Source organism: Acidiphilium rubrum (assembly GCF_900156265.1).
Taxonomy (GTDB): Bacteria; Pseudomonadota; Alphaproteobacteria; order Acetobacterales; family Acetobacteraceae; genus Acidiphilium; species Acidiphilium rubrum.
The window spans coordinates 1-57,671 of the sequence record NZ_FTNE01000011.1; the positions used below are offsets into that span (position 1 = coordinate 1).

Sequence of the window (57,671 nt, forward strand, 5' to 3'; positions counted from 1 at the left end):
GCGGCTGCCGCCCGGCCGGCGGACCTCGTACCCCCACGCCGAGAGCGCCCTGGAAGAGTTCGTTTATGTTCTGGAGGGCACGCCGGACGCCTGGATCGACGGGAACCTGGTTCGCCTGCGGCCCGGTGATTCGGTCGGGTTTCCGCCCGGCACGGGAATTGCGCATACATTCATGAACAACACACCAATTGAAGTCCGACTGCTGGTGATCGGTGAGCCGACCAACGAGAACCGGATCCGCTATCCGCTGAACGCGACCTATGAAGCCGCCTGCCCGGAGCGCTGGGTTGACCCGCCCGACCGGCCGCTCGGGCCGCACGACGGTCGACCGAAGGTCGAGACGGCTTAGGACAGCCGACGTGCCGTTGAGGATCGGGACGGCGTGATCGGGGGCCATATGGGATTGCTACGGCGTCGGCGGTTACAATAAGGCTTGGACTCCAACATTGAATTCGTTTTCGTCAAGAGCTTTGAATGCGCTGAGTGCGGCACTTTCGGTGGAGGTGCCTCCGCTCCCAGCCGTGCGGAACTCTTGATTTTTGAACAAACCAAAATACAGCAGCATGCGTTACGCCCCGATGCTATAACGACGTTGGTTGGGGGCGGCGGTCACCCCGAACGGCGATCGAGCGGCTCTAGCACGATCCAGTGGCATTTGAGGCGTAGTCCGCACTTACAGTGGCGCGGTCAGAATGGTGGGTATCAAGGGATACCCACCCTACGATCTTTACTGAAGGATCAGAGAGTTTTTTTGCTTCTTTTTTTGCAAAAAAAGAAGTGCTTGCCTTGCCTTACTTGTTGACCGCCGCGGCACCCGATCGATTACTGCCCGAGGACTTCGAGGGCGGCGGTGGCGGCGGCTTCGTTGGGGGGGAGGCCGTCGGGGGCTTTGAGGCGGGACAGGGCTTGGGTGAAGCCGGTGCGTTGGGTGGCGGCGATGGCGGGGTTGGTGAGGATGTCCTCGATGGTGGTGGCGAGTTGGGTGGGGGCGCAGTCGGACTGGAGGCGTTCGGGGACGAGGGCGTGGTTGGCGAGCAGGTTGATCATGGCGACGTGGGGGACGGTGATCAGGCGGCGGGCGAGGGCGGCGCTGAGCGGGTTGACGCGGTAGGTGACGGCCATGGGGACGCCGGCGAGGGCGAGTTCGAGGGTCGAGGTGCCGGATTTGGTCAGCGCGGCGGCGGCGGCGGCGAAGGCGTCGTAGCGGGTGGCGGGGTCGGTCACGATGATCGGGCGGGTCGGCCAGCTTGCGGCCTGGGCTGCGAGTTCGGGGGCGATGGCAGGGGCGGCGGCGAGGACCGGGACGAGCGCGGGGTGGTGTGGGGCGAGGCGGGCGATGGTTTCGCGGAAGACGGGCATCAGGCGGGCGGTTTCGGTGCGGCGGCTGCCGGGCATCAGGATGAGGGGTTGGGCGCCGCCATCGAGGCCGAACTGGGCGCGAAAGCGGATGGCGTCGCCTTGATCGGCGCCGGATTGCAGGACGGGGTGGCCGACGAAGACGGGGTTGAGGCCGTGGGGGGCGAAGAAATCGGGTTCGAACGGCAGCAGGCAGAGCAGGCGGTCCCACAGGCCGGGGAAGTGGCGGACGCGGCCGGGGCGCCAGGCCCAGACCTGGGGGGCGACGTAGTGGACGCGTTTGAGGCCGAGCGGGGCGATGGCGCGGAGGACGCGCAGGGTGAAGCCGGGGCTGTCGATGGTGATGACCAGCGCGGGGCGGCGGGCGGCGATGTCCGTGATGGTCTGGTGCAGGCGGTTGCGGAGTTTGATGACGCGGGGGAGGATTTCGGCGATTCCCATGACGGCGAGATCCTGCATCGGGAACAGGGTGGTGAGGCCTTGTTCGGCCATGCGGGCGCCGCCGATGCCGGTGTAGGTGAGGTCGGGGCGGCGGCGGCGGAGGGCTTCGATCAGGCGGGCGCCGAGGACATCGCCGCTGGCTTCGCCGGCGATCAGGTAGACCAGGGTCACGCGAGGGCGACCACGCTGGCGGGGGCGGGGTTGTCGGGCCAGTCCGTGTGGTTGCGGACGGCGGGGTCGGCGCGGGTGGCGGCGAGGGCGGCGGGGTCAAGGTTGACGTACAGGAGGTCGGGCGCGTCGAGGGGGCCGCGGGCGATCAGGCCATCGTCGGGGAAGCCGCGATCGACCGGGCCGAAGGCGCAGGCGTAGCCGCGGTTTTCATCGAGCGTGGCGGACCAGGGGGCGATGCCGGTGGTGGGGGCGACGGCGGTGAAGCACTGGTTTTCGAGCGCGCGGGCGCGGGCGGAGAGGCGGACGCGGTTGAAGCCGTGCAGCGTATCGGTGCAGGTGGGGATCAGGATGATATCGGCGCCGGCGAGGGTTTGGGCCCGGATCAGCAGGGGGAATTCGGAATCGTAACAGATGGCGATGCCGATGCGGCCGAAATCGGTTTCGAACACGCGGGGTGGGCCGCCCGGGGTGATGCCCCAGCGTTCGGCTTCGAAGCGGGTCATGACGCGTTTGTCCTGAAAGGCGATGCGGCCGGCACCGTCGATCAAGGGGGCGCGGTTGCGGATGCGGCCGTCCGGCCCGCGCATCGGGACGGTGCCGGGGAGCAGCATGATGCCGTGGGTGCGGGCGAGGGTGCGGCAGGCGGCGACCAGGGCATCGGCGTGTTCGACCACGGCGGCGAGTTCGGCGGTGACATCGGGTGACGTGACGAAGGCGCCGGCGAGGGCCATGCTGGCGTATTCGGGCAGGACCAGGGCGTCGGCCTGGCCGGCTTTGGCGGCGCGGAGGAGGGTTTCGATCCGGGCGGCGAAATCATCGAGGCTGGTGGGGCGGAGGATCGGGAAGGGCGAGAGGGCGATGTGCATGATGGCGGGGTTATAGCGGTTTCAGCCAGGCTTGCAGATGGTTTTCGGTTTCGGCCTCGGTGCCGATTTCACGCCAGCGCATGGTGCAGATCAGGCCTTGGTGGGGGGTGAAGCCGCGATGGCGCCAGAAATCGTCGAGCGGGGTGGTGCGAGGCGGGCGGCGGGGGTCGGCCGGGTTGCGGATGACGGCGCAGAAGGCGGCGTGGGTGACGCCGTGGATGGTGCGTGCGTGGGCTTCGCGCGCCGTGAAGAAGGCGACGCCGGCACCCTGGCCGCGATAGGGTTCGAGCAGGACGGATTCGCCGAAATAGCAGATCGCGGCGGGGTCGAAGCCGGCGGCGCGGAAGGGGGTTTGCAGGGATTCGGCTTCGTCGGTCAGGGGCAGGCAGGTGGAGGCGCCGACGATGGTTTGATCATCGCGGGCGATGATGATGGCGGCGTGCCGGCTTGCCGCGTAGGTGGCGACGTAGTGGCGTTCGTAGGCGGCATCGCCCTCATACAGATAGGGCCAGGCGCGGAACACGGTCATGCGCAGGTCGGCGAGGGCTGCGAGGTGCGGCAGGATGGCAGCACCGCGCAGGGTCTCGATGGTCAGCGGCACCTTGCGGCTCAGCTGCCTTGTTTGGACGGTGCTGCCGCCATGGCCTGTGCCTGATCCATGAAGCGTTTCAGGGCGGATTTTTTATCCGACAGGGACATGCCCGATTGGGTGGCGACGACCGGGCAATAGGCGGTGAGCAGATATTGCGACATCTGGTCCTTGGTGATGCCGGGGTTGGCTTTCTTGACGGCGGCCATCAGCATGGATGTGCGGTTTGCCAGGGTATCGGGCGTGGCGCCGGCCATGATCTGCATTTCACCGGCGCCGGGGCCGATCAGGCTGTCGGTCAGGAGGGGGCAGCCGAGTTTGCGGGCGGCGGCGGAGGCGATCGGCGGCAGGTCGAGATAGTCGGCGTCGGCCAGGGCGATTTTATGGGGTGGGGCGGATTTGCGGAAGGCGAAGACGCTGGCGGCGGTGGCATTCGGCACGCCGTGGTTGCCCCAGGCGGTGCGGACGTAGTTGGTGACCGCGGCGATCTGGTGATCGGACAGGATCGAGCCGAAGGCGGGCATGACGGGGCCGTTGGCGTGCCAGGGGATCATGCCGCCGAGCACGATGCCGATGGTGTTGTCGGCCGGGCCGCCGGTGACGGCCTGATTGCCGGCGAGGTTCGGGAACACCTGGGCGATGCCCTTGCCATCGGCCTGGTGGCAGGCGGCGCAATTGGTGGTGTAGAGCGCGTGACCTTCGGCGAGTTCGGTGGCGGGGATGGTCATGGGTTTGACGGGGTTGGTGCGCGGCTTGGTGGCGGTTTGCAGATAGGCCGCGAGGTCGTTGATGTCGGAGACGGGGAGCTGGCTCAGGCTGTAGTCGACCACCGATTTCATCGGGCCGAACGCCGAGCCGTTCACCATGTTGCCGCCCTCGTGCAGATAGGAGACCAGATCGGCCCGGTTCCAGGCGCCGACGCCGTATTGCCTGGAGGAGGAGATGTTGGGTGCGTACCAGGGTTCGCCGAGGATCTGCGCGCCGGCCAGGGTGTCACTCGATTTGATCGCGAACAGCAGGTTGCGCGGCGAGTGGCATTCGGTGCAGTGGCCGAGCGCTTCGGCGATATAGGCGCCGTTGCGGACCGCGGGGCTCCAGGATTTCTGGTAATGGACCGGGTGGGCGCCGAAGAACAGGATGCGCCAGCCGAGCAGGACGGCGCGGATGTTGAAGGGGAAATTCAGGGCGTTGGGGACGTGCGGGGCATCGACCGCAGGAATCGCATCGAGATAGGCTTTGATCGCCAGCACGTCCGGCTTCGAGAGCTTCGAATAGGAGGTGTAGGGCATCGCCGGGTAGATGTATTTCGGGAACACCAGCAGCGAGTGGCCGGGCGAGATGCCGTAATGCAGGGCGTTCCAGAATTGCTTGTTGGTCCAGTTGCCGATGCCGTTGGTTTTGTCGGGCGTGATGTTGGGGGAATACATCGTGCCGAACGGCGTGACGAAGGAGAGGCCGCCGGCGAAGGGCTTGGCGCCGGGGGCTTCGTGGCAGGGCATGCAATCGGCCGCGGTGGTGAGGTATTCGCCGCGTTGCACGACGGCGACCTGCTGCGGGCTCATGCCGGTGGTGTTGGGTTTCGGCATGGCGGCAAAGGCGCCGGGCGGGCTGACTTCGGAGGTGGGCAGATAGGCCTGGCCGATATCGCCCAGCGCCATGCCCGCCCCTACCGCGAGGGCAGCCACCGCAAGTGCGCCGGCGGCAATCCACACCGGCAATCTCGACCCAGACCGTGACGATGATGGCATGGCTGATCCTGCTTCATAAAAATGGGGCGGCGCGATTGCACCCTGGACGTGTCCTAATTCGCCATAAAACCGGAATGATCAAGTGCTGGTCGGGCCGGGTCTTCACAGATGGTGACGGTGTTGCTAGAAGGCGCGGGTCCGGCGCTGCGATGGCCTCGGCGGGCAGGAATGGGCGCATAGCTCAGTTGGTAGAGCAGCTGACTCTTAATCAGCGGGCCCAAGGTTCGAATCCTTGTGCGCCCACCATTCCTGCTCCGGATGTCCTGCGGGCTCAGGCGCCGCCGCCATTGTAACCTGAAATATATTCACACTCGTGCGATAGTTGTTGAAAAGCAACGGCGATGCGGTTCACAGTGCACGGCGTAACGAACCATCGGAACCGCAATGCAGTCAGAGTCGATAAGACCAGTCGATCGGATCTCGCGTAAACGGGTCGAAAAATTCTCCGAGCGGCGGATGGAGCTTGCCGACGCTGCGTTGGTGACGCTGGCGCAGCTTGGCTATGCGCGCACCAGCCTGCGCGAAATTGCCCAGAACTCCGAATTTTCCCACGGGGTGCTGCATTATTATTTCAACGACAAGGTCGATCTGATCACCTGCTGCGTGAAGCTTTACAAATCACGCTGCGTGACGCGCTATGATGCGGTGATCGAGCAGGCGATGAGTTACGATGAACTCGCGGACGGCTTTCTGGACAGTTTGTGCACCACCGTTCGCGAGGAGGCGCATCTGCATCGGCTCTGGTATGACCTGCGCTCGCAGGCGCTGTTCGAGCCCGCGTTCCGGGCCGATGTGCTGGCGATCGATCGGACGCTCGAAGCGATGATCTGGCGGGTGATGACGCGGCTTGCGGCGCTGCAGGACACGCCGCTGACCGTGCCGGCCGCATTGGCCTATGCGATTTTCGATGGCCTGTTCCAGCAATGCCTGCTCAAACATCTGGCAGGGGATGCCGGTGCCATTGGGGTGATGCGCGCAAGCGGCTTGTCGAGCTTGCAGCATATGTTCGACACGGTGAGGCCGCGCCGGTGAGACGGCCGGGGCGGTTGGGTTTTCCGGCGGTTTTTTTCAAAAATGCGGTCGCCGGCTTGCCGCCCTTGCGATCCTGAGCGCGTTCAGCTAATCCACGCCGATCAGTGCACCCGTAGCTCAACTGGATAGAGCACCAGACTACGAATCTGGGGGTTAGGAGTTCGAGTCTCTTCGGGTGCGCCACTTTCCTTATCGCGAAGGACCAGCGCCATGACCGATCCGGCGCCGATCGACCCGAAACTGCTCGAAGTGCTGGTCTGCCCGCTGACCAAGGGACCGCTCGTCTATGATCGCGCCAATAGCGAATTGATCAGCGAACGGGCCGGATTGGCGTTTCCGATCCGCGACGGCATTCCGATCATGCTGATCGACGAAGCCCGCAAGCTCGACGCGTGACCGCGCCGCAACCCACCGAAATCAGACTGAAACGCGCCGAACGCGTGCTGGAGATCAGCTTTTCCGACGGCACACACTTCGCCCTGCCGGCCGAATACCTGCGGATCGAAAGCCCCAGCGCCGAAGTGCAAGGCCATAGCCCTGAACAGCGCCAACTGGTCGCCGGTAAACGCGCCGTCGGGATCACCAGCCTCGAACCCAACGGACACTACGCCATCCGCATCACCTTCGATGATGGCCATAACACCGGCATCTATTCATGGGATTACCTGCACAGGCTGGGCCGTGAATACGACTACCGCTGGGCCGCCTACCTCAAAGCCATCGACGCCGCCAGCCTCGCCCGATAGTGGGTCGGCCTTGGGTAGAAAGGCGGGGGGCTTTGCCCCCTCGACCCCCACTAAGGGCGGAGCCCTTAGAACCCGCTAGTTTTAGGCAAGGGGAGGGCGCTGCCTCGGTGGTTCCGTCGATCTGGCCTGGGTCGCCCTCCCCTTGCCTAAAACTAATGGATTTTAAAGCCCGGCGCGCGTCGCGCGCCTCATCGTATGATAGCGGGCATCTTGCCCGCGGGGCCTTTAACGGGGGTCCAGGGGGCAGAGCCCCCTGGCCTTCTTACTCACGGCTGATCCCGCGATCGGTGGTGTTACTCGGCGGGCATGAATAGTTCGGGTTCGCCGGCGAGGATGGTGGCTTTGGCTTCTTCGGGGTCTGGGACGCCTGAGTTGATGGCGACGAACAGGATTATGATGCTGAAGATGACCAGGATGATGGAGTCGGTCAGTTCGCCGAGTGTATTGGTGCCGCCGGTCAGGGCTTTTGGGCCGAGGTAGGTCAGCAGCCACAGGCCGAAGAAGTAAGGTGCGAGCCACCAGGCGCCGCGCCAGTGGAGGTTGGCGATGCCGACGCCGGCGATGGCTTCGTAGGCGACGTAGATGACGGTGAAGCCGAGGATGAGTTCGAACAGGAAGTCATCGGTGGCGGCGCCGCTCCAGAAGATGATGAAGTTGGAGATGATGAAGGCGACCGAGGCGATCAGGTTGCCGCCGGCGAGCAGGTAGGGGCGTTTGTAGCGATCCGGCGGCAGGGTTTTGCGCAGGGTCATCATGACGACGGGGCCGGTGCCGTAGGAGAGCACGGTGGCGGAGGAGATGAAGGTGACGATGCCTTGCCACGAGGGGAACGGCACGAGGAACAGCAGGCCGACCAGGAAGGTGACCAGGACGCCGACCAGCGGGACGCCGGCGACCGAGAGTTTGGCGAAGAAATTGCCGCCGATCAGGCCTTCCTTGCCGGTGGCGTAGAGCACCCGCGAGGTTGTGGTGAAGTAGATGATGCCGGTGCCGGTGGGCGAGACGAAGGCATCGATGTAGAGCAGCACGGCCAGCCAGCCCATGCCGATGAGCGAGGCGAGGCCGGCGAACGGACCGAATGCGCCTTTGAAATTGACGTTGGCCCAGCCTTTGGCGATGTCCGACGGGTTCAGCGCGCCGATGAACGAGATTTGCAGGCCGACGTAGACGACCAGGCCGATCGAGACCGAGCCGATGATGGCGATCGGCAGGTTGCGTTTGGGGTTGCTCGATTCACCGGCGAGTTCGACCGCCTGACGAAAGCCGAGGTAGGAGAACACGATGCCCGAGGTTGCCACGGCGGAGAACACGCCGGATGCGCCGGCGGGGGCGAAGCCGTGCGAGGAGAAATTGCTGGCGTGGAAGCCGAACAGCAGGAAGACGATGATGGTGAGCACGGGGATGGCGATTTTCCACCATGTCAGGGTCGAATTGATGGCCAGCACGGTCTTGATCGCCAGCATGTTCACCACGGCGAAGACCGCGAGCAGGGCGGCCGACACGATGAAGCCGAGCGTGGTCAGCACGCCGCCTTTATCGACCAGGCCGGTGATGTAGTTGCTGGCGTAGGTGATCACTGCCGAGGCTTCGGCCGGTGCGACCGAGGCGTAGCCGAGGAACACGACGAAGCTCAGCACGGTCGCCATCAGATTGCCGTGGGAGAGTTTTGGAAATGCGATGACGGCGCCGGCGCGCGGAAAGGCGGTGGCGAGTTCGGCGTAGACGAAGGAGAGCAGCAAGACCGCGACGCCGCCGATCAGCCAGGCGATGATCGCGGAGGGGCCGGCGATTTTGGCGGCGGTGAGCGGCCCGAGCAGCCAGCCCGATCCGATGATTCCACCCAGGCTTGCAAACAAGAGCCCGATGATGCCTGCATCGCGTTTAAGTTTAATTCCAGTACCTTCAGCCATCAATTATCCCCTGTTTTGACTTATCGGCGGACCTTAACGCCGTTTTAATGAAGATGGAAAGATATTAAATGACAGCTATGTGACTGACCCTCTTTACAAAACTGGGTTGGCGGGCGTGCGGACGTTTGTTTTGGCGCGGCTTGTTTCGCGCGGGGTCGAACGCCATCTGCATTTTTCGCCAATTCCGGCCAAGCAGATCGAGGATGAGAACCATGGATGAAGACGAAATCAAGGGTGCCGCGAAGGATATCGGCGGCAAGATCAAGGACGGTGTCGGCGGGTTGACCGGCGACGAATCGCTCCAGGCCGAAGGCAAGGCCGACCAGCTCGCCGGCAAGGCCCAGAAGCTCTATGGCTCGGCCAAGGACACCATCAGCGAAGCCGCCGAAGCCGCCAGCGAGGCTTTCACCAGCCATAAGCCGCATGTCGATTCCACCGGCAATGCCTATGTCGATGACAGCCTGATGGGCCGCGCCTCCGACATGATCAAGGAGCAGCCGCTGCTCGCCATGCTCGGCACCGCCGCCGCCGGCTATGCTCTGGCCTTTCTGCTCCACGGCCGTAGCCGGAACTGAGGCGATACGATCAGAACGATCGAACACAGCAGGGCGACGAGGCCGAGCGCGTCGCCCCGCGTGAACGCCTCACCCAGGATCACGACGCCCGCGAGCGTCGCGGTGGCCGGCAGCAGTGCCGTGAAGGCGCCGGCGACGCCGGCCTTCACGCGCTTCATGCCGTGATACCATAGCAACAGCGCCAGCAAGCTGGCGGTGAGGCTATGCACGACCAGCAAGGCGCCGATGCCCAGCGTGAAATGCGCGGCCGGAAACTGCACGATCGCCAGCGGCATGCAGAACACCGCACTTGCCGCCTGCATCCAGAAACTCGCCTGCGCGACCGGCAATTGCCCCGCCGCACGCCGGGCGAGCAGGGCGTAAACCGCCTCGCCACAAACCGCGCCGAACACCAGCCCATCACCCAGCAGGCTGAACCCGCCACCGCCGCGCGCCAACGCCGCAATCCCCAATCCCGCCAGACCGACCGCAAGCCATTGAAGCCAGGAGAGACCCTCCCGCAGCAGAATCGCGGCACCCAGCGCAATCACCGCCGGTAACGTCGCCAGTACCAGACCCGCCTGGACCGCACCCGTGCGCTGCAAACCCGCCAGCAACAGGACATTATACGCCAGCGTGCCAAACCCCGCCTGTAAGGCCAGATTGCCCAGCACAAGTCGCCCCGGCACACGCTCAAGCCGCGCGAACGGCACCAAGACCAAAGCCGCCAGAACCGACCGCAACCCCAGAATCACGAAAATCGGCAAATGCCCGGCCAAAACCTTCAAAATCACCACATTCACCCCGACCATCATCATGGACAGGGCCAACGACGCGTATGCGGCGATCATGAGTGAGGGAAGCAAGGCCAGGGGCTCTGCCCCTGGACCCCGTTAAAGGCGGAGCCTTTAAAATCCATTAGTTTTAGGCAAGGGGAGGGCGACCCAGGCCAGATCGACGGAACCACCGAGGCAGCGCCCTCCCCTTGCCTAAAACTAGCGGGTTCTAAGGGCTCCGCCCTTAGTGGGGGTCGAGGGGGCAAAGCCCCCCGCCTTGCTTGCCTCAGCTCAGGGCTCGGCACGATACGGAGATTGTTCGCCCAGCATGGCCATTTCGTCGGCGATGGCGGGGCGTTCGGCGTCGAGGAAGTCGGCGACGGCGGCGTTGAGGCCGGGGTGGAACAGGTAGTGGGCGGAGAAGGTGCGGCTGGGCAGGTAGCCGCGCTGGATTTTATGTTGGCCTTGGGCGCCGGCTTCGACGCGTTTGAGGCCGAGGCTGATCGCGAATTCGATGGCCTGATAGTAGCAGAGTTCGAAGTGGAGGAAGGGGACGTCTTCGGTGGCACCCCAGTTGCGGCCGTAGAGGGCTTCGTCGCCGAGCAGGTTGAGGGCGCCGGCGATGGGTTTGCCGGCGCGGAAGGCCATCATGACGACGACGGCGTCGCCGAGGCGTTGGCCGAGCAGGCTGAAGAAGCTTTCGGTGAGGTAGGCGCCGCCCCATTTGCGATCGACGGTGGAGAGGTAGAATTGGTGGAAGGCCGCCCATTCGCGTTTGCCCATTTCCGAGCCGCGGAGGGGGCGGATTTCGAGGCCGGCCTGCGCGTCGCGGCGTTCACGGCGGATGGCTTTGCGTTTGCGGGAGGCGAGCGCGGCGAGGAAGGCTTCGAAATCGGCGTAGTCGTGGTTATGCCAGTGGTATTGCACGCCCATGCGTTGCAGCCAGCCGGCTTTGCCGAGGGCGTGCCATTCGTCTTCGGTGCAGAAGGTGGCGTGGACTGACGAGCATTTGAGTTGTTTGGCGCCGATTTTCAGCGCGTCGGCGAGGGATGCCATGTCGAGCCCGGGGGCGAGCAGCATGCGCGGGCCGGGGACGGGGCTGAAGGGTGCGGCGATCTGGAGTTTGGGGTAGTAGCGGCCGCCCGCGCGTTCGAGAGCGTTGGCCCAGGCGTGGTCGAACACGTATTCGCCGTAGGAATGGGCTTTGGCGTAGGCGGGTGCGGCGGCGGCGAGGCGGCCGGCGGCGTCGCGCAGGGCGGCGTGATAGGGGTACCAGCCGCTGCGACCGCCGACCGAGCCGCTGTCTTCCATGGCGGCGAGGAATTCGTGGCGCACGAACGGGTTGCCGTTGCCTGCGAGCAGGTTCCACTCGGCGGCGGGGATGTCGTGAATGCTTTGATGCAGGCGCAGGGTGAGGTCGCGGGGCGTGCCGTCCATCGCTTCAATATGCAGCACCGGCGGCGTCTGCATAGGATTTTGCGGGCTGTCCTTGTAAAATAATCGGGGCGCGGGGTGCTGCGCAATTTCCGCGAAGTCGGCGTGGGGTGTTCTGACCGATAAAACCGTTGTGGCTCAGCGGATTGCGTGGGGCGGCGGGGTCGGGCAGGTTTGGGTATTCCAAGGAGTTTCATATGGCCGAGCGTCCTGTTGCGATCCCCGCCCCTGTTGCCGAGCACCGCCTGGCCGATTATCGGCCGCCGGCGTTTCTGGTCGATACCGTCGATCTGATTTTCGATCTGGACCCGAAGGCGACGCGGGTGCGGGCGACGCTGGCGCTGCGGCGCAACCCGGCGCATGGCGATGCGGCGGCGCCGCTGGTGCTGGATGGCGAGGACCTGACTTTGAATGCGGTAGCGGTCGATGGGGTGGCGCTCGATGCTGCTGCCTATCGGCTGGGTGAGCATGGGCTGGTGATCGCGGATTTGCCGGATGCGTGCACGCTGGATACCGATGTCACGATCGATCCGGCCGGGAATACGCAACTATCGGGGCTGTATGTTTCGGGGGGCGATTTTTTCACCCAATGCGAGGCGGAGGGGTTTCGCCGGATCACGTTTTTCCCGGACCGGCCGGATGTGATGGCGCGGTTCAGCGCGACGCTGGTTGCGGACGAGGCGCGGTATCCGGTGCTGCTTTCGAACGGCAATCCGGTCGATCGGGGGGCGATGCCGGATGGGCAGGCCTGGGTCAAATGGGTCGATCCGCATCCGAAGCCTTCGTATCTGTTCGCGCTGGTCGCGGGGATGCTGGTTTCGGTGCATGACGAGTTCATCACCGCGTCGGGCCGCACGGTGGCGCTGGGGATTTATGTCCGCCAGGGCGATGAGGACAAGGTGGATCACGCGATGGTCTGCCTCAAGCGGTCGATGCGCTGGGATGAGGAGGTGTTCGGCCTCGAATACGATCTGGATATTTTCAACATCGCGGCGGTGGGGGATTTCAATGCCGGTGCGATGGAGAACAAGGGGCTGAATATTTTCAACACCGCCCTGGTGCTGGCGCGGCCGGATACCGCGACCGATGCGGATTATCTGCGGATCGACCGGGTGATCGCGCATGAGTATTTCCATAACTGGACCGGCGATCGGGTGACCTGCCGGGATTGGTTTCAGCTGTCGTTGAAGGAGGGGCTGACCGTGTTCCGCGATCAGGAATACGGGGCGGATACCACCGATGCCAGCCTGTCGCGGATCGAGGATGTGCTGCGGTTGCGCGGCTTTCAGTTCCGCGAGGACGGCGGGCCGCTGGCGCATCCGGTGCGGCCGCCGGCCTATCGGAAGATCGATAATTTCTACACGGCCACGGTGTATGAAAAGGGTGCGGAAGTGGTGCGGATGATCCGTACCATCATCGGGGCGGATGCGTTCCGGCGCGGCATGGATATCTATTTCGCGACCAACGACAATACCGCCGCCACGATCGAGGATTTCGTCGGCGCGATGCATGAGGCGTCGGGTTACGATTTTACCCAGTTCATGCGCTGGTACGATCAGGCCGGTACGCCGGCGGTGAGTTTTGCCGGCGCGTATGATGCGGAGGCGCGGCGCTATACGTTGACGCTGCGGCAAGCGACCGCGCCGACGCCGGGGCAGGCGGAGAAGGCGCCGTTCGTGATTCCGGTGGCGCTTGGTCTGATCGGGCCGGATGGGCAGGATCTGGCGGGCACGATCGATGGTGAGACGGTGGCGGGCACGCGCGTGGTGCTGCTGACCGAGGCGGCGCAGAGCTTCGTGTTCACCGATGTGGCGGCGGCACCGGTGCCCTCGCTGTTCCGCAATTTTTCGGCGCCGATCCGGCTGAGCGGGTATGACCGGGCGCAGTTGGCGATGATGGCGGCGCATGACAGCGACGGGTTCAATCGCTGGGAAGCCGGCCATGAATACGCGGTGCAGGTGTTGCTCGAGGCGATTGCGGCGCATCAGCGCGGCGCGGGCTTCACGCTCGACGACGGGTTGCGCGATGCGCGGGCCGCGGCGCTCGATCAGGCGGCGGCGGCGCCGGCGTTGGCCGCACGGCTGCTCGGTCTGCCGGGGGCTTCGACGCTGGCGGACCGGATGGCGGTGGTCGATCCCGATGCGATCCACGCCGTGCTGACCGCCGCGCGCCGTGCGATCGGGGGGGCTTTGCAGGCGCGGTTCCAGGCGATTTATGGGCAGACCGCGTATGACGGGGCGTTCGCGGTCGATCCGGCCAGTGTGGGTCGCCGCGCGCTGCGCAATGCGTGTCTGGCGTATATCATGGCGGGTGATGAGGCGGCGGGGATCGCGCTGGCGCAGGCGCAGATCGCGGCCGATACCACGATGACCGAAAGCCTCACGGCGCTGGCGCTGCTGGTCGATACCACCAGCCCGGCGCGGGACGAGGCGCTCGCCGCGTTCCACGCGCGGTTCCAGGGCGATGCGCTGGTGATCGATAAATTCTTCGCGATCCAGGCGATGAGCAGCGCGCCGGACACGCTCGCGCGGATCGAGGCGCTGACGCGGCACCCTGATTTCGACATCCGCAACCCCAACCGCTACCGCTCGCTGGTGTTGGCCTTCGGGTATCGCAACGCGCTGTGGTTCCACGATGCTTCGGGTGCGGGTTACGATTTCGTCGCGCGCATGACGCTCGCGGCCGACCAGGTGAACCGCAGCGTCGCGGCGCGCGGCATGGAAGTGTTCGCGGATTGGAAACGCTATGATCCGGCGCGGCAGGATAAGATGCGCGCGGCGCTGGATCGCATCATCGCGGCGAACGATCTTTCGCCGAATACGCGCGAGATGGCCGAACGCGTGCGGCACGCTGATGGTGTGAGGTAGGAAGGAAGCAAGGCGGGGGGCTTTGCCCCCTCGACCCCCACTAAGGGCGGAGCCCTTAGAACCCGCTAGTTTTAGGTAAGGGGAGGGCGACCCAGGCCAGATCGACGGAACCACCGAGGCAGCGCCCTCCCCTTACCTAAAACTAATGGATTTTAAAGGCTCAGCCTTTAACGGGGTCCAGGGGCAGAGCCCCTGGCCTTGCTTACTCCCGGCCTCACCCCACCGGTGGCCGTGTGGCGACGTGGAAGCGCATTGATTTGGTGAAGAGCAGGCGGAGGGGTTCTGGGATGATCGTGGAGAGCAGGGAGCCGAGGTAGAGGGGGCGGGGGAAGCCGATGACGGCCTGGTTGGCGGCGATGCCGCGGGCGATCAGGGTGGCGGCCTGGGGGGCTTTGAGTTTCATGGGTTGTTCGCCGATGTGGCTGTCGGTCATCGCACTTTCGACATAGCCGGGGCAGGCGACCGAGACGGTGACGCCGGTGCCGGCGAGGGCGGCGCGGAGGGCGAGGCCGTAGGATAATAGTCCTGATTTGCTGGCGCTGTAGGCGGGTGCGTCGGTCAGGGGCGAGAAGGCGGCGAGGGAGCTGACCAAGGCGATGTGGCCGCGTTGTCGGCTGCGCATAGCGGGCAGGATGGCGTGGGTGGTGGCGAGGGCGCCGAGCAGGTTGATTTCGATGACGCGGGCGGCGGTGGCGAAATCTTCGATGGTGCCATCGGCGGTGCGGCCTTCGAGCACGCCGGCGTTGGCGATCAGCAGGTCGATCGGGTGGGTGGTGTCGCTGGTGGTGAGGTAGGTTGTGAGGGTTGCGGTATTGCGGGTGTCGATGCTGGCGGTCTCGACGGTCGCGCCTTTGGCGCGTGCGGCGGTGGCGATGGTGGCGAGGCGGTTTTCGTTGCGGGCGATGAGGATGAGGGTGACGCCGGGTGCGGCGTACTGGAGTGCGAGGGCGGCGCCGATGCCGCTGGAGGCACCGGTGATGACGATGCAGTGTGGCGTGGTCATCAGGTGGCGCGCTTGATCATCAGTTTGGCGATTGTGCCGAGCGAGATGCCTTCGCGTTCGACGCCCGCGACTTCTTCGGCGGTGGCGGCGACGGCGGCGCGGATTTCGGCTTCGGTGTGTTCCGACGAGATGAAGAACCGCAGCCGGGCGGATTTTTCCGGCACGCCGGGCGGCACGATCGGGAAGGCGTTGATGCCGCGTTTGAGCAGGCGTTCGGCCAGCAGGACGGTGCGCAGGGAGTCGCCGATGATGACCGGTGTGACGGCGTAGCCGGCGCTGGTGCCGACATCGAGCCCGGCTTCGCGGGCGAGGCGGAGGAACAACTGGCCGTTGGCCTGAAGGCGGGCGACGCGCGCGGGTTCGCGGCGCATGATTTCGATGGCGGTGAGGGCGGCGAGTGCCGCGGGGGCGGGCATGCCGACGCTGTAGACCATGCCGGGGGCGGCGAGTTTCAGAAAATCGATCAGCGGGCGGCTGCCGGCGACGTAGCCGCCGCAGCTGACCAGGGTTTTCGACAGGGTGCCGAGCCAGATATCGACCCGGCGGGGATCGATTCCGGCTTGTTCGGCGATGCCGCGCCCGGTGGCGCCGAGCACGCCGACCGAGTGGGCTTCATCGACCATCAGCCAGCAATCGAAGCGGTCCTTGATGTCCACCAGGCGGGCGAGGTCGGGACCGTCGCCGTCCATCGAGAACAGGCCTTCGGTGATGATCATGACGCGTTCGAATTTGTCGCGCGTGGCGGCGAGCATGGCCTCGAGGCCGGCGAGGTCGTTGTGCGGGAACGGCCGGCGGGTGGCGCCGCTGAGCTGGGCGCCGACCACGACGCAGTTGTGGATCAGGCTGTCGTGCAGGATCAAATCCTTCGGGCCGAGCAGGGCGGCGACCGTGGAGATGGCGGTGGCGTGGCCGCTGACGAACACCAGCGCGTCGTCTGCCTCATAGATGTCGGCCAGGGCGCGTTCCAGCTGGCGGTGGAAATCGCGCTCGCCGGCGGTGATCCGGCTGGCGGAGACGCTGGTGCCCCAGGTTTTTGTCGCCTCGATCACTGCGGCGGTGATGTCCGGGTGGCCGTTCAGGCCGAGGTAGTCGTAGGAGGCGAAATTGACCACGGGCTGGCCGGCGATCACGCTGCGCGCACCGGCCATGGCGTCGTGCACCCGGTAGAACGGGAAGTTCAGATGCAGCGCATCGGCCACCGCGCGCTGGGTGCGGAAGGCCTGGTAGGCGGGCAGGGTTTCGAACGAGGTATCGAATTTACCGGCTGATGCCGCGCTGCCCGCACTGGTGCTGCCGGCGCGGGGGGCGGGTTCGACTGCGGGGGTTTTGACCATGGTTTCCAGCAGGGCGGCCTTGAAGCCACGGCTGAAGCGCCCGCCTTCGGTCTTCATAGCAGGGTCCCCGCGGTGCTGCGTTGCGCCTCGATCGCTTCGTTGACCGCCATCAGTTCGGAGACGCCGATGTCACGCGCGCCGTGCTGCATCAGCAGGCGGCGTTCGGCATCGCCGAGGCCTGCGGGGGCGTCGGCCGTGGTCGCGGCGGCACCGGCGATCAGGCGGGCGGCGAGATCGTTGACGCTGACGCCGGAATTGATCGCGACGACCGGCAGTTCGACGCCGAAGCGGGTTTCGATGCCCATGCGGAGTTCGATGCTCATGAGCGAGTCCATGCCCAGCTCATCGAGCCGGCGGGCGGGGTCGATATCCTCCGCGGCGAGGCGGAGGATGCGGGCGACTTCGGCGGCGACCAGTGCGGCCACCAGGGCGCGGGCTTCGGCGTCCGGCTTACCGGCGATCATGCCGGCGAGGTCGAGCCCGGCGTCCGCGCTGATGCTGTCGGCGGCGGTGAACAGGCCGGCGAAACTCGGGGTTTGCAGCAGTTTCAGGGCGCGCAGCATGCCGTTCGGGCGGATGGTGGCGCAGTAGACCGTGGCGGGCACCGCATTGCCGGCGGCGAGCAGGCCGCCGAGATAGCCGAGCGCCTCACGCGCGCGCATGGCGGCGATGCCGCTGATGCGTTCGAGTTTCGCCGCGGTATCCTGGTCGCGCGCCAGCACGCCGGCATCGGCGATGGCACCCCAGGCGACCGCGAGGCCGGGCAGGCCGCGGGCGCGGCGGTTGCGCATCAGCCCTTGCAGATAGCCGTTGGCGGCGACGTAGGCCGACTGGCCGGGGTTGCCGATCATGGTGGTGGCGGAGGAATAGGCGACGAAATAATCGAGCGCGTGGTCGCGCGTGGCGTGGTCGAGATGGGCGGCGCCGGTGATTTTGGGGGCCAGGACCGCGCGGGTGCGGGCCGGGGCGAGGTTGGCGATCAGCCCATCGTCGAGCACCATGGCGGCGTGGATGATGCCGGCGATGCGGCCGTGATCGGCCGTGAGTCGCGCGATCAGGGCGGTGACGGCGGCCTGGTCGGTCGCATCGAGCGGTTCGACCAGGATGGTGGTGCCGAGGCTGGTCATCGCCTCGGCGCGGGCTTGCAGCGCGGGTTCGAGCGTGCCGCGGCGCGAGGCGAGGACGATGGTGCGCGCGCCCTGTTCGGCGAGCCAGGCGGCGGTTTCGAACCCGAAGCCGCTGGTGCCGCCGACCACGAGATGCACGCCGGCGGCCGGTTCGAAGCGGTGGACCGGCGCGGTCGTGGCCATCGGCGGGGATGGCGGGCGGACCAGCAATTTGCCGATGTGCAGGCCCGATTGCATCGACTGGAACGCCTCCGCCGCTGCCGGCGCATCGAACGCGCGGTAGGGCAGCGGGCAGAAATCGCCGCGTTCGAAGCCGGCCACGATGTCCTGCATCAGGGCCTGGGTGAGCGGCAGGTTGGCGGCGAGCAGCTGATCGAGGTCGACGCCGAAATAGGTCAGGTTGCGGCGGAACGGGCGCAGGCCGAGGGCGGTGTTGGCGACATAGTCGCGCTTGCCGAGTTCGATGAAGCGGCCGAACGGCTTGAGGCATTTCAGGCTGGCGAGCATGGCGTCGCCGGCCAGGGAGTTCAGCACGACATCGACGCCGCCGATCGCGTCGCGGATGTCATCGGCGAAGGCGGTGCTGCGGGAATTGAAGATGAGTTCGGCACCGAACAGGGTGGCGAGCGCGCGTTTGTCGGGCGAGCTGACGGTGGCGATGATGCGGGCACCGCGGGCGCGGGCGATCTGCATGGCGGCGATGCCGACGCCGCCGGCGGCACCGTGGATCAGCACGGTTTCGCCTTCGCGCAATTGGGCGAGATGGACCAGCCCGTACCAGGCGGTGAGGAAGGCGACCGGGATCGACGTGCTCGCCTCGACCGCCATGCCTTCGGGCAGTCTGGTGAAGACCCGCGCATCGGCGGTGGTGTGGGTGGCGAAACTCTGGCGGCCGAAGCCCATGACGGCGTCGCCCGGTTGCAGCGTGGTGACGGCGCTGCCGGCGCGGACGACGCGGCCGGCGCATTCGAAGCCGAACACCGCACCGGCCAGACCATCGTCGAGCACGTCGTCATCGAGCAGGCCGGTGGCGAGCATGACGTCGCGGAAGTTCAGGCCGGCAGCGGCGATTTCGACCTCGACCTCGTGCGCGGCGGGGGCGGTGCGGGTGGCGGGCACCCAGTCGAACTGCGAGAGCACGCCTTTGGCCGGGAGTTCGAGGCGCGCGGCCTCGACCTGATGGCTGGCTTGCCCGGTGGTGACGCCGTTGGCGAGGCGGATGGCGGTGATGCCGGTGGCATCGATCAGCAATTCCGCCTCGGTGCCTGGTGCAGCGAGCAGCGCGGCGAGATGGGGGGCGGCGCTGTCCGGCGCGAGGCCGGGTGCGAGGTCGATCAGTCTGAGGGTGATATCCGGGTATTCGTTGACCGCGACGCGGGCGAAGCACCAGAGGGCTTCGGCGGCGGGGTCGCTGCCGTCGAGACCGCTGACCACCAGCCAGAGGCGGGTGGGCAGGGCAGCGGTGGCGCCGAGCAGGGCGGCGAGATGATCGATATTGGCTTCGAGGCTGCGGTCGGCGGCGGTGAACACGTAATCGATCGTCTGATCCGGGTGCGCGGCGGCGATGCTGGCGCAGGCCGCGCCGAAACCGGCCGGATCGGCTGCGATGGACCGCACGGTGCGGCCCTGGGCGTGGATGGTTTGGGTCAGCGCGTCGAACAGCGCTGCATGGCCGATCAGCACGGCGGGCGGGGCGGCGGCGGCGGCCGCGGTTGCGACTGCGTCGGGCCGGGCGAGCAGGATGGTGCCGGTGCCCGCACCGGTCGGGTACGGTTCGATCGCGTGGCAACCCGCGTGCAGCAGGGCGCGGCTGGCATCATGGCGCGAGACGCTGCGCGGGGCGCCGGCATCGGTCGCGCCGAGCAGGACATCGAGCATGATCGAATCGGTCGGTTGCAGCACCGCGATCAGGCCGGCGGGGTCGATCCGCGCGGCGAGGCCGCGGGCGAGGGCGGCATCGTCGGTGATGGCGCCGGCGAAGGCCAGGGCGAGATCATATCTGGTTTCGATCGGGGCGTCATCGGTTTCGGTGAGGTCGAGGATGTCGATACCATCGAGCGTGCCGCGCCGGGCCTGGAGGTGGCGCAGGCGTTTGCCGTCGGTGCCCGCGATGGTGACGGTGGCGCGTTGGGCGCGGATCAGCGGCAGGAGCGCGTGCAGCAGCCCCATCGAGCCGGGTTCGCCGATCAGCAGGCGCAGCGGATCGGGCGCGGTGCGACCAGCGAGGCGGCTGACCAGAGCGAGGGCGGCCTGGTGCAGCGGGGCGGCGAGGATCGAATCGGTCTCGAACTGATCGATGATCGATGCGCTGACGACAGCGCGCGCACCGGTGGCGATGGCGGCCGGCAGGCTGCGCAGCGCCTGGGCGCCGAGCACGATTTCGGGCGTCGCACCGGCGTGTTCGGCGGCGAAGGCTTCGAGGATCAGGGTGGCGGCGGGCAGGCCGGTTTCGGATGCCAGGGTCCAGCGATCGCCGGTATTGGTGGCAAGGCCGGCGGCTTGCAGACCGGCGTAGAGGCTGGCGGCGAGCGGCGATGGCGGTTGGGTTTCGCTGCGAACGGCGAGCGCCTGATGGGCGAGCGCGCGGGCGAAGGCTTCGAGGATCTGCCAGGATTCGGGCCGTTCGGTCAGCACCTGATCCTGCAGAGCGGCCACGGCATCCTGGTACAGCGCGGTACCGGCGGCGAAGCGTTCGAGCCTGATGGCGGTCTGGTGGAACAGCGCGGGGGCGGCTTTGCGGCGGTCGAACACCACGGCCCGGAACAGGCCGCCGGTCAGGGTTGCGATCACGCTGTGATCGGCGGCATAGAGCGTGGCGGCGATCGAGAGCGAATGATCGGTCTCGCGATCGACCACGACGCGGGCGCGGGCGGGGATTGCGTCGTCCTGATCGATCCGCAGATTGGCGAAGCGGACCGGCAGATAAGCGTAGCGCTCGCCCTGGCGCAGCTTGATGTTTTCGAACAGCGCGTGGAACGCGGCATCGAGTGCCACCGGGTGCAGGATGTGCGGGCGGGTGAAGGCACCGGCGGACGCCTCGATCGGGGCGAGGTCGATTTCGATGATCTTGTCGTCGCGCCGTGCGGCGAGCACGCGGCGGAAGGAAGGGCCGTAATCGACCCCGGCATCGCTCGCGCTGGCGTAGACGCGTTCGGCGGTCATGTGGTGTGGCAGCTCCGTGGGGGCGACGAAGGCGGGCGGTGCCGAGGCCGGGCGGGTGATGCGGCCCCTGGCATGCAGCGTCCATTCATCGCCGGCGTGGCGCGGGCGGCTCCAGATTTCGACGATGCCGGTATCGCCGGCGAGGCGGACCGAGATTTCGCGCATCTGCCCGGCTTGCAGCGGCAGCCATTGCAGCAGGTCGAAATCCTCGAGCGCGATCGGGCCTTCGGGCCAGGTTTCGCGTGCGACGGCGAGCGCCATTTCGGCGAAGCCGGTGCCGGGGACGATGATTTCATCATCGATCCGGTGATCGGCCAGATAGGGCACGATCGTGGCATCGAGCAGGTGGCGCCACTCGGTGCCGCCGGTTTGCAGGCGGCTGCCGATCAGCGGGTGCAGCGGGGTGGTGCCGTAGAAATCGAGCGCCTCGGCGGTGTGGTTGTGCGGAAACTGGCGGCGCTGCCAGGCGTAGGACGGCAGAGCGACGCGATGCGCTGTGGGGGCGCCGAACACGCGCTCGGCATCGAACCGGGCGCCGGCGACCAGCGCACGGGCAAGGATGGCGGTGAGCGGATCGCCGGGCAGGGCGCCGTTTTTTTCTTCGACCAGGCTGGCGAGCACCGTGCCGTCGGCGCCGATGTCGCGCAGCGTGTCGGTGATGTTGTTGCCGAGGATCGGGCGCGGGCCGATTTCGATGAACAGCGTGCCACCCTGGCGGGCGGCGGCGGTGATCGCATCGCGGAAGCGGACCGGTTCGCGCACGTTGTGCCACCAGTATTCGGCATCGAGGCGATCGCCGGCCATCACCTCGCCGGTGACGGTGGAGATGAAACCGGTGGTCGTGCTGCTGGCCGCGATGGTGCCGAGCGCTTCGAGCAGCGGGGCGCGGATCGGCGCGAGCAGGCCAGAGTGGAACGGATAGGCCAGATCGAGCACGCGGGTGGCGATGCGGCGCTTCTGCGCGAAGCGGACGAAGCGGCGGATGGTGGCTTCATCGCCCGACAGCGTGACCGAGGTGGGGCTGTTGCTGGCGGCGACTTCGAGGCCGGTGAAGCCGGCTTCCGCGATCAGGGTGGTGGCCGCGTCATGCGACAGGCTGGCGACCGCCATGGTGCCGAGACCGTGGACATCCTCCTGCTGCTGGCTGCGGTGATAGATGATGTGCACCGCCTGCGCGAGGCTGATGGCACCGGCAGCTTCGGCGGCGGCGACTTCACCGACACTGTGGCCGAGCACCATGTCCGGCGCGATGCCGGCGGCGGCGAGGGCAGCGGTGAGCGAGGCCTGCACCGCGAACAGCATGGGCTGGGCGATGCGGGTGAATTTCAGCCGTGCCGCCAGATCGGGGTCATGCAGGGCGTCGACCAGGGACCAGCCGGCGAGCGGCTGGAATGCGGCGTCGATCGCGTCGAACCGCTGGCGGAACGCGGCGGCGCGCTGATAGGCGGTGCGGCCCATGCCGGCCCATTGGCAGCCGTTGCCGGAGAACACGAAGCACAGGCGGGGTGGTGCGGCCGGCGCGGTGCCGGTGGCGATGGCGGGATTGCTGCCGGTTTGTGCGAAATGCCGCAGCGCCTGGGCCATCGCGATGCTGGAGTCGACCGGCAAAGCGAGGCGGTGGCCAGCGAGGTCGCGCTGCCAGGCGACCGCGTTGGCGATGCGGGCGGGGGCGATGTCGCTCGTGACCATGAAATCGGCGAAGGCGGCGGCGGTTGCGGCGAGGGCGGCCTTGGAATGGGCGGAGAGCATCAGCACCGCGGCGGTATCGGGCGCTGCGGGGGACGCGACGGCGGTTTCGATGCCTTCGGCGGCGCGCAGCACGACATGGGCGTTGGTGCCGCCGAAGCCGAACGAGGAGATGCCGGCGTGCAGCGTGCCGGTGGCGGCGAGCGGCACCGCTTTGGTTGCCACGGCGAGGTTGAGGGCGCCGAAATCGATCGCCTGGTTGAGCGTTTCGGTGTGCAGCGTGCGCGGCAGCAGGCGGTGTTCCATCGCCAGAATGGCTTTGAACATGCCGGCGAGGCCGGAGGCGGGTTCGAGATGGCCGATGTTGGATTTGACCGAGCCGATCGGCAGGATGTCCGCGCGTTTCTGGCCCAGCGCCTCGCCGATCGCGGTGGCTTCGGCGGGGTCGCCCACGGCGGTGCCGGTGCCATGCGCCTCGGCGAAGGACAGGCGGGCGGGGTCGATGCCGGCCTCGCCGTAGATGCGTTCGAGCAGGGCGCGCTGGCCCTCCATCGCGGGGAGCGAGATGCCGGAGGTGCGGCCGTCCGAATTGATGCCCGAGGCGAGGGCGACGGCGCGGACCTTGTAGCCGCGCTCGATTGCGACATCGCGCCGGGTGAGCACCATGGCGACCGCACCCTCGGCGCGGACATAGCCATCCGCCGCGGCGGCGAAGGGCCGGCACAGGCCGGTGGGCGAGAGCATCGAGGCGCGCGAGAAGCCGATGAACGAGGTGGGCGAGAGCAGCAGGTTGACACCCGCGACGATCGCGACATCGATCCGGCCCGAAGCGATCGCGGCCTGGGCTTCGGCGAAGGCGACCAGCGAGGAGGAGCAGGCGGTGTCGATGGTGAAGCTGGGGCCGTGAAAGTCGAAGATGTAGGAAATCCGGTTGGACAGCACCGAGAGGGTGTTGCCGGTCATGAAATGGCTCTCGATCGCGGCGGGATCGGTGGTGTGCAGATTGCCGTAATCGAGGCTGGAGGCGCCGACATAAACGCCGACTTCGGTGCCCGCGAGCGCGCTGGGCGGGATGCCGGCGTTTTCGAGCGCGCCCCAGACGACATCGAGCAGGAGGCGTTGCTGCGGGTCGATTTCGGCGGCTTCGCGCGGTGAAATGCCGAAGACCGCCGGGTCGAACCCTAGCGGATCGTCGATATAGCCGCCCGCGAAGGTGTAGCTGAAGCCGGGCTGGCTCTTGTCCGGATGGAAGAACCGCTCGGCGCGCCACCGGCCGGCGGGCAGCGGCCCGACCGCGCAGCGTTCATCGACCAGTAATTGCCAGAAGGCAGCCTCGTCCGCGGCACCGGGCAGGCGGCAGGCGATGCCGTTGATGGCAACCTGCGAACGGTCGGGGCGGGCGGGGTTCGTGGGTAACGAAATCAAATCACTGCTCTCTTTCGGGCTGGGCAACGCAAGAAGTTTAATATTTTGCAACATAACATGGCGCTACTCAAATCCGTAGCGCCATGGGCGATGTTTAACAGGGCGCGGACCGATCGACCATGGACCGGGGCCGCCGACCTGATGCAGTGTTTGTGCCGGTCGAATTGGGCGCACCGCAGAGGCCGTGGCCAGCGCGATGGCGGGCAAGGCATAAGGAGGACTTCTTTTTTGTAAAAAAGAAGCAAAAAACTTTCTGACTCCGGGGCATGGGCGTTTCGACCGGCACGGGCCCAGATTAGCGAAGTTTTTTTTGCTTCTTTTTTGTTCACAAAAAAGAAGAAGTTTCTTCTGAAAGTCGATTACGACCGGCTCAAGATGCCGCGCGGCCGAGATAGGCTTCCTGCATCTGGCCCGAGGCGAGCAGATTGCTTGCGTTGTCCTGGTGGATGATGCGGCCGACTTCCAGCACGTAGCCGCGGTCGGCCAGTTTCAGGGCGGCGCGGGCGTTTTGCTCGACGATCAGGATGGTGACGCCGGTATCGGCGATGCTGCGCAGGCTGCGGAAGATGCTCTGGATGATGATCGGGGCGAGGCCGAGGCTGGGTTCGTCGAGCAGCAGGAGTTTGGGTTTGGCGACCAGGGCGCGGCCGATCGCGAGCATCTGTTGTTCGCCGCCGGACAAGGTGCCGGCGAACTGGGCGCGGCGCTCGGCGAGGCGGGGGAACATGGCGTAGATCGCCTCGACGCTGGCGGGGATTTCACCGGCCGGGCGGGTGAAGCCGCCGAGTTTCAGGTTTTCCGCGACCGTGAGGGTGCCGAACACGCGGCGGCCTTCGGGCGATTGCGCGATGCCGAGGCGCACGATGCGGTCGGCATTGGTGCGGGTGATATCGGTGCCTTCGAAGCCGATGGTGCCGCCGGTTTTGGGCAGCAGGCCGGAGATGGCGCGCATCAGCGTGGTCTTGCCGGCACCGTTCGCGCCGAGGATGGCGACCACCTCGCCCGCCGCGACGGTGAGGGAGACGCCTTTCAGCGCCTCGATCTGGCCATAGGCGACGCGCAGATCGTTGATCGTGAGCAAGCTCATGCCGCGGTTGCCTCGTCGTCGTCCCGGCCGAGATAGGCTTCGATCACCGCGGGGTTGGTGCGGATCGCGGTGGCATTGCCTTCGGCGATCTTGCGGCCGAAATTGATCACCACGATATGGTCGCTCACCTGCATCACCACATTCATGTCGTGCTCGACCAGCAGGATGGTGACACCGGTATCGCGGATCATGAAGATGGTATCGTTCAGGGCGGCCGATTCCGCATCGTTCAGCCCGGCGGCCGGTTCGTCGAGAATGATCAGCCTGGGTTGGCCGGCGAGGGTGCGGGCGAGTTCGACGCGGCGCTGCACGCCATAGGGCAGCGAGGTTGCCGGTGTGTCGGCCACGCCTTCGAGATCGAGGCGGCGGAGGATGTCGTGGGTGCGGGCGGCGAGTTCGGCTTCCTCGCGGCGCTGGGCGGGCAGGGCGAGCAGGCCCTGCCACCAGTGCTGGCGGGCGGCGAGATGGCAGCCGGCGCGGACGTTTTCGAACACGCTCATGTCGGCGAACAGGCGGATGGTCTGGAAGGTGCGGCGCAGGCCCAGCGTGGCGATGCGGGCGGGTTTGGCGCCGGTGATGTCGTTGCCCTGCCAGCGGATCGTGCCGGAGGCGGGTTTGTAGACGCCGGTGATCATGTTGAAGACGGTGGTCTTGCCCGCGCCGTTCGGCCCGATCAGCCCGACGATCTGGCCCTGGTTGACGGTGAAGCTCAGATCGTCGACGGCGCGCAAGCCGCCGAAGCTGATGCCGATGCCGTCGAGTTCGAGCAGTGCGGTCATGCAGCGCTCCGTCGGCGCGGCAGCAGGCCTTGCGGGCGCAGCACCATCACCGCGATCATCGCGATGCCGAACACGAAATAGCGGTATTCCGCGAGGCCCCGGAAAATCTGCGGTACCACGAACATCAGCGCGGTGCCGAGCAGAACGCCGGGGATCGAGCCCTGGCCGCCGACGATGACGATGGCGAACAGGGTGACCGATTCGGTGAACACGAAGGACGAGGGGCTGACGGTGGAGAGTTGCACCGCGAACAACGTGCCGGCGAGGCCGGCGAGCGCGGCGCCGAGGGCGAAAGCCAGGGTTTTCACCTTGCGGGCATCGACCCCGAGGGTGCTGGCGGCGAGTTCGTCCTGCTTGAGATAGCGCAGCGCGCGGCCGAATTCGCAGGCATCGAGATTGCGCATGACCAGCAGGACGAGGCCGAGCAACACCCAGTCGAGCCAGAACATCGCGCTCTGGCTTTCGAGTTGCAGGCCGAACAGCGAGGGGACGCCGATGCCGGTGATGCCGTCCGACCCGCCGGTGATGCCGCCGGGGTTGTTCTGCATCGCGAGGACGAAGATGGCGTTGAACCCGATGGTCGCGACCAGCAGATAATCACCGCGCAGGCGGATCAGCGGGGCGGAGAGCAGCGCGCCGGCGGCGGCGGCGAGCAGCATGGCGAGCGGCAGGGTGAGCAGGATCGGCACGTTCAGCGTGGTGTTCAGAATGGCGGTGACATAGGCGCCGATGCCGAAATAGACCGCGTGCCCCATGTCGAACATGCCGGCGCGGCCGAGGATGACATCCTCCGACAGGGCGGTGATGGCATAGATTGCGAAAAACGCCGCGATCGAGACCCAGGAACTGTCGAGTGCGAAGGGCAGGGCGAGGCCAGCGGCCCAGAGCAGCGCGCCGAGCTTGAGTCCGTCCAGCTTGAACCCGCGCATCAGACCTTCTCCGCGACGCGCTCGCCCAGCAGGCCGGTGGGGCGCACCAGCAGGATCACGATCAGCAGGCCGAAGGTGATCGCGTCCTGCCAGGAGCTTGAGACGTACCCGGCCGCAAAGGCGTTGAACAAGCCGAGCAGCACGCCGCCGAGCATCGCACCCGGAATGTTGCCGATGCCGCCGAGAATCGCCGCGATGAAGGCATAGAGCCCGTAGGTCCAGCCCATGGTGAAATAGGCTTCGCGGTAATAGATGCCGATGAACAGGCCGCCGATGGCGCCCAGCCCCGGGCCGATGATGAACACGCTGGTGATCACACGGTTGACGTTGATGCCCATCAGCCGCGCCGCGTCCTGATCGATCGCGGCGGCGCGGATCGCGGTGCCGAAGCGGGTGTGGTTCACGAAGAGATAGAGTGCGGCCATCAGCACCAGCGAGGCGAGGATGATCATCACCTGGATGAAGCTGATGGTGGCGCCGGCGACGTGCCAGGTGGTCGCGGGCAGCAGGTTCGAGGGGAACACATGCACCTGCGGACCCCAGACCAGCATGATGCCGTTTTCGATCATCAGCGACGCACCGAGGGCGGAGACCACCGCGGCCAGACGATCGGCCTTGCGCAGGGGGCGGTAGGCGATGCGTTCGAGCACGACGCCCGCCACCGCGATCGCGATGATCGAGACCACGAAGGCGAGCAGCAGCAGTGCGGCACCCGGATGGCCGCCGCCGGCCGAGCCGGTCAGCATGGTCAGGCCGACGAAGGCACCGAGGATGCACAGATCGCCATGGGCGAAGTTGATCAGCCGCATCACGCCATAGACCATGGTGTAACCCAGCGCGATCAACGCGTAGATGCCACCCACCGTCAGGCCGTTGACGATCTGCTGGATGAATGTGCCCATGGCGGGCGCCGCTCAGCCCGCGGTCGGAGTGGGGTAGAGAATTTTATAGCTTCCGTCCGGCTGGACCTCGAACGCGACGAACGGGCTGCCGGTGCGCTCGCCCTTGGCGTTCCAGGCGAAGGTGCCGGTGAGGCCCTGGAACGATTTCATGCCGTGCAGATAGGTTTCGAGCGCGGCGGGTTTGACCGATTTGGTGGCTGCGATCGCCTGCATCACCGCGCGCATGCCATCGGCGTTGGTCAGCGTGAATACCGAAGGCGGCAGCGCGCCGTATTTGGTTTTGTAATCGGCGACGAATTGCTTGGCGACCGGATAGGGCAGGTCGGCCGGTGCGGGGACGTTGATGATGATCGAACCCGCTGCCGCCGCGCCCGCGATTTTGGCGAAGGCGACGTTCTGATTGGCGTCGCCGCCGACGAAAGTGGCTTTCATGCCGAGTTGGGTCATCTGCGCGCGGATCAGCCCGCCATCGGAATAATAGCCCGAGAAATACAGCGCATCGGGTTGCAGCGCCTTCAGTTTGGTCAAAACCGGCGAGAAATTCTGCGAGCCGGCGTTGATGAAGGATTTATCGACGATTGTGCCGTGCGCGGCCTTGACGTCCGCGACCACGGCTTCGGCCAGACCGGTCGCGAAGCTCGAATGGTCGGTCAGGACTGCGATTTTCTTGTAGTGCTGCACATCGACCAGATAATGCGCGGTGAATTTGGCTTCCGCCGAATTGGGCGCCGCATTGCCGAACCAGGTCTTGTAACCGTGCTTGAGCAATTCATTGCTGGTGCCATCGGAGGTCTGGATCACGTCGGCCCGGGCATAGATCGGCTCGGCGGCGAGCGCGGCGCCGCTGGTGTAGGAGCCGATGACGGCGACGACATGGTCGTTGACCAGCTGGCGCGCGCAGATTGCGGCTTGCGCTGCCTCGCCCTGGTCGTCACAGGTGATCACCTCGATCTTGCGGCCGAGCAGCCCGCCCTTGGCATTCTGCTGCGCCGCCAGCAACTTCACCGCCCGCGCGATCCCCTGGCCTTCGTCGGCGTAGGTGCCGGTGATCGGCGCCTGGACACCGATTTTGATCGGCGGTGCAGCATGGGCCGCGCCGGACGCCGCGAGCAGTGCGACCGATACGCCGAGGCCGATTGTCGATGTCCTGAGCATTCGAGGTTCCCCTGTCTGGTTATCATCGTTCGTTGCAGATGAACGTCATCCTACACCATGAAACGCCGCCACCGACAACCGGACCGGCAGTCGGGGGCGTGGCCCGCCTTGCTGACGGGCTGGCCGCGCCCCCGACCGTGGGTCAGGTGATCAGGATTGCGCGGAAATCATTGACGTTGGTGCGGGTGGGGCCGGTGGTGATCAGGTCGCCCAGCCGGCTGAATACCGTGTAGCCATCGTTATCGGCGAGGGCGACGGCGGGGTCGATGCCGGCGGCGCGGGCGCGGGCGATGGTGTCGGGCGTGAGGCGGGCGCCGGCGTTGGATTCGGTGCCGTCGATGCCATCGGTATCGCAGGCGATGGCGTGGATGCGCGGGTGGCCGGCGAGGGCGATGGCGAGGCCGAGCAGGAATTCGGCGTTGCGGCCGCCGCGGCCGTTGCCGCGCACGGTGACGGTGGTTTCGCCGCCCGAGATCAGCACGCAGGGCGGGGTGGCGGGTTGGCCGTGGGTGGCGCTGCTGTGGGCCATGGCGGCCATGACGCGGGCGACGTCGTTCGCTTCGCCTTCGATGGCATCGCCAAGGATGATCGGCGTGATGCCGGCGGCGCGGGCGACGCCAGCGGCGGCTTCGAGCGCGTGCCAGGGGGTCGCGATCATGATGCTGGTGGCGCGGTCGAACGCGGGATCGCCTGGTTTCGGGGTTTCGGCTTCGGGCCGGCGCAGCCACGCGGCGACCGCGGCGGGCGGTTCGATGCCGTAGCGCGCGAGGATGGCGGCGGCCTCGGCGCGGGTCGAGGCGTCCGGCACGGTCGGGCCGGAGCCGATCACCGAGGGATCGTCGCCCGGAACGTCCGAGATCATCAGCGTGATGATGCGGGCCGGCGCGCAGGCGGCGGCGAGGCGGCCACCCTTGATGGCGGAGAGATGTTTGCGCACGCAGTTCATGTCGTGGATCGGCGCACCGCTGCGCAGGAGGGCGCGATTGATCGATTGTTTGGCGGCGAGATCGATCCCCGGCGCGGGCAGGGCGAGCAGGGCGGAGGCGCCGCCGGACATCAGGCACAGGACCAGATCATCCGCGGTGAGGCCCTGGACCATGGCGAGCATGCGGGCGGCGGCGCGCTGGCCGGCATCGTCGGGGACGGGGTGCGAGGCTTCGACCACCTCGATCCGGGCGAGGTGATCGACGCCGTGGCCGTAGCGGGTGACCACCAGGCCGGTGAGCGGCCGATCCGCCGGCCATGCAGCCTCGACCACCGAAGCCATGGCGGCGGCGGCCTTGCCGGCGCCAATGACGATGGTGCGGCCCTTGGGCGGCGGCGGCAGATGCGGTGCCATGCAGTGGGCGGGCAGCGCGGCGGCGACGGCGGCGTGGAACATGCGTTCCAGCAGCGCGGTGGCGGGTTCGCTCATCGGGGCGGCGGCTCCGGGCTCAGGCCGCGCCGATGTCGTGGTTGGCGAGGCGTTCGAGCACGCGGACCATGCCGGAGTGATCCCACGCAGCACCGCCGGCGGCGCTGGCCGCGTTGAACAATTCCTGGCAGGTCGCGGTGTTGGGCAGGCTGACGCCGAGGGCGCGGGCCCCATCGAGCGCGAGGTTGAGGTCTTTCTGGTGCAGTTCGATGCGGAAACCGGGTGTGACGTTGCGCGCGATCATGCGTTCGCCGTGGACTTCGAGCACGCGCGAGCTGGCGAAGCCGCCCATCAGCGCGGCGCGGACGCGGGCCGGATCGGCGCCGGCCTTGGAGGCGAACACCAGCGCCTCGCCGACCGCCTCGATGGTGAGGGCGACGATGATCTGGTTGGCGACCTTGGTGGTCTGGCCATCGCCGTTGCCACCGATCAGGGTGATGTTCTTGCCCATCAGCTCGAAGACGGGTTTGAGTTTTGCGAAGGCGGCGTCCGGCCCGCCGACCATGATGGTCAGGCTCGCGGCCTTGGCGCCGACCTCGCCGCCGGAGACCGGTGCGTCGAGATAATCGCAGCCGAGCGCGTTGATGCGTTCGGCGAAGGCTTTGGTCGCGATCGGCGAGATCGAGCTCATGTCGACCACGATCTTGCCGGGCGTGAGGCCCGCGGCGACGCCCTGGGCGCCGAACAGCACGGCTTCGACATCGGGCGTGTCGGGCACCATGGTGATGATGATGTCGGCGACGGCGGCGAGGCTCGCGGCATCGGCGCAGGATGTGGCGCCGGCTTCGACCAGGGCCGCACTCTGGCGGCTGGCTTGCAGCACGAACAGTTCGTGGCCGCCGGCGAGCAGATGGCCCGCCATCGGCCGGCCCATGATGCCGAGGCCGATAAATCCGATGTTACTCATAGGACGCTCTCCGTGCGATAGTGGTTCAGCCAGCCGAGGCCGGCGGTGGTCGTGGTTGCGGGTTTGTATTCGCAGCCGATCCAGCCTTGGTAGCCCAGATCGTCGATCAGATGAAACAGATGGGCGTAGTTGATTTCGCCGGTGCCGGGTTCGTGGCGGCCGGGATTGTCGGCGAGCTGGATATGGCCGATGCGGGGGAACTGCGTCTCGATGGTGCGGCTCAGATCGCCCTCCATCGCCTGGGCGTGATAGATATCGTACTGTAGTTTCAGGTTGGGGGACGCGACGGCATCGATGATCGCGAGCGCCTGATCGGTGCGGTTGACGAAGAAGCCTGGAATGTCGCGGGTGTTGACCGGTTCGAGCAGCAAAGTGAGGCCGGCTTGCTGCAGGGCGGTGGCTGCAAACGTCAGGTTTTCGATCAAGGTGTCGCGGGCGATGGCGTGATGCTCGGGTGCGACGATGCCGGCGAGGCAGTTGAGCGCGGGGCAGCCGAGGGCGGTGGCGTAGTCGATCGCGCGGCCGACGCCGTCGCGAAACTCGCCGGTGCGGGCAGGATCGCAGGCGATGCCGCGTTCGCCGGCTTCCCAATTGCCGGCGGGCAGGTTGTGCAGCACGAGGCGCAGGTTGTGTTCGGTCAGCGCGGCCTGCACGGCGGCTTTGGGGAAGGCGTAGGGGAACAGGAACTCGACGGCGTCGAACCCGGCGGCGCGCGCGGCGGCGAAGCGGTCGAGGAACGGCAGGTCGGTGAACAGCATGGTCAGGTTGGCGGCGAAACGCGGCATGGTCGGCTCCTTTATTACAGCACCAGATTGGGATCGAGGCAGAGAATGTCTTCGAATTCGTTGACCGCATCGATTTCGGTGCCCATGGCGATGTTGGTCACGCGTTCGAGGATGAATTCGATCACCACGGGGACCTGGAACTCCGCCATCAGCGCCTGGGCGCGGGCGAACGCGTCCTTGAACTCGTTGGGGCTTTTCACCCTGATCGCCTTGCAGCCGAGCCCTTCGGCGACCGCGACGTGATCGACGCCGTAGCCGCGCACATCGTCCTGATCGGGACCGGCGTTGATGTTGTCGAACGCGAGGCTGACCTCGAAATCCATCGAAAAGCCGCGCTGCGCCTGACGGATCAGGCCGAGGTAGGAATTGTTCACCACCACGTGCAGGTAGGGTAGTTTGTGCTGGGCGCCGACCGCCAATTCCTCGATCATGAACTGGAAATCATAGTCGCCGGAGAGGGCGACGATGGGTTTGTCCGGGCAGGCGGCGCGCACGCCGAGAGCGGCCGGCAGGGTCCAGCCGAGCGGGCCGGCCTGACCGCAATTGACCCAGTTGCGCGGCTGATAGACCCGCAGGAATTGCGCACCGGCGATCTGCGACAGGCCGATGGTGGCGACGTAGCAGGTGTCGCGCGCCAGAATCTCGTTCATTTCCTGATAGACGCGCTGCGGCTTCAGGGGCACCTGGTCGAAATGCGTCTTGCGCAGCATCACCGCCTTGCGATGGCCGCAGGCGGCGGCCCAGTCCGACCGGTCGCGCAGTTGGCCTTGATGTTTCAGATCGGTGGCGACGGCGATGAACTGGTCGAGCGCCGCCCCGGCATCGGAGACGATGCCGAAATCCGGGCCGAACACGCGGCCGATCTGGGTCGGCTCGATATCGACATGCACGAAGGTGCGGCCCCGCGTGTAGGTCTCGATCGAGCCGGTGTGGCGATTGGCCCAGCGGTTGCCGATGCCGAGCGCGAAATCGGCGGCGAGGAAATTGGCGTTGCCGTAGCGGTGGCTGGTTTGTAGCCCGACCATGCCGGCCATCAGCGGATGATCGTCCGGGATGGTGCCCCAGCCCATCAGCGTCGGGATCACCGGGATGCCGGTGAGCTCGGCGAAGGCGACCAGGCGGTCGGCGGCGTCGGCGTTCAGGATGCCGCCGCCGGCGATGATGACCGGGCGTTCGGCGGCGTTGAGCATGGCGATCGCTTTTTCGGCCTGGCGGCGCGAGGCGGCGGGTTTGTGGACCGGCAGGGGTTCGTAGGTATCATCGTCGAACTCGATTTCGGCCATCTGCACATCGATCGGCAGGTCGATCAGCACCGGTCCGGGGCGGCCGGTGCGCATGGTGTGGAACGCCTGCTGGAACACCATCGGCACCAGGGCGGGTTCGCGCACGCAGACCGCCCATTTGGTGACCGGGCGGGCGATCGATTCGATATCGACGGCCTGGAAATCTTCCTTGTACAGCCGCGCGCGGGGGGCCTGGCCGGTGATGCACAGCATGGGGATGGAATCCGCCTGGGCGGCGTAGAGCCCGGTGATCATGTCGGTGCCGGCCGGACCGGAGGTGCCGATGCAGATGCCGATGTTGCCGGCGGCGGCGCGGGAATAGCCATCCGCCATGTGGGCCGCCCCCTCGACATGGCGCGCCAGGATATGGCGGATGCCGCCATCCGCCTTGAGGGCGGCGTAGAGCGGGTTGATCGCGGCACCCGGCACGCCGAACGCGGTGGTCACACCCTCGCGGCGCAGCACGCGCACCGCCGCCTCGATCGCTTTCATTTTGGCCATTTTACCCCTCCATCGGATTGTTTTTGATTGGTGATCTGAGCATTGCGCCTGGCGGCGCGGTTTGCAATAATGTTTTCACGATGTGAAAACGGCATCGGAATCATGTGTTATGACAATGGCTTGTGAGGTTCCATGCGGGCACGAATTTCGGGGGAAACACCAGCTGCGGCGGCGCGGGCGGTGGCGCCGGTGGAGCGGTCGATGCAGGTGCAGTCGCTGGTGCGGTCGCTGGCGATCCTGAACCGGTTGGCCGCGGCGGATGAGGGTGTGACGTTGACGGAGATCGCTCAGCAGGTGGGTCTGTCGCCCTCCACCGCGCATCGCCTGCTCACCACGCTGGAGCATGAGCGGTATGTGCATTTCGATGCCGAGCGGCGGTTATGGTCGGTGGGCGTGCAGGCGTTCGTGGCGGGCAATGCGTTTTTGAAGACCCGCAGCGTCGCGGGGCTGGCGCGGCCGCATATGCGCGCCCTGATGGAGGAATCCGAGGAGACCGTGAACCTCGCGGTCGAGGATCAGCACGAGGCGGTCTATCTGGCGCAGGTCGAATGCCGGCAGATGATGCGCGCCTTTGCCCGGCCGGGCGGGCGGGTGCCGCTGCATTGCTCGGGCGTCGGCAAGGCGCTGCTGTCGGCGATGAGCGATGCCGAGATCGGCCGGGTGCTGCACCAGCGCGGCATGGCGCGCATGACGGTGAAGACGATCAACCACACGGCGGGCTTGCGCGCCGATCTGGCGGCCGCCCGCGCGCGGGGCTACGCGATCGATGATGAGGAGCACGCGATCGGGCTGCGCTGCATCGCCGCGGTGATCTTCAATGAAAGTGCCGAGGCGGTGGCGGCGATTTCGGTGTCCGGCCCGGTGGCGCGGATCAGCGATGCGCGGATTCCCCTGCTTGGCCAGCAGGTGAAGCGCAAGGCGGAGGCGATTACCGCGCTGTTCGGCGGGCGGGGGCCATAAGTCAGCGCTTATGATGTCAATTTGGCCTCACGGGTCCGATTTCGCTTGATTAGATCGACGCCGATGTGCCCCAATCATGGGTTCGCAGGGTCGAATCGTCAGCGGAATCAGGACATGATGCAGCAGCCGATCAGTTTTTACTTCGACAACCGGATTGTCAGGGTCGCTGATCAACCGATCACCGCGACCGTGCTGGCGTGGCTGCGCGGTGCAGTGCGGCGAACCGGCACCAAGGAAGGCTGTGCCGAGGGGGATTGCGGCGCGTGCACCGTGATCGTCGCGGAACTGGCCGATGAGGCGGGCGATGCGGGCGGTATTCGGGCGGGCAATCTGGTGTTGCGGCCGATCAATGCGTGCATCCGGTTCTTGCCGACGCTGCATGGCAAGGCGCTGTTGACCATCGAGGATCTGGCGGGGCTGACCGATCGGGCCTTGCACCCGGTGCAGCAGGCGATGGTGGATTGCCATGGTTCGCAATGCGGCTTCTGCACGCCGGGCTTCGTGATGTCGCTGTTCGCGACCTATTTGCGCCATCAGGCGGCGCAGACCACGCCGGACCGGGCGGCGATTGCGCATGATCTGGCGGGGAATTTGTGCCGCTGCACCGGGTATCGCCCGATCCTCGATGCCGCCGCGCGCATGTTCGCCTTGCCGCCGGCGACGCTGGATACCGCGCCGATCGAGGCGGCGCTGCGGGCGGTTGCGGCGGAGACCGGTGCGGGGTTGAGTTATGCCGCGGCCGGTCAGGCGGGGCCGGGCGCGCGGTTTTATGCGCCGCGCGAGGTCGATGCGCTGGCGGCCTGGTACGCCGAACGGCCGGAGGCGACTTTGCTGGCCGGGGCGACCGATATCGGGCTGTGGGTGAACAAGCGGTTCCGCGATGTCGGGGATCTGCTCTATCTCGGCGATGTTGCGGCGCTCCGCTGCATTGAGCGCGAGGGCGATGTGCTGCGGATCGGCGCCGGGGCGACGCTGGAAGCCGCCTGGGCGGCGCTGATCGGGCTGGAGCCGGCTTTGGGCGAAATGGCGCTGCGGTTTGCCGGGCCGCCGGTGCGCCATGCCGGCACGATGGGCGGCAATGTCGCCAATGGTTCACCGATCGGCGATGCGGCACCCGTTTTGATGGCGATGGATGCGCGACTGGTGTTGCAGCATGGCGCGCAATCCCGGGAGGTGCCGCTCGATGCGTTTTATTTGGATTATATGCGCAACGATCTGGCGAAAGGCGAGTTTCTGCGCGCGATTCTGGTGCCGTTGCCGGACCCTGATACCAGGATGCGGGCATATAAGATATCGAAGCGGTTCGATTGCGATATTTCCGCGCTCAGTTGCGGCCTGGCGGTGACGCTCGAGGGTGAGACGATCAGCCGTGTTCGGCTCGCGTTCGGCGGCATGGCGGCGACGGTGCGGCGCGCCCGGCACGCCGAGGCGGCATTGCACGAGGCGGTGTGGGGCGAAGCTGCGGTGCGGGCGGCGATGGCGGCGCTGGATGAGGATTTCACGCCGCTCTCCGATTTGCGGGCGAGCCGCGGGTATCGGCGGCTTGTCGCGCGGAACCTGCTGTGGCGGTTCTGGCTGGAGACGCGCAGCGCCGCCCCGCTGCCGGCGGCTTCGGTGCGGGTGCGCACGTTTGCGATGGCGGGGGCGGTATGAACCAGGATTTCAGCCCGGATCGCGCTGCGTGCGGATTTGCGCGCGATATTCCACTGGTGCTCGATGCGGGCGAGGCGGCGGCGCTGCGCGCAGGCGCGCGGGTGGGGATCAGTGCCGCGCATGAATCGGCGCATCTGCATGTCGCCGGGGCGGCGCCCTATGTCGATGATGTGCCGGAAGCCGCCGGCACGCTGCATGCGGCCCTTGCGCCCTCGCCGGTCGCTTCGGGCGTGCTGCGATCGATCGATCGGGCAGCACTGCTCGCCATGCCGGGCGTGGTCGCGGTGTTGACGGCGGCGGATATTCCGGGGGCGAACGATTGCGGCCCGGTGATCCATGACGATCCGATTCTGGCCGATGGCACGCTGCGCTATCGGGGGCAGCCGGTGGCGCTGATCGTTGCGACCGCGCGTGATCTGGCGCGTCTGGCCGCCGCGCGGATCGGCCCGTGCCTCGATATCGAACCGGCAACACCGGTGCTGACGGCGCGCGAAGCCTATGCGCGCGGTGACGCGCTGCTGCCGCCGGCAAGCCTGATCCGCGAATCGGCACCAGGCGCGCTGACGGCCGCGCTGGCGGCGGCACCGCATCGGCTCGGCGGGCAGTTCAGCCTGGGCGGGCAGGAGCAGTTTTATCTGGAGGGGCAGATCGCCTACGCGCTGCCCACCGAAAATCAGGGGCTGCGCGTGCTGTGCTCCACCCAGCATCCGAGTGAAATGCAGCATCTGATCGCCCATGCGCTGGGTTGGCGCAGCCATCAGGTGCTGGTCGAATGCCGGCGGATGGGCGGCGGCTTCGGCGGCAAGGAATCGCAATCGGGGCTGTTCGCGTGCTGTGCCAGCATTGCCGCGGCGCGGCTGGGCAGGCCGGTGAAGCTGCGGCTCGATCGCGATGATGATTTCATCATGACCGGGCGGCGGCATCCGTTCGAATATGATTACGATGTCGCATTCGATGACGACGGCCGGATTACCGGCATCGAGGCAACGCTGATCGCCAATGGCGGGCATTCGGCGGATCTTTCGGGTGCGGTGATGACGCGCGCGCTGTGCCATCTGGATAACGCGTATTATCTGCCGGAGGTCGCGATCAACGGGTTTGTCGCGCGCACCAATACCCAGAGCAACACGGCGTTTCGCGGGTTCGGCGGGCCGCAGGGGGCGTTGCTGATCGAGATTGTGATGGACCGGATTGCGCGGCATCTCGGGCGTGATCCGCTCGCTGTGCGACGGGCGAATTTCTATGGGGTGGCGAGCCGCAACGTGACGCCGTATCGCCAGACGATCGAGGATAATGTGGTTGCGGCGCTGGTCGATGAGTTGGTGGCGCAGGCGGATTACCAAGGGCGGGTTGCGGCGGTCGCTGCGTTCAACCGTTCTAATTCCGTACTGAAAAAAGGGATTGCGCTGACGCCGGTGAAATTCGGCATTTCGTTCAACGTGCCGCATCTCAACCAGGCCGGCGCGCTGGTGCATGTGTACGCCGATGGCAGCGTGCTGGTGAACCATGGCGGCACCGAGATGGGGCAGGGGCTGAACACCAAGGTGGCGCAGGTGGTGGCGGATGCGCTGGGTATCGGGTTTGCGGCGGTGCGGTGCAGTGCCACCGATACGTCGAAAATCGCCAATACTTCGGCCACCGCGGCATCGACCGGCGCTGATCTGAACGGCATGGCGGCGCGGGATGCGGCGATGACGATTCGCAACCGGCTCGCCGATTTCGCGGCGGCCCGCCATGGCGGTGAGGCCGCCGATGTCCAGTTTGCCAATGACGTGGTGCGGGTCAGTGGGATCGCGCTGGCGTTCGCAACCCTGGTGCGCCAGGCCTATGAGGCGCGGGTGCAGCTGTGGAGCGACGGATTTTACGCGACGCCGAAAGTGCACTGGAATCCAAAGGGTTTGCACGGGCGGCCGTTCTACTACTTCGCCTATGGTGCTGCGGCGAGCGAGGTGATCATTGATACGCTGACCGGCGAGGTTTCGCTGCTGCGGGCGGATATTCTGCACGATGCCGGGCGCTCGCTGAACCCCGCGATCGATATCGGGCAGATCGAAGGCGGTTTCATTCAGAGCATGGGCTGGCTGACCACCGAAGAGCTCGTGTGGCACGCAACCGATGGGCGGTTGCTGACGCATGCGCCCAGCACCTACAAGATTCCCACCGCGAACGATTGCCCGGCGGCACTGCACACCAGATTGTTCGACAACCCGAACACCGAGCCCACCATTCATCGCTCGAAGGCGGTTGGTGAGCCGCCGATGTTGCTGGCGTTTTCAGTGCTGCTTGCGATTCGCGATGCGATTGCCGCAACCGGTGGGCCGGGCGCCGACCCGGATTTGCGCGCGCCGGCGACGCCTGAAGCGGTGCTCGATGCGATCGCCTCGCTCGATGCGATCCGGCCGTGATACCGTTGGGTGTTTGCATCGAAATATCGACGGTGCTGGGTTCGGCACCGCGCGAGCCGGGGGCGCGGATGCTGGTGCGGGCGGGCGATACCGAGGGCAGCATCGGCGGTGGTCAGCTTGAATATGGCGCGGTGGCGACGGCGCGGCGGTGGCTCGCGGCGTGGCGGGATGATCCTGCCAGTGCCACGGCAGTTTCGGAAACCGCAGCGCTGGGGCCGCAGCTTGGCCAGTGCTGCGGCGGGGTGGTGAGCCTGCGGTATCTACCCTGGTTTGCCTCGGATCTGCCGCCGGAGCCTGCGTTGTTTCATTTGCAACTGCATGGCGCGGGCCATGTCGGGCGGGCGCTGGTCGCGGTGCTGGCGGCGTTGCCGTGTTCGATCGACTGGATCGATTGCCGCGAGGAAGCGATGCCGGCGTATGATTTCCGTGGTGCGGCGCGGATCGAGCGGCGGCTGGTCGTGGACCCGGCTTGTGCTGTCGCAGACGCACCGGCGGGGAGCCTGTTTCTGGTGATGACGCATAGCCACGCGCTGGATGCGGAGATTACCGCGGCGGCGTTGCAGCGGGGCGATGCGGCCTATGTCGGGCTGATCGGCTCGGCGACCAAGCGGGCGCGGTTTGAACATCGCTGGCGGCGGCAGGGTTTTTCGCAAAGCGTGATCGAGCGGCTGACCTGCCCGATCGGGGTTGCCGGGATTGCGGGTAAGCAGCCGGCGGTGCTGGCTTTGGCGATCGCTGCACAATTACTTCAGGCATGTCCATCGCAGCCCGGCACTGCATCGATCGCTCCGATACTGGCCGCCGCCGGGTGCGAGACGTGCGGCACGACGGCATCGTGCGGGGCGCAGACCGAATGATCATACGAATGCGCTTATGATCGGCATTTGCGCTCATCGCGTCATCCGCCGGCGTGATAAGTGCGGGATCAGCGATCATCGGAGACCAGCATGACCAGTTTGACGACTCATATTCTCGACACCGCGAACGGCCGCCCGGCGGGCGGGGTCACGGTGCGGCTGCAGAGCGTGGCAGCACCCGCAATACCGGTGGCCAGCGCGGTGACCGACGCCAATGGCCGGGCAACGCTGGCGAGCGGCGATCTTGCGAGCGGCGTGTACGATCTGGTGTTCGCGATGGCACCGTATTTCGCAAACCCATCGGCAGAGCCTGCATTTCTCAGCGACATCGTTCTGCGTGTCGGCATCGATGCAGCACAGCCGCATTATCATATTCCGCTCCTGGTATCGCCGTGGAGCTACACCACCTACCGTGGAAGCTGAACCCAGATGATGAGTTACCTGACCGGCTGGGCGATGGCCCTGTTGATCTGGCTCCATGTGATCGCGGCGATCGCGTGGATCGGGGAATCGTTCTATTTCGTGATGCTCGATAACAGCCTGCACAAACCCGATGACGCGGCGGCACAGCAGCGCGGCGTGTTCGGCGAGCTTTGGGCGGTGCATGGCGGCGGGTTTTATCATTCGCAGAAATATCTGGTCTCGCCGCCGCGCATGCCGGCTGATTTGCACTGGTCGAAATGGAAATCCTACGCCACCTGGCTGTCGGGTTTTTCGTTGCTGACGGTGATGTATCTGCTCCAGCCGGGCACCTATCTGATCGACCCTGCGGTCGCCGCGCTCACGCCGCTGACCGCGGCGATTGCGGTGCTCGGTTTTCTGCTGGCCGGTTGGGTGGTGTATGATGCGGCATGCCGCCTGCTGGGTGCGAGCGATCTGGTGCTCGGCATCGTGATCGCCGTGTTCGTTGCTGTGGCCTGCTATGTTTCGACGCATCTGTTTTCGGCACAGGCGGCGTTTCTGATCGTTGGTGCCATGCTGGGTACGATCATGTCGGCCAACGTGTTCTTTCTGATCATTCCAGGCCAGCGCAAGATGGTCGATGCGCTGGCGCGCGGCGAGACGCCGGACCCGATGCCTGGCAAGCGCGGCAAGCAGCGTTCGGTGCACAACACGTATTTCACACTGCCGGTGGTGTTCGCCATGCTGAGCAGCCATTTCAGCATGCTGTATGGCGGTTCGGCGAGTTGGTTGAATTTGTGGCTGGCGATGATCGGCGGCGCGCTGATCCGCCAGTATTTCGTCCTGCGCCATACCGGTCGCCAGGATTGGAAACTGCCGGCGGTTGCGGCGGCACTGTTCGTTGCGGTGATCATTCTGGTCGCCCCGGCCGGCGACCTCAGCCTGACCGGCCCGGCGCCGGCGGGGAATGCGCCGATCGTGAAAACCGCAGCCATCATGCCGATCGTGCGGCAGCGGTGCGCCGCCTGCCATGCGGCACACCCGCGCCTGATGGCGAGCGCGCCGGCAGGGTTGATGTTCGATACCGCGGCCGAGGTGCAGCAGCACGCGGCCTTGATCGACCAGCAGGCGGTTCAGGCAAAGTCGATGCCACCGGGCAACATCACCCATATCACCAAGGAAGAACGCGGCGAGATCGGCGCGTGGTTTCGGGCCGGTGCGAAATGAGCCGCGAGCCCGACATGATCGAGGCGCTCAATCGCATGAGTGCTGCCGGGTTCGCCGCCACGCTGGCCGCTGTTTACGAGCACTCGCCCTGGGTCGCCGAGCAGGCGGCACAATGCCGGCCATTTGCAACGATCGCGGTTCTGGCGGGGACAATGCAGAAGCTGGTGCGTGATGCTGATCCAGAAAGGCGTTTGCAACTGCTCCGCGCCCATCCCGAACTCGGGCAGGGCGGACACCTGACCGATCATTCATCGAGCGAGCAGAGCTTCGCCGGCTTCGATCAGCTCACGCCCGAAAGCGCGGAGCAGCTGGCATTCCTCAATCGCCGCTACCGGGAGCGTTTCGGGTTTCCCTTCATCATTGCGGTGCGGGGGCAGAAGGATGCGCCCGCGATCATCGAACGGCTTGAACAGCGGCTCGGCAACGATCCGCCAACCGAGATGACCATTGCGCTTGAAGAGATCGGCCGCATTGCGTGGTTTCGCCTGCAACAGTTAAGAGAGCCCGCGCGCTGAACCAGCGGCGCTCACCTGTTTTACTATGACGGCACCGCGCGATCTCCCGGCGCGCGGCGCAATTCGGTCCAACATCTGAATGCGGTCTATCACCATGGTATCTGCGCTGCGCGGTCCTTTTTTGAGCTACACCGGCAATCCGTTCGAGGCGGATGACCCCTCGTGCTTTCATTATGAATCCGATGGGCTGATCCTGATCGATCGCGGCCGTATCCGCAGTGCGGGGGCGTATGATCCGGCGGTGCTGCCCGCGGGGGTGGTGCCGGTGCACTACCCCGATCATCTGATCATACCGGGATTTATCGACGCGCATGTGCATTATCCGCAGATGCCGATGATCGGCGCGCACGGGCGCCAGTTGCTCGACTGGCTCAATCACTACGTGTTCGAAACGGAACAGCGCTATAGCGACATCGATTTCGCGCGCATTGTGGCGAAGGCGTTTTTACGCGAGTCGTTGCGCGCAGGCGTGACGACGCCGATTACCTATTGCACGGTGCATCCGGAATCGGTCGATGCCTATTTTGAAGAAGCATCGAAACTCGGGCTGCGCACCGGGGCCGGCAAGGTGATGATGGATCGCAATGCGCCGGCGGGCCTGCGCGATACCGCACAGACGGGCTATGACCAATCAAAGCGTCTCGCCGCGCGCTGGCACGGCCACGGGCGGCTGTTCTACGCCGTCACACCGCGCTTCGCGCCGACCAGCACCGAAGCGCAGCTCGAGCTCGCGGGCACGTTGCGCCGCGAGATCAATGGGCTTTACATGCAGACCCATCTTTCGGAGAATCGTGCGGAACTCGCATGGGTTGCCGATTTGTTTCCTGCCAGCCGCGATTATCTCGATGTGTACGACCGGTTCGGGCTGGTCGGCCGGCGCTGCCTGTTCGGCCATGCGATTCACCTGAGCGAGCGCGAATGGGCGCGGCTCGCGGAAGCGGAGGCGACGGTGGTGCATTGCCCGACCTCCAACCTGTTTCTCGGCTCTGGTCTGTTCAATCTGAAGCGCGCGCTGGTTTCGGCCAATCCGGTGCGTACCGCGCTGGGGTCCGACCTCGGTGCCGGGACGAATTTTTCACCGCTGGCAACGCTGGCCGAGGCCTACAAGATCGCGCAGTTGCGCGGCGATGCGCTGAGCCCGCATCAGGCGTTTTATCTTGCGACCCTCGGCTCCGCCCGCGCGATCGATCAGGCGGAGCATATCGGGCGCATCGCGCCGGGGCAGGACGCCGACCTGGTCGTACTCGACCCGAAGGCGACGCCTCTGCTGGCGGCGCGGCACGGGTTTGTCACCTCGCTGGAGGAGCTTTTGTTCGTGCTGATGACCCTCGGGTCCGATCGGGTGGTGCGGGCGACCTACGTGGCCGGGTACAAGCGGCACGATCGGGATGATCCGGCGGGCGTTGCGGCATGACCGCGCCGCAATTCGAGGCCGGAGCACCGGGTCGATGCACGGGCCATGATCGATCGCGGTCCGTTTGCGATGTTGTTTATCCGCTGCAAATTCGGCATCAGTCACCACCCGGCCGAGTCGATCATGGCCGGGGATGCGGCGCTCGCCGTTGCCGTGCTGACCGATTTTCTGACCCGTTTCGATCCCCGCGTTTCCAATCAAGGACCATCCCAGTGACCCAGCAAGCTGCCACCACGATCGCGACCTTTCTGCACGGCGAGCGCGCGCGCCAGACCGCATTTCTGGCGGCGCTGGTCCGCGCACCGTCCGACAATCCGCCCGGCGATTGCGCGGGCCACGCCGAGGTTGCGGCACAATTGCTGGAGGGGCTGGGCCTCACCGTCGAACGCCATGTCGTGCCGGCCGCGCGCGCTGGCGAAACCGGCATGATCAGCGCGACCAATCTGGTGGTGCGCCATCGCTTCGGGCCGGGGCCGGTCGTCGCACTCAATGCGCATGGCGACGTGGTGCCGCCCGGTGATGGCTGGACGCATGATCCCTATGGCGCGACGATCGAGGATGGCTGGATGTTCGGGCGCGGGGTTGCGGTGTCGAAATCCGATTTCGCGACCTATACCTGGGCGCTGCTCGCGTTGATCGCGCTCGATGGACCGCTGCACGGCGCCATCGAGCTGCATTTCACCTATGACGAGGAAGCCGGCGGTGCGATCGGGCCCGGGCTTTTGCTGGAGGAGGGGATGTCGAAACCCGACCTCGCGATCGGTGCCGGATTTTCCTATGCCGTGGTCAACGCCCATAATGGCTGCCTGCATCTTGAAGTGCAGGTCGAAGGCCGCTCGGCGCATGCCGCCATGCCGTTCACCGGCATCGATGCGCTGGAAGCGAGCACCGCCGTTCTGGCCGCGCTATACGCCCAGCGCCCGATCCTGGCCGAGACCACATCCGCGATCGGCGGCATCGGCAGTCCGCAACTCACGGTCGGGCTGATCAAGGGCGGCATCAACACCAATGTCGTGCCCGATCGCGTCACCTTCCGGCTCGACCGGCGCATGATCCCTGAGGAAAATCCCGCAACGGTCGAGGCGGAATTGCGCGCGATCATCGAGCAGGCGGTGCGGGCGGTGCCGGGCGCGACCGTGACGGTCCGCCGCATTCTGCTCGCCGAGCCGCTGGTTCCCGCGGCGGGGGCGGACGCGCTGACCACGCTGCTGTGCCGCCACGCCTCGCGGATCATGGGCGAAACCGTCACCGCCAAGGGCGTGCCGCTCTATACCGATGCGCGGCACTATGCCGCCGCCGGCGTGCCGATCGTGCTGTATGGCGCCGGGCCGCACACGATCGAAGAGGCGAACGCGCATCGGGCGGATGAAAAACTGCCGTTGAGCGATTTGTACAAAGCCACCGAAGTCGTGGCGCTGACGCTTGCGGAGCTGTTCGGCGCGACGCCATGAGCTTGGCCGCGCCCTATCCGCGCGATCTGGCGGGATACGGGCGCACCCCGCCCGATCCGCAATGGCCGGGCGGGGCCAGGATATGCGTGCAGTTCGTGGTCAATTACGAGGAGGGCGGCGAGAACAATATCCTGCACGGGGATGCGGCGTCCGAGGCGTTTCTGTCGGAGATTCCCGGTGCGGCGCCCTGGCCGAACGCGCGGCACTGGAACATGGAATCGGCGTATGAATATGGCGCGCGCGCCGGGTTCTGGCGGCTCTGGCGACTGTTCACCGGCCGGCAGATCCCGGTTACGGTGTATGGCGTCGCCACCGCCCTGATGCGCGGGCCCGAGCAGGTCGCGGCAATGCAGGAGGCCGGCTGGGAAATCGCGTCCCACGGGCTCAAATGGATCGATTATCGCGATGTGCCGCGCGCCGTCGAGGCGGCGCATCTGCGCGAGGCGATTGCGCTGCATACGCGCATTACCGGCGCGGCACCGAGCGGGTTTTACCTTGGCCGTTGCTCGATGAACACGCGTGAGCTGGTGATGGCGCAGGATTGTTTCGCCTATTCATCGGACAGCTATGCCGATGATCTGCCCTATTGGGTCGCTGCGGCGAACGGCAGCCACCTGGTCATTCCCTACACGCTCGATGCCAATGACATGAGGTTTTCCACCAGCCCCGGTTACGCCTCCGGCGATGATTTCTTCGCCTATCTGCGCGACAGTTTCGATTGGCTGCTGCATGAGGGCCGCGCCGGCAGTCCGAAAATGCTGAGCGTCGGCCTGCACTGCCGCCTTGCCGGTCGGCCGGGGCGGGCGGCGGCGCTGGCGCGCTTTATCGACCACGTCGCGGCGCAACCCGATGTGTGGGTTGCGCGGCGGATCGACATCGCGCGCCATTGGCGTGCGGTTCACCCGCCGGGCTAACGCGCGGATTGTTCGAGTTGTTCGAGCGCGCGCGGCAGCAGGCGGGCGAGGCGGGTTGCCCAGGCGGCCTCGCCGGCTTTGGTTGCAATCAGATCCTGGCGGATTTCGAGTTCGGCGTAATCGAGCCCGTTGCGTTCGGCGTGCACCGGCACGCCGTAGTCGGTTGCATCCGAGACCGCATAGGGGTCGTTTTCCGTGACGATCAGATCGCCCTCCGCACGCAGCAGATCGGCCAGGATCAGTGAAAAGCGAGGGTTGCGGTTGAACAGCACGGCGGCGTGCATCGGTCGCGCATGGCCGTGAAAGACCGGTGTGAAACTATGCATGGCAATATAGATCGTTCGTTGGCCGCGTGCGCTGCGGGCCGCGATCTCGCCGGCGATCATGCTGTGATAGGGCGCGAAGATCGCCTGCATCCTTGCGTGTTTCGCCGCATCGTCCAGGCCGTGATTGCCGGGGATCGGGGTCGCTTCGGAAACCTCGGGAAAGGCGCTCGGCGCCGCCGGCGGGCGGTTGCAATCGATCACCAGGCGCGAATAAGTCTGCAAAATCGCGGTGGCACCGAGCTGTAGCGCGAGTTGTTCGGTCACGCCGGCGATGCCGATATCCCAGCCGATATGCCGCTGGCGGTCTGCCTCGCTCACGCCGAGGTCGCCGAGCGCGTGGGGAATGCGGCGCCCCGCATGATCGGCGGTGAGCAGGAAGGCGCTGGTGGCGTCGGGGTAGAGGCGGCGGCAGGGCGGCGGTTCGTCGGGGAGCAGCATGGGTGGGAGAGTATCGGGTTTTGGGTCGGGAGGCGAGGTTGGGCGTGAGGGAAGGGAAGGCTTCTTTTTTGTAAAAAAGAAGCAAAAAACTTTCCAACCCTGGGGCACGGGCGTTTTCAAAGGCACGGACCCAAATTAAAAAAGTTTTTTTTGCTTCTTTTTTGTTCACAAAAAAGAAGACTCTTCCCTTGCCTTCGCTTTCTACCCCCGCGCCCGCTGCGCCAACCCCAGCAGCGTCTGCCGCGCGATCGCCTCCGGCACGCTGCCGGTGCGTTTGCAATCGGCTTCGGCACGAAGAGCGCGGTCGATCGCGGCGATAATCGCGGGTTCGCGCCAGCTGCCGGCGGCCTTGATCACCGCGCCCTGGCGGCGGAAAAACACCGGCGGTCGGCGGGCCGCGAGCGCGTCGCGCGGGTTGGCACCGTGCGCGATCGCCTCCGCCATCAGGCGCAGGCCGGAAAGCTCGGTCAGCAGCACCCGAAGGATCGCCACCGCCGCCGCGCCCTCATCGATCGCGAGGCTGATGGCGTGGTCGGCCGCCCTTGGGTTGCCGGCGAGCGCTGCGTCGATCGCATCATGCATCGAGGCGGTGCCCTGGTCGTCGAGCACGGCGTCGATATCGGCGATGGTGATCGTGCCGCCGGGGCCGGCGTAGAGAATGAGGCGTTCGGCGGCATCGGCCAGCGCGCCGGATTCACCGCCCAGCCGCCCGGCGGCGAGGGTCAGCGCGTCGCGCGCGATGCCGACCCCGGCGGCGCGCAAGGCGGCTTCCAGCATCGGGCCGCGCGCCGCGGCATCGGGGATGTAGCAGGCGATCGCGGCGGCATCGCTGTGCTTTTCGGCGAGCGTACGCAGCTTCGAGCGGCCGTTGAGGTCGCCGCCGGTCGCGATGACCAGGGCATCGCCCCGTGTGGCAAGTGCCGCCTCGAACGAGGGTGCCTGCTTGTCGCCGACATCGCGGATCAAAATCACCTTGCGCCCGCCGCCAAACGCCTGCGCAGTCGCTTCCTCCGGCAGCCGATCCGCCTGCTCCGCATCAAGCTCGGCAAGCCGGAACGGATCGTCGAGCGAGCCGGCGATGCGCCTAGCCAGGGCGCGCGCCCGGTCGGTAACCAGGGAGGTATCCGGGCCGTAGATCAGTACCAAACGGGTGGCACCGGGGTTGGCCAGAAACCGATCGGCCTGGCGCGCGTCTAGTTTCATGGGGTGGTGCCGTTTGAGAAGAAAGGCCAGGGGCCCTGCCCCTGGACCCCGTTAAAGGCGGAGCCTTTAAAATCCATTAGTTTTAGGCAAGGGGAGGGCGACCCAGGCCAGATCAGCGGAAAGTCCGAGGCAGCGCCCTCCCCTTGCCTAAAACTAGCGGGTTCTAAGGGCTCCGCCCTTAGTGGGGGGTTCGGGGGGCAAAGCCCCCTGATCTTCCTTCCCAAACGGCACCACCCCAACGGCCCGGCACTACGCCCCATGATCGGGGTGAGCGCGGAAATAGAGTGCCAACTGCATCGCGATCTGGTTGGCCAGTTCGCGCGCCAGCTGGTGGCGCATGATGCCGCCATCAAGCGTGTTGGCGAAATACTGGTTGTCGATGATGTTTTCCGCGTCCATCGCCTGGGCGTTGCCTTTGGCGAGCGCCGTGGTCAAATTGCCTTCGGGCGTGAGTTCCCAATGCGCGGTGGCGAGGAAGCGGTTGCGCGTGTTCGAGGTATCCTGCTGCACGCCGATGATCTGCACCGAAATCCCGTACTGCACGGTCAGGTGATAGCGATAGAAGCTGGGCGCGCCATCGCGCTGCAACGCCGCTTCCAGCGCCTGGTGCATCACCTGACCCTGGCGATCGGCCAGCGGTGCGATGTCGATTTCATCCATCTGCGCCGCGATGCGCGCGGGCTGGCCGGCCTGGGGGCCGTACAGCGGGTGAAAGCCGCAGGCCGACAGCGCCAGCACGCAGGGCAGGGCGAGGTACCTACGCACGGATCACGAAATTCAAAATCCGGTCCGGCACATGGATGCGCTTGACGATGGTGACACCGTCGAGCGCCTGCGCGATTTTCGGCTCGGCCATCGCGGCCGCGACCGCGGTTGCCGCATCCGCCCCCGGTGCGAGGTCGATGGTGCCGCGCAGCTTACCCATGATCTGGACCGCGAGCGTCACCCGATCGCGCCGCAGCAGATCAGGCTCGGCGGTCAGCCACGGCAGGTCCGCCACCAGCGGCGCGCCGGATTCGATCAACGCATGGGCTTCCTCGGCGACATGCGGAATGATCGGCGCTGCGAGGCGGATCAGCGCCGTCACCGCTTCGCGCCGTGCCGCTGCCATGCCGGGTGCGGCCTTGGCCTCGGCATCGGTGATCGCGTTGCTCAACTCATATAGCCGCGCGATCGCCACGTTGAAGGCGAACCCATCGATCGCTTCGGTCACCCCGGCGATCGCCCGATGGGTCGCCTGGCGCAGCACGCGTGCAGCGCCACTGGCCTGATCGAGCGGTGTGGCATCGGGTGCATCCTGCGTCAGGCTGCGCGCGAGCCGAAAGAGTCGCTGCACGAAGCGGAACGCGCCCTGCGCCCCGGCCTCGGTCCATTCGACATCGCGCTCCGGCGGATTGTCCGACAGGGTAAACCAGCGCGCCGCATCCGCGCCGAACCGCTCGATCACCACGCTGGGATCGACCGTGTTGCGCTTGGATTTCGACATTTTCTCGATCGGGCCGACGATCACGGGCCGTCCGTTGCTGGTCGCCGTACCATCGCTGTGCTTGACCACCTCATCGGGGTAGAGCCAGCGGCCGTCTTCGGATTTATAGCTCTCATGCGTCACCATGCCCTGGGTGAACAGCCCGGCGAAGGGCTCATCGACCCCGACATGGCCAAGCCGGTGCATCGCCCTGGTGAAGAACCGCGCGTAGAGCAGGTGCAGGATCGCGTGTTCGATGCCGCCAATATATTGATCGACCGGCATCCAATGCTTCGTCGCCGCCACATCGGTCGGGGTTTCGGCATGGGGGGCGCAGAACCGGGCGAAATACCACGAACTGTCGACGAAGGTATCGAACGTGTCGGTCTCGCGCAGGGCCGCCGCCCCGCATTGCGGGCAGGCGACGTGCTTCCAGGTCGGGTGATGATCGAGCGCGTTGCCCGGCCGGTCGAACGGCAGATCATCGGGCAGGCGCACCGGCAAATCCTTGGCCGGTACCGGCACCGTGCCGCAGATTTCGCAATGGATCACCGGGATCGGGCAGCCCCAGGCGCGCTGGCGCGACACGCCCCAGTCGCGCAGGCGCCAGTTCACCACTCCCTGGCCGATGCCGCGCTGTTCCAGCTCGGCGATGACGCGCGTTTTGGCGGCAGCGACATCGAGCCCATCGAGAAAGTCGGATGCCACGATCACGCCATCGCCGGTCAGCGCGACGGTGCCGACCTCGGCCGCCGGCTCGCCTTTGGCCGCGACGACCACGGTCACGTCGAGCCCGTATTTGCGGGCGAAATCAAGGTCGCGCTGGTCATGCGCCGGGCAGCCGAAAATGGCACCGGTGCCGTATTCCATCAGCACGAAATTCGCGATCCACACCGGATAGGTCGCGGCGGTGAACGGGTGTTTCACCCGCAGACCGGTATCGAACCCGCGCTTTTCCGCGGCTTCGATCGCGGCTTCGGACGTGCCGCTACTCTGGCAATCGGCGATGAAGGCGGCGGCCTCGGCGTTCCGGGCCGCAACCGTGGTCGCCAGCGGATGATCCGGCGCGATCGCGAGGAAGCTCATGCCGAACAGCGTATCCGGCCGCGTCGTATAGACCTTGACGTGATCGATGCCGTCCAGCGGGGTGGCGAGGGCGAAGGACACATTCGCCCCTTCGCTCCGCCCGATCCAGTTGCGCTGCATGGTGCGCACCCGCTCCGGCCAGCGGTCGAGCGTATCGAGCCCGGCGAGCAGATCTTCGGCGAATTCGGTGATCTTGAAAAACCATTGGCGCAGCTTGCGCTTTTCGACCAACGCGCCGGATTTCCAGCCGCGCCCGTCGATCACCTGTTCGTTCGCCAGCACGGTGAGATCGACCGGGTCCCAGTTGACCGCCGACTCCCGCCGGTAGGCGAGGCCCGCGCGCCAGAAATCCAGAAAGATCTTTTGCTGCTGGCCGTAATATTCGGGGTCGCAGGTGGCGAATTCGCGCGACCAGTCGATCGACAGGCCGACCAGTTTGAGGTCGTTGCGCATCGCTTCGATGTTCTGATGCGTCCATTGCGCCGGATCGACGCCGCGCTCACGCGCCGCGTTTTCCGCCGGCAGGCCAAACGCATCCCACCCCATCGGGTGCAGCACATCGAACCCCTGGGCGCGGCGGGTCCGCGCGATCACATCGCCGATTGCGTAGTTCCGCACATGACCGATGTGGATTTTCCCGGATGGATAGGGAAACATTTCCAGAACGTAGCATTTCGGCCGCGTGCCGCTCGGCTGGTCGGTCGTGGTAAAGCACCCGGCCGCGGCCCATGCCGCCTGCCAGCGCGGCTCGGCCGCCCGGAAGTCATAGGCGTGGTCGGAGCCTTGATCGGGCGCCAGATCGGGCTGGTTCTGGTCCATCCGTTCAGCCGTTCAACTGCCCGGCCGCCTTGAGTTGCGCGGCGCGCGCCAGGATGCGATCCTCGATGCCGTTGGCGGTAGCCGGATCGACCGGTTGATCGACCCAGTCGCCACCCTGGCGGATCTGGCGGAAAATCGACACTTTCACATCGTTGGCCGAGAGCATGCTGCCCAGCACATACGCCGTCGCCTTGAAACGCTCGTTCGGCGTCGCGGGCGGCGAATACCAATCCGTGATGATCACGCCGGCGAACGGATCGGCCGAGGCGAGCGGCATGAAGCTCAACGTATCGAGCGAGGCGCGCCACAAATAGGCATTGACCGCAACACCGGTCGCCGAACCGGCCGGCGCGGCATGACCACCGCCGCCGAGCGTGAGCAGATTGCCCAGGCCGCCGCCGGGATGGTTCATCGCGGGCGGGGTGTACTGCGTCTGCGGGTTGTTGATCTGTGCCGCCGTCAACGGTTTGCTGCTGCTGCATGAAGCAAGACCGAGGGCCGCGACCGCCAGAAATGCCAGCGCCGGGCCTTGGTTGAAACGCTTTGTGACCAGTTTGCTGTGAAGCCGCACGTTCATCTCCGCTCAGTCGCAGCAGGAAGTCTGCGCGACACTGTGGGGTGTTTAGCCTTGCTGCCGCCTGACGCCAAGGGCAAGCGCGGCACGAGCAGGCAGGGCGCTGTTTTTTGAAATAAACCGTGCATCCCTGACCCGAGTGCGACCGGCCACAAAAAAGGGGGCGACGGCTCACACCGTCGCCCCCGTTCGTTGTTCGGCGTATCAGCCGATCGTCAGATCACCACTTGAGAGCGGCACCCGCGCCGATCGCCTGGCTGTGCATGCGGTTGCCCACGGTGGTGTTGGTCTTGCTGTTGGCGAAGTCGAAGCCGTACTGCTTGCGCTGGCCATACAGATAGGTGACGAACAGACCGAGGTTCGGGGTGACGGCGTAGTTGGCACCGACCGCAACACCATTGTCCTGCTCGGTACGGCCGACGCCGTTGCCCGGCAGATGCGCACCGGCGCTCTGGTTGTTGAAGTAGTAGCCGCCCACGGTGACCGGGCCGGCGGTGTATTCGGCGCTGACCAGCCAATCAAAGGCATTACGCTGGCCGGGGAGCAGGAAGGTGTAGCCGTTGTTGACCTGGCCGTCCTTCGCGTTCGCGCCAACCATGAACCCCGCGTAGGAAATCTGACCGCCAACAGTGGCGATGCCCAGACCCTTGTAGCCGGTCTCATGCGTGATTGCGCCGGTCTCCGGTGACACGATCGTCTCGATCGAAGACCCCGTGCTGTTGCCGATCGGCGAGGACTTGATGTAGCCGCCCGAAACCTTCACACCGACGCCGCTGAATTCGCCGGTATACTGAACCATCGCATCGAGCGTGTTCTTGCGGCGGGCATTGCCGGCGCCACCAGGCGCGCTGGCGAGGGCCGCGCAAGTGCTCTGCGCCACGGTGCAGGCGGCGAGACCTTCCTTGATGCCGTTCGAATTCGGCTCAAAGCCGATACCCGCGTTGAAACCGGCGAAGGTCGGCGTGAGGTACACGATTTTGAGGGTGGTGTAGAGCGCCCCGGTGTCCGAGAACAGCCAGGTCGGGTGCGCAGCGCTCGGCACGATCGAGCCGATGCCGCCGTCCGAATTCCACTGGTTGCCGTCGCCGAAGTTTTCGAACACGCCGTCCTGCATCAAAGTCCACGGGCCATCGCCCTGGCCGATCCGCACGATGCCGGCCTGCTTGGTGCCCAAATAGGCATAGGCGCGGCGGATCACGAGAGATTCCGTGCCGTTCGCAGCAGCATTTTCCTGCATGCCCTGGCCGGGATTAGTGTAGGCATCGCGAATTTCCGAAGCGACACCGTATTCGAACCCGCCGGTCGTCATCGCATCAAAACCGGGATACAGGCGCAGGAACCCTTCGTTGGCGATCGGGTTCAGCTTGTAGCCGCCATAGCTGTTGACCGAGGAGCCAACGGCATCGAGCTGGTACGTGAACAAACCGTTCAAATGAACGACCAGCGTGCCCGGCTTCGGCGGTGTGGCTGCCTGTGCGTGCGCGGCACCGGTTGCTCCGGCTACCATGCCCAACGTGGCCACCGAGGCCAGTAGGAATTTGCGCATATAAACCTCCATGTTGCCGGTCTCCCGGCGTTAACCCTGTTTTCGACCCGGCCAATGCTTCAACATCAACCTCTTCACTACCGCGCCAAAATACAGACGTCGGAAGCGTGCGAGCGGATAAAACGCATTTACCGAGACGGAAGCAACATGCCGAACCGCTGTTTTCGGCTATTTCGATCGCCTGTTGTTTCGATGCCACAGTATATGTCACTCAGATGACAGGGCCTCGATCGCGCCGAACCCGCCGCAACCAGCCCCAAACCGCCGCCCCACCGCGCCGGTCACGCCGCCCAGCGCCAGCACCGGCACGCGGCAACGCCGTGCCAGCGCCGCCCATCGCACCGGCCCCAGCGCACCCGCACCCGGATGACTCGCCGTTGCGAATGCCGGCGATAGAAACACCAACGACGCAAGCCCCCCCCGCGCCGCGATCATTTGCCCACAATCATGCGCCGAAGCGGTGTTGACCACGCCGCGATAACGCGCCCGCGGCGGCACACCGCCCCGCAGATGCACCCCCGCACCCAACGCGGCCGCCAGCCGCCAATCGCCGGCAATCACCAGCGCGATCCGCCGGCTCCGACACAGCGCCGCCACCTGTCGCGCCAGCGCCGCCCGGCCGGGCGCATCGTCATGGCGGAACACCACGCCGCTGATCCCGCGCGGCAGCGCCGCAATCGCGGCCAACAGATCAGGCTGGCGACGTTCATCGCTAAACAGCCACAAAGTCGGATGCCGCGCCCGCCGCCGGCGCTTGACCGCGCGGGCCAGGCTGATCAGGTGTTGATCCATGACCGATGATCATCCGATTCCCGACATCGCCGCAACCATCGCTGCCCTCAACCGCCGCATCACCCAGGCCGCCGCCGGGCGCGCGGTCACGCTGATCGCGGTTTCGAAAACCAAACCCGCCACCGCGATCGAGGCCGCCCTCGCCGCCGGCCAGTTGGTGTTCGGCGAAAACCGCGTCCAGGAAGCCGCGCTGAAATTCCCGCCGCTGCGCGTGACCCACCCCGACATCGACCTGCACCTGATCGGCCCGCTGCAAACCAACAAGGCACGCGACGCCGTGCTGCTGTTCGACCAGATCGAAACGCTCGACCGCCCCAAACTCGCCGACGCGCTCGCCGCCGCCGCCGAGCGGGAAGGGTCGATGCCGAACCTGCTGGTGCAGATCAACATCGGCGATGAACCGCAAAAAGCCGGCGTCGCGCGCGCCGAGGCCGATGCGTTCATCCGCGCCATGCGCGCCCGCTTCGGCGCCGCGCTGCGCGGGCTCATGGCCATCCCGCCGGTCGGGCAGGACCCGGCACCCTATTTCCGCGACCTCGTCGCGATGGCCGATCACCACGGCCTGCCGGTTCGCTCGATCGGCATGTCGGACGATTTTGAAATCGCCATCGCCTGCGGGGCGACGCAGGTGCGGATCGGGTCCGCCTTGTTTGGCGGGCGGTAAGGCAGGGGAAACAAGGCCTACTTTTTTGTAAAAAAGTAGCAAAAAACTTTTATTCGTCAGTATAGAGCTGTGTTTTTACTTTTCTGATCGTGCTTGGCACTGAATCGGTGGTGGTCAGCCTCAGGATGGGGGCGGTCTGCGTTGCCAGCCATGTTTCGTGGCTAAGCAGGCTGCGGTGCTCCAGGCCACCGCCGTCATACGATTCCGCCCATTCCATGAACGCGGTGTGGATTGCCGCCATGTCGCCGCCCGGCGCGATGCGCTCACCATACCGGTCCACCTCACGCCGGCGCAACCGCGCCATGCGCTCGACCGGATCAAGCCGCAGAAACACGATCAGATCATAGAACGGCGCAATCTCGTCGTCCCATCGCAGGGCCGATCCCGAAAACACCCATGCCCCCGAAATCGGCAGCCGCGCCCGCAGCAGAGCGCGCCGTTCATCGGCATCGCGCTTGGTGGTGAACGGCGGATTGGTCGGGAGCCATAAAAAATCATCGGAATCCGCATGAGGCACGCCAAGCGCCGCCGCCAGCGCGTCTCCCAGCGTCGTCGTGCCGGACCCCGAAGCACCCAGGACATAGACGCGCGGCATTATCGGTCGATCGCGGCGATCGATCGGCTCATATGAACGATCGTGCGGCCATCGTCCTTGACCTCCTCATGATCGATCGCAAAGCCAAGTTGTTGGTACAGCGCAATGTTGCTGGTCATTTTCCGGTTGGTATAAAGCCGCACCCGGCCAAGTCGATGGTCCGCCGCAACACTGTCCGCATGCGCCATCAACCGCCTGCCATGGCCACGACCGGCATGCGCCGGCAGCACCGCGATATTCTCGATAACAAGACAGCCAGGCTCCGGCACCAGTTCGATCAGCGCAATGATCGTGCCATCCGATTCAAGCACGTCGATCAGATGATCGCGCACCGCGACGGCATAATCCACCAACATCGGCACCGGCTTACGCCCGATGATCGGCACCCATTTCGCATAGGCCGCATCGGTCACCGCGGCAATCACATCGGCATCGGCCACGGTCGCGCGGCGTAGGACCGGACCGATCGCGGTTTCGATTGTATCGGTCATCACGGGACGATATCGGTTTGACAAAATTTGACAAGCCGATTCGTCGAGGATTGACGGCAAGTCGTAGAAAGCAAGACCTTCTTTTTTTGAAAAAAAACAAGCAAAAAAACTTTTATCCATAAGGCCGCCGAAGATAAAACCAACGACGACCCAACGAATAAAAGTTTTTTGCTTCTTTTTTACAAAAAAGAAGTCTTGCCTGACCTGAACCTCAAACCGAGTAATACATCTCGAACTCAACCGGATGCGGCGTATGCTCGAACCGGTACACTTCCGACCATTTCAGCTCGATATAGCTCTCGATCTGTTCCTTGCTGAACACATCGCCGGCCAGCAGGAAGTCGTGATCGGCGGCGAGCGCGCCCAACGCCTCACGCAGCGAACCGCAGACGGTCGGAATGCCTTTCAGCTCTTCCGGCGGCAGATCGTACAAATCCTTGTCCATCGGATCGCCCGGGTGGATCTTGTTCTTGATGCCGTCGAGCCCGGCCATCGCGATGGCCGAATAGGCCAGATACGGGTTGGCCGAGGCATCCGGGAACCGCACCTCCACGCGCTTGGCCTTCGGATTGGTGGTGTAGGGAATCCGGCACGAGGCCGAGCGGTTGCGTGCCGAATACGCCAGCAGCACCGGCGCCTCGAACCCGGGGATCAAACGCTTGTAGCTGTTGGTCGAGGGGTTGGTGAACGCGTTGATCGCCTTGGCGTGCTTGATGATGCCGCCGATGAAATACAGGCACATCTCCGACAGATCGGCATAGCCGTTGCCGGCGAACAGCGGCTTGCCGTTCTTCCAGATCGACTGATGGGTGTGCATGCCCGATCCATTGTCGCCATAGATCGGCTTGGGCATGAACGTCGCGGTCTTGCCGTAGGAATGCGCGACGTTGTGGACGCAGTATTTATAAATCTGCATCTGGTCGGCCATTTTGGTCAGCGAGCCGAACCGCGTGCCCAGCTCGTGCTGGCTCTGCGCCACCTCGTGGTGATGCTTTTCGATCGGCAGACCCATCTCGCCCATCGTCGCCAGCATTTCCGCGCGCAGATCGCTCTCGGAATCGACCGGCGGCACCGGGAAATAGCCACCCTTGATGCCAGGCCGATGCCCCATGTTGCCTTCCGGATAATCCTTCAGCGACGAACCGGGGCCTTCCATGCTGTCGATCTGATACATGCCGAAATTGCCGCCGGTGCCGAACTTCACCGAATCGAACACGAAAAATTCGGCCTCGGCGCCGACCACGATGGTATCGCCAATGCCGGTCGACTTCAGATACGCCTCGACCCGCTTGGCCGTGCCGCGCGGGTCGCGCGCATAGCCCAGACCGGTCGAGGGCTCGATGATATCACAGAACAAAATCATGCTCGGCTTGGCCGCGAACGGGTCCATCACCGCGGTCTCGGCGTCCGGCATCAGGATCATGTCGGATTCATTGATCGCCTTCCAACCGGCGATCGAAGACCCGTCGAACATGATGCCGTCGCGAAACGCGTCCTCGTCCATCGTCGAAATATGCTGGGACGTGTGCTGCCACTTGCCACGCGGGTCGGTGAACCGCAGGTCGACGAAATCGGCCCCGTTCTCCTTCATCATCGCGATCGCTTTTGCTACTGCATCGCCGCTGCCGGCTGGCTTCTTCGCCATCTTGGTCCTCACTGCTGGTCAGATTGATGATGCCGCACGATGCGGCACCGTTACGGAAACTGTCAAATCGCGGCTTCGCCCTTTTCGCCGGTCCGAATGCGAATGACATCTTCGATGGTGGAGACGAAAATCTTGCCATCGCCAATCCGCCCGGTCCGGGCCGCATTGGTGATCGCCTCGATCGCGCGCTCGGCGACGCTGTCCTCGCAAATCACCTCGATCTTCACCTTGGGCAGAAAATCCACCACGTATTCAGCGCC

Annotated in this window: 49 protein-coding genes and 2 tRNA genes (1 of these 51 running past the window's edge); 20 read left to right on the top strand and 31 right to left on the bottom strand. The window is 65.9% G+C overall.

Translation table 11 applies throughout. The features are described 5' to 3' along the window. Positions 1-349: cupin domain-containing protein (locus tag BW994_RS09610; protein ID WP_076454514.1), on the top strand; the 349-nt coding region annotated here is incomplete at its 5' end. A gap of 72 nt (positions 350-421) precedes the next feature. Here BW994_RS09610 and BW994_RS19965 read toward each other — a convergent pair. The 5 genes from BW994_RS19965 to BW994_RS09630 form a co-directional block, all read right to left on the bottom strand. Then, positions 422-565, bottom strand: a complete 144-nt coding sequence (locus tag BW994_RS19965; protein WP_156038199.1) for a hypothetical protein — start codon at positions 563-565, stop codon at positions 422-424. Between the two features lie 257 nt (positions 566-822). Continuing rightward, entirely contained in the window at positions 823-1,968 is a 1,146-nt protein-coding gene (lpxB, locus tag BW994_RS09615) for a lipid-A-disaccharide synthase (RefSeq protein ID WP_029314203.1), read from the bottom strand. Next, the gene (locus tag BW994_RS09620) at positions 1,965-2,834 is read right to left on the bottom strand and encodes a carbon-nitrogen hydrolase family protein (protein ID WP_029314205.1); all 870 of its coding nucleotides are present in this window, start codon (positions 2,832-2,834) and stop codon (positions 1,965-1,967) included. Before BW994_RS09620 ends, lpxB begins: the two co-directional genes overlap by 4 nt. A gap of 10 nt (positions 2,835-2,844) precedes the next feature. Beyond that, positions 2,845-3,435 (bottom strand): GNAT family N-acetyltransferase, encoded by a 591-nt coding sequence (locus BW994_RS09625; protein WP_342667866.1) that lies wholly within the window; start codon positions 3,433-3,435, stop codon positions 2,845-2,847. An 8-nt stretch (positions 3,436-3,443) separates the two neighbouring features. Next, on the bottom strand, positions 3,444-5,135 hold the full coding sequence (locus BW994_RS09630) for a c-type cytochrome (RefSeq protein ID WP_245801550.1): 1,692 nt from the start codon (positions 5,133-5,135) through the stop codon (positions 3,444-3,446). A 206-nt stretch (positions 5,136-5,341) separates the two neighbouring features. On the opposite strand from BW994_RS09630, the gene BW994_RS09635 reads away from it, so the two are divergent. The 5 genes from BW994_RS09635 (at position 5,342) to BW994_RS09655 (ending at position 6,949) form a co-directional block, all read left to right on the top strand. After that, a tRNA-Lys gene (locus BW994_RS09635) sits at positions 5,342-5,417 on the top strand. Positions 5,418-5,627: 210 nt separating this feature from the next. Next, the gene (locus BW994_RS09640) at positions 5,628-6,203 is read left to right on the top strand and encodes a TetR/AcrR family transcriptional regulator (RefSeq protein WP_211252824.1); all 576 of its coding nucleotides are present in this window, start codon (positions 5,628-5,630) and stop codon (positions 6,201-6,203) included. Between the two features lie 106 nt (positions 6,204-6,309). Continuing rightward, positions 6,310-6,386: transfer RNA gene (locus BW994_RS09645), tRNA-Arg, on the top strand. A 27-nt stretch (positions 6,387-6,413) separates the two neighbouring features. Then, positions 6,414-6,599, top strand: coding sequence for a Trm112 family protein (locus tag BW994_RS09650; RefSeq protein WP_029314210.1), 186 nt, complete (start codon positions 6,414-6,416; stop codon positions 6,597-6,599). Beyond that, positions 6,596-6,949 carry a gamma-butyrobetaine hydroxylase-like domain-containing protein gene (locus BW994_RS09655; protein WP_029314212.1) on the top strand — a complete coding sequence of 118 codons (354 nt, stop codon included), beginning with the start codon at positions 6,596-6,598 and terminating at the stop codon, positions 6,947-6,949. Before BW994_RS09650 ends, BW994_RS09655 begins: the two co-directional genes overlap by 4 nt. A 293-nt stretch (positions 6,950-7,242) precedes the next feature. Here the strand turns inward: BW994_RS09655 and BW994_RS09660 are convergent, their stop codons facing one another. Further along, a complete protein-coding gene (locus tag BW994_RS09660; protein WP_076454516.1) occupies positions 7,243-8,859 on the bottom strand; it encodes an APC family permease in 1,617 nt (538 codons plus the stop codon). 212 nt (positions 8,860-9,071) lie between these two features. On the opposite strand from BW994_RS09660, the gene BW994_RS09665 reads away from it, so the two are divergent. Next, on the top strand, positions 9,072-9,434 hold the full coding sequence (locus BW994_RS09665) for a CsbD family protein (RefSeq protein ID WP_076454518.1): 363 nt from the start codon (positions 9,072-9,074) through the stop codon (positions 9,432-9,434). On the opposite strand, the gene BW994_RS09670 is transcribed toward BW994_RS09665, so the two are convergent. Beyond that, positions 9,392-10,264, bottom strand: a complete 873-nt coding sequence (locus BW994_RS09670; protein ID WP_076454520.1) for a DMT family transporter — start codon at positions 10,262-10,264, stop codon at positions 9,392-9,394. The genes BW994_RS09665 and BW994_RS09670 overlap by 43 nt on opposite strands. Positions 10,265-10,480: 216 nt before the next feature. Continuing rightward, a complete protein-coding gene (locus tag BW994_RS09675) occupies positions 10,481-11,626 on the bottom strand; it encodes a GNAT family N-acetyltransferase (RefSeq protein ID WP_029313039.1) in 1,146 nt (381 codons plus the stop codon). Positions 11,627-11,820: 194 nt separating this feature from the next. Here BW994_RS09675 and pepN point away from each other — a divergent pair, with 194 nt between their 5' ends. Next, positions 11,821-14,490, top strand: a complete 2,670-nt coding sequence (gene pepN, locus BW994_RS09680; protein ID WP_029313038.1) for an aminopeptidase N — start codon at positions 11,821-11,823, stop codon at positions 14,488-14,490. 214 nt (positions 14,491-14,704) lie between these two features. Here the strand turns inward: pepN and BW994_RS09685 are convergent, their stop codons facing one another. The 12 genes from BW994_RS09685 to gcl form a co-directional block, all read right to left on the bottom strand. Continuing rightward, the gene (locus BW994_RS09685) at positions 14,705-15,493 is read right to left on the bottom strand and encodes an SDR family NAD(P)-dependent oxidoreductase (RefSeq protein WP_029313037.1); all 789 of its coding nucleotides are present in this window, start codon (positions 15,491-15,493) and stop codon (positions 14,705-14,707) included. Then, on the bottom strand, positions 15,493-16,884 hold the full coding sequence (locus tag BW994_RS09690; protein WP_051657524.1) for an aminotransferase class I/II-fold pyridoxal phosphate-dependent enzyme: 1,392 nt from the start codon (positions 16,882-16,884) through the stop codon (positions 15,493-15,495). Before BW994_RS09690 ends, BW994_RS09685 begins: the two co-directional genes overlap by 1 nt. Continuing rightward, positions 16,881-24,227: a type I polyketide synthase gene (locus BW994_RS09695; RefSeq protein ID WP_162176815.1), complete on the bottom strand. Its 7,347-nt coding sequence runs from the start codon at positions 24,225-24,227 to the stop codon at positions 16,881-16,883. Before BW994_RS09695 ends, BW994_RS09690 begins: the two co-directional genes overlap by 4 nt. Positions 24,228-24,597: 370 nt before the next feature. Beyond that, positions 24,598-25,314, bottom strand: a complete 717-nt coding sequence (locus BW994_RS09700) for an ABC transporter ATP-binding protein (protein WP_029313034.1) — start codon at positions 25,312-25,314, stop codon at positions 24,598-24,600. Further along, positions 25,311-26,093, bottom strand: coding sequence for an ABC transporter ATP-binding protein (locus tag BW994_RS09705; RefSeq protein ID WP_029313033.1), 783 nt, complete (start codon positions 26,091-26,093; stop codon positions 25,311-25,313). Before BW994_RS09705 ends, BW994_RS09700 begins: the two co-directional genes overlap by 4 nt. After that, the gene (locus tag BW994_RS09710; protein ID WP_029313032.1) at positions 26,090-27,022 is read right to left on the bottom strand and encodes a branched-chain amino acid ABC transporter permease; all 933 of its coding nucleotides are present in this window, start codon (positions 27,020-27,022) and stop codon (positions 26,090-26,092) included. Before BW994_RS09710 ends, BW994_RS09705 begins: the two co-directional genes overlap by 4 nt. Further along, positions 27,022-27,924, bottom strand: coding sequence for a branched-chain amino acid ABC transporter permease (locus BW994_RS09715; protein WP_029313031.1), 903 nt, complete (start codon positions 27,922-27,924; stop codon positions 27,022-27,024). Before BW994_RS09715 ends, BW994_RS09710 begins: the two co-directional genes overlap by 1 nt. A gap of 12 nt (positions 27,925-27,936) precedes the next feature. Next, positions 27,937-29,079 carry a branched-chain amino acid ABC transporter substrate-binding protein gene (locus BW994_RS09720; protein ID WP_029313030.1) on the bottom strand — a complete coding sequence of 381 codons (1,143 nt, stop codon included), beginning with the start codon at positions 29,077-29,079 and terminating at the stop codon, positions 27,937-27,939. Positions 29,080-29,221: 142 nt separating this feature from the next. Continuing rightward, on the bottom strand, positions 29,222-30,493 hold the full coding sequence (locus BW994_RS09725) for a glycerate kinase type-2 family protein (protein WP_029313029.1): 1,272 nt from the start codon (positions 30,491-30,493) through the stop codon (positions 29,222-29,224). A gap of 19 nt (positions 30,494-30,512) precedes the next feature. Continuing rightward, positions 30,513-31,400, bottom strand: a complete 888-nt coding sequence (locus tag BW994_RS09730) for a 2-hydroxy-3-oxopropionate reductase (RefSeq protein WP_029313028.1) — start codon at positions 31,398-31,400, stop codon at positions 30,513-30,515. Beyond that, complete coding sequence (gene hyi / locus BW994_RS09735; protein ID WP_029313027.1) at positions 31,397-32,185, bottom strand: hydroxypyruvate isomerase; 789 nt, start codon at positions 32,183-32,185, stop codon at positions 31,397-31,399. The genes BW994_RS09730 and hyi overlap by 4 nt, the downstream gene beginning before the upstream one ends. A gap of 14 nt (positions 32,186-32,199) precedes the next feature. After that, positions 32,200-33,969: a glyoxylate carboligase gene (gcl, locus tag BW994_RS09740; RefSeq protein WP_029313026.1), complete on the bottom strand. Its 1,770-nt coding sequence runs from the start codon at positions 33,967-33,969 to the stop codon at positions 32,200-32,202. Between the two features lie 132 nt (positions 33,970-34,101). On the opposite strand from gcl, the gene BW994_RS09745 reads away from it, so the two are divergent. The 11 genes from BW994_RS09745 to puuE all read left to right on the top strand — a co-directional run bounded on the left by BW994_RS09745 (position 34,102) and on the right by puuE (position 45,767). Then, on the top strand, positions 34,102-34,929 hold the full coding sequence (locus BW994_RS09745; RefSeq protein ID WP_081849174.1) for an IclR family transcriptional regulator domain-containing protein: 828 nt from the start codon (positions 34,102-34,104) through the stop codon (positions 34,927-34,929). Positions 34,930-35,043: 114 nt separating this feature from the next. Continuing rightward, positions 35,044-36,582 carry a xanthine dehydrogenase small subunit gene (xdhA, locus tag BW994_RS09750; protein WP_029313024.1) on the top strand — a complete coding sequence of 513 codons (1,539 nt, stop codon included), beginning with the start codon at positions 35,044-35,046 and terminating at the stop codon, positions 36,580-36,582. After that, entirely contained in the window at positions 36,579-38,987 is a 2,409-nt protein-coding gene (gene xdhB, locus BW994_RS09755; protein WP_081849173.1) for a xanthine dehydrogenase molybdopterin binding subunit, read from the top strand. Before xdhA ends, xdhB begins: the two co-directional genes overlap by 4 nt. After that, positions 38,984-39,844 carry a xanthine dehydrogenase accessory protein XdhC gene (xdhC, locus tag BW994_RS09760; RefSeq protein WP_081849172.1) on the top strand — a complete coding sequence of 287 codons (861 nt, stop codon included), beginning with the start codon at positions 38,984-38,986 and terminating at the stop codon, positions 39,842-39,844. The genes xdhB and xdhC overlap by 4 nt, the downstream gene beginning before the upstream one ends. Before the next feature lie 90 nt (positions 39,845-39,934). Continuing rightward, positions 39,935-40,267, top strand: a complete 333-nt coding sequence (uraH, locus tag BW994_RS09765) for a hydroxyisourate hydrolase (protein WP_029313021.1) — start codon at positions 39,935-39,937, stop codon at positions 40,265-40,267. Between the two features lie 9 nt (positions 40,268-40,276). Further along, positions 40,277-41,473: a urate hydroxylase PuuD gene (locus BW994_RS09770; RefSeq protein ID WP_245801552.1), complete on the top strand. Its 1,197-nt coding sequence runs from the start codon at positions 40,277-40,279 to the stop codon at positions 41,471-41,473. Further along, the gene (gene uraD, locus BW994_RS09775; RefSeq protein ID WP_029313019.1) at positions 41,470-41,988 is read left to right on the top strand and encodes a 2-oxo-4-hydroxy-4-carboxy-5-ureidoimidazoline decarboxylase; all 519 of its coding nucleotides are present in this window, start codon (positions 41,470-41,472) and stop codon (positions 41,986-41,988) included. The genes BW994_RS09770 and uraD overlap by 4 nt, the downstream gene beginning before the upstream one ends. A gap of 79 nt (positions 41,989-42,067) precedes the next feature. Then, positions 42,068-43,402 (top strand): guanine deaminase, encoded by a 1,335-nt coding sequence (gene guaD, locus BW994_RS09780; RefSeq protein ID WP_029313018.1) that lies wholly within the window; start codon positions 42,068-42,070, stop codon positions 43,400-43,402. Positions 43,403-43,447: 45 nt separating this feature from the next. Continuing rightward, positions 43,448-43,618, top strand: coding sequence for a hypothetical protein (locus tag BW994_RS19640; RefSeq protein WP_170198557.1), 171 nt, complete (start codon positions 43,448-43,450; stop codon positions 43,616-43,618). Further along, on the top strand, positions 43,615-44,853 hold the full coding sequence (locus tag BW994_RS09785) for a M20/M25/M40 family metallo-hydrolase (RefSeq protein ID WP_076454524.1): 1,239 nt from the start codon (positions 43,615-43,617) through the stop codon (positions 44,851-44,853). Before BW994_RS19640 ends, BW994_RS09785 begins: the two co-directional genes overlap by 4 nt. Beyond that, positions 44,850-45,767, top strand: coding sequence for an allantoinase PuuE (gene puuE, locus BW994_RS09790; RefSeq protein WP_029313016.1), 918 nt, complete (start codon positions 44,850-44,852; stop codon positions 45,765-45,767). Before BW994_RS09785 ends, puuE begins: the two co-directional genes overlap by 4 nt. On the opposite strand, the gene BW994_RS09795 is transcribed toward puuE, so the two are convergent. From BW994_RS09795 to BW994_RS09825, 7 genes are all read right to left on the bottom strand, one after another. Continuing rightward, positions 45,764-46,531: an N-formylglutamate amidohydrolase gene (locus tag BW994_RS09795; protein ID WP_035229882.1), complete on the bottom strand. Its 768-nt coding sequence runs from the start codon at positions 46,529-46,531 to the stop codon at positions 45,764-45,766. The two genes, puuE and BW994_RS09795, sit on opposite strands and share 4 nt — an antisense overlap. A gap of 201 nt (positions 46,532-46,732) precedes the next feature. Continuing rightward, a complete protein-coding gene (gene holA, locus BW994_RS09800; protein WP_029313014.1) occupies positions 46,733-47,734 on the bottom strand; it encodes a DNA polymerase III subunit delta in 1,002 nt (333 codons plus the stop codon). A 249-nt stretch (positions 47,735-47,983) separates the two neighbouring features. Then, positions 47,984-48,499 carry a hypothetical protein gene (locus tag BW994_RS09805; protein WP_029311879.1) on the bottom strand — a complete coding sequence of 172 codons (516 nt, stop codon included), beginning with the start codon at positions 48,497-48,499 and terminating at the stop codon, positions 47,984-47,986. After that, positions 48,492-51,104, bottom strand: coding sequence for a leucine--tRNA ligase (gene leuS / locus BW994_RS09810; protein ID WP_029311880.1), 2,613 nt, complete (start codon positions 51,102-51,104; stop codon positions 48,492-48,494). Before leuS ends, BW994_RS09805 begins: the two co-directional genes overlap by 8 nt. A gap of 4 nt (positions 51,105-51,108) precedes the next feature. Continuing rightward, positions 51,109-51,675: a DUF3576 domain-containing protein gene (locus BW994_RS09815; protein WP_035228896.1), complete on the bottom strand. Its 567-nt coding sequence runs from the start codon at positions 51,673-51,675 to the stop codon at positions 51,109-51,111. Positions 51,676-51,898: 223 nt separating this feature from the next. Continuing rightward, on the bottom strand, positions 51,899-53,224 hold the full coding sequence (locus tag BW994_RS09820) for a porin family protein (protein ID WP_029311882.1): 1,326 nt from the start codon (positions 53,222-53,224) through the stop codon (positions 51,899-51,901). Between the two features lie 207 nt (positions 53,225-53,431). Then, positions 53,432-54,016 carry a thiamine phosphate synthase gene (locus BW994_RS09825; protein ID WP_029311883.1) on the bottom strand — a complete coding sequence of 195 codons (585 nt, stop codon included), beginning with the start codon at positions 54,014-54,016 and terminating at the stop codon, positions 53,432-53,434. Between BW994_RS09825 and BW994_RS09830 the strand changes: the two genes are divergently transcribed. Continuing rightward, positions 54,015-54,680, top strand: a complete 666-nt coding sequence (locus BW994_RS09830; protein ID WP_029311884.1) for a YggS family pyridoxal phosphate-dependent enzyme — start codon at positions 54,015-54,017, stop codon at positions 54,678-54,680. The two genes, BW994_RS09825 and BW994_RS09830, sit on opposite strands and share 2 nt — an antisense overlap. Before the next feature lie 49 nt (positions 54,681-54,729). Here BW994_RS09830 and BW994_RS09835 read toward each other — a convergent pair whose 3' ends face one another. The 4 genes from BW994_RS09835 to BW994_RS09850 all read right to left on the bottom strand — a co-directional run. Continuing rightward, on the bottom strand, positions 54,730-55,275 hold the full coding sequence (locus tag BW994_RS09835) for a P-loop NTPase family protein (protein ID WP_029311885.1): 546 nt from the start codon (positions 55,273-55,275) through the stop codon (positions 54,730-54,732). Then, a complete protein-coding gene (locus BW994_RS09840; RefSeq protein WP_035228878.1) occupies positions 55,275-55,766 on the bottom strand; it encodes a GNAT family N-acetyltransferase in 492 nt (163 codons plus the stop codon). The genes BW994_RS09835 and BW994_RS09840 overlap by 1 nt, the downstream gene beginning before the upstream one ends. A 211-nt stretch (positions 55,767-55,977) precedes the next feature. Then, a complete protein-coding gene (gene glnA, locus BW994_RS09845; protein WP_029311887.1) occupies positions 55,978-57,411 on the bottom strand; it encodes a type I glutamate--ammonia ligase in 1,434 nt (477 codons plus the stop codon). 62 nt (positions 57,412-57,473) lie between these two features. Then, positions 57,474-57,671, bottom strand: partial view of a P-II family nitrogen regulator gene (locus BW994_RS09850; RefSeq protein WP_029311888.1) — the 3' portion only. 141 nt of this gene lie beyond the right edge of the window; the window shows 198 of its 339 coding nt (coding positions 142-339); its start codon lies beyond the right edge, outside the window — the gene reads right to left on this strand; the stop codon is at positions 57,474-57,476.

Excerpts from the sequence above, each read along its gene's own strand:
- BW994_RS19965 (WP_156038199.1), bottom strand. The coding sequence starts at position 565 with ATGCTGCTGTATTTTGGTTTGTTCAAAAATCAAGAGTTCCGCACGGCT.
- BW994_RS09620 (WP_029314205.1), bottom strand. The coding sequence starts at position 2,834 with ATGCACATCGCCCTCTCGCCCTTCCCGATCCTCCGCCCCACCAGCCTC.
- BW994_RS09640 (WP_211252824.1), top strand. The coding sequence starts at position 5,628 with ATGGAGCTTGCCGACGCTGCGTTGGTGACGCTGGCGCAGCTTGGCTAT.
- BW994_RS09650 (WP_029314210.1), top strand. The coding sequence starts at position 6,414 with ATGACCGATCCGGCGCCGATCGACCCGAAACTGCTCGAAGTGCTGGTC.
- BW994_RS09660 (WP_076454516.1), bottom strand. The coding sequence starts at position 8,859 with ATGGCTGAAGGTACTGGAATTAAACTTAAACGCGATGCAGGCATCATC.
- BW994_RS09665 (WP_076454518.1), top strand. The coding sequence starts at position 9,072 with ATGGATGAAGACGAAATCAAGGGTGCCGCGAAGGATATCGGCGGCAAG.
- BW994_RS09670 (WP_076454520.1), bottom strand. The coding sequence starts at position 10,264 with ATGATCGCCGCATACGCGTCGTTGGCCCTGTCCATGATGATGGTCGGG.
- BW994_RS09675 (WP_029313039.1), bottom strand. The coding sequence starts at position 11,626 with ATGGACGGCACGCCCCGCGACCTCACCCTGCGCCTGCATCAAAGCATT.
- pepN (WP_029313038.1), top strand. The coding sequence starts at position 11,821 with ATGGCCGAGCGTCCTGTTGCGATCCCCGCCCCTGTTGCCGAGCACCGC.
- BW994_RS09685 (WP_029313037.1), bottom strand. The coding sequence starts at position 15,493 with ATGACCACGCCACACTGCATCGTCATCACCGGTGCCTCCAGCGGCATC.
- BW994_RS09690 (WP_051657524.1), bottom strand. The coding sequence starts at position 16,884 with ATGAAGACCGAAGGCGGGCGCTTCAGCCGTGGCTTCAAGGCCGCCCTG.
- BW994_RS09700 (WP_029313034.1), bottom strand. The coding sequence starts at position 25,314 with ATGAGCTTGCTCACGATCAACGATCTGCGCGTCGCCTATGGCCAGATC.
- BW994_RS09705 (WP_029313033.1), bottom strand. The coding sequence starts at position 26,093 with ATGACCGCACTGCTCGAACTCGACGGCATCGGCATCAGCTTCGGCGGC.
- BW994_RS09710 (WP_029313032.1), bottom strand. The coding sequence starts at position 27,022 with ATGCGCGGGTTCAAGCTGGACGGACTCAAGCTCGGCGCGCTGCTCTGG.
- BW994_RS09715 (WP_029313031.1), bottom strand. The coding sequence starts at position 27,924 with ATGGGCACATTCATCCAGCAGATCGTCAACGGCCTGACGGTGGGTGGC.
- BW994_RS09720 (WP_029313030.1), bottom strand. The coding sequence starts at position 29,079 with ATGCTCAGGACATCGACAATCGGCCTCGGCGTATCGGTCGCACTGCTC.
- BW994_RS09725 (WP_029313029.1), bottom strand. The coding sequence starts at position 30,493 with ATGAGCGAACCCGCCACCGCGCTGCTGGAACGCATGTTCCACGCCGCC.
- BW994_RS09730 (WP_029313028.1), bottom strand. The coding sequence starts at position 31,400 with ATGAGTAACATCGGATTTATCGGCCTCGGCATCATGGGCCGGCCGATG.
- hyi (WP_029313027.1), bottom strand. The coding sequence starts at position 32,185 with ATGCCGCGTTTCGCCGCCAACCTGACCATGCTGTTCACCGACCTGCCG.
- gcl (WP_029313026.1), bottom strand. The coding sequence starts at position 33,969 with ATGGCCAAAATGAAAGCGATCGAGGCGGCGGTGCGCGTGCTGCGCCGC.
- BW994_RS09745 (WP_081849174.1), top strand. The coding sequence starts at position 34,102 with ATGCGGGCACGAATTTCGGGGGAAACACCAGCTGCGGCGGCGCGGGCG.
- xdhA (WP_029313024.1), top strand. The coding sequence starts at position 35,044 with ATGATGCAGCAGCCGATCAGTTTTTACTTCGACAACCGGATTGTCAGG.
- xdhB (WP_081849173.1), top strand. The coding sequence starts at position 36,579 with ATGAACCAGGATTTCAGCCCGGATCGCGCTGCGTGCGGATTTGCGCGC.
- uraH (WP_029313021.1), top strand. The coding sequence starts at position 39,935 with ATGACCAGTTTGACGACTCATATTCTCGACACCGCGAACGGCCGCCCG.
- BW994_RS09770 (WP_245801552.1), top strand. The coding sequence starts at position 40,277 with ATGAGTTACCTGACCGGCTGGGCGATGGCCCTGTTGATCTGGCTCCAT.
- uraD (WP_029313019.1), top strand. The coding sequence starts at position 41,470 with ATGAGCCGCGAGCCCGACATGATCGAGGCGCTCAATCGCATGAGTGCT.
- guaD (WP_029313018.1), top strand. The coding sequence starts at position 42,068 with ATGCGGTCTATCACCATGGTATCTGCGCTGCGCGGTCCTTTTTTGAGC.
- BW994_RS19640 (WP_170198557.1), top strand. The coding sequence starts at position 43,448 with ATGATCGATCGCGGTCCGTTTGCGATGTTGTTTATCCGCTGCAAATTC.
- puuE (WP_029313016.1), top strand. The coding sequence starts at position 44,850 with ATGAGCTTGGCCGCGCCCTATCCGCGCGATCTGGCGGGATACGGGCGC.
- BW994_RS09795 (WP_035229882.1), bottom strand. The coding sequence starts at position 46,531 with ATGCTGCTCCCCGACGAACCGCCGCCCTGCCGCCGCCTCTACCCCGAC.
- holA (WP_029313014.1), bottom strand. The coding sequence starts at position 47,734 with ATGAAACTAGACGCGCGCCAGGCCGATCGGTTTCTGGCCAACCCCGGT.
- leuS (WP_029311880.1), bottom strand. The coding sequence starts at position 51,104 with ATGGACCAGAACCAGCCCGATCTGGCGCCCGATCAAGGCTCCGACCAC.
- BW994_RS09820 (WP_029311882.1), bottom strand. The coding sequence starts at position 53,224 with ATGCGCAAATTCCTACTGGCCTCGGTGGCCACGTTGGGCATGGTAGCC.
- BW994_RS09830 (WP_029311884.1), top strand. The coding sequence starts at position 54,015 with ATGACCGATGATCATCCGATTCCCGACATCGCCGCAACCATCGCTGCC.
- BW994_RS09825 (WP_029311883.1), bottom strand. The coding sequence starts at position 54,016 with ATGGATCAACACCTGATCAGCCTGGCCCGCGCGGTCAAGCGCCGGCGG.
- BW994_RS09835 (WP_029311885.1), bottom strand. The coding sequence starts at position 55,275 with ATGCCGCGCGTCTATGTCCTGGGTGCTTCGGGGTCCGGCACGACGACG.
- BW994_RS09840 (WP_035228878.1), bottom strand. The coding sequence starts at position 55,766 with ATGACCGATACAATCGAAACCGCGATCGGTCCGGTCCTACGCCGCGCG.
- glnA (WP_029311887.1), bottom strand. The coding sequence starts at position 57,411 with ATGGCGAAGAAGCCAGCCGGCAGCGGCGATGCAGTAGCAAAAGCGATC.